Genomic DNA, 57,671 nt, shown 5'->3' with positions numbered 1-57,671 from the left:
AAACAGCAACAGATCGAAATATCCACCCACCACACCAAGCAGAAAACAAAAAAACCAAACCTATTAGAATTCCAGAAGCAATCCGTAATTTCAATTCATGGATATTCAAGATATCACTCTTGTCTGTTTTTTTGATAAACCGCCGTATCTTCTATCACGAAGTCTATACTTTTCAATTACAGAAAAAAAAAGTTCTTTTGAAAAATCAGGCCAATAGTTAGGTAAAAAAACCAATTCAGAATAAGCTGATTGCCAAAGCAAAAAATTAGATAATCTTTCTTCACCACCTGTACGAATAATAAGATCTGGATCAGGAATGCCTGCTGTATCCAAACGCTCTCCTATTAAAGCTGGAGTTATATCTTGCAAACACAAATTACCCATCTCTATATCTCTTACAAGACTTATAATAGTTCGAAAAATTTCATCTCGCGAACCGTAATTAAATGCAATTACTAAATTTAATCCCGTATTAGCACAAGTACGTGCCTCAATCTCATTTAAAAAATACAACATCTCATTATTTAAACCACTACGCCCACCTATAACACGGACATGTACATTTTTGGTTTCTAATTGCTCAAGATTACAATTAAAAAAATCCTTAAAAATACTAATGAGCTCTGATATCTCAACATTAGGCCTACTCCAATTCTCAGAAGAAAAAGCATAAAGCGTTAAATACCTAATACCTATCTCTTCAGCAGCCATTACCACTTCAAATACGGCATCAACACCCTTACGATGACCAACAGAACGTGGCAAGCCACGTGCACTAGCCCAACGACCATTACCGTCCATAATGATAGCAACATGCTCAGGAACTGATTGAAGCAATGAAAATGTCATATTTTTTTATACACGAATTCAACACTAAATGCACATTTCCTTATACACGCATAATTTCTTCTTTTTTTTCTTCAAACAAGATATCAATCTTATTTATAGCTTCATCAGTCATCTTTTGCATTTTATCAAACAATAAATCTGTCTCATCTTCAGTAATTATAGCATTTTTCTTAGATTTTTTTAAAAATTCCATCCCATCACGCCTAACATTACGAATAGCTATTTTAGCCTTCTCAACATAACCTTGCGCAACTTTCACAAGAGATAATCGACGCTCTTCGTTAAGCTCCGGTATTGGAATACGTAGATTTTGTCCCTCAACAATAGGATTAAAACCAAGATTTGCTTCACGAATTGCCCTCTCTACGGCTGATACCATTGACTTATCCCACACCGAGACTAAAAGCATGCGTGAATCTGGAACGGCAACATTAGCAATCTGATTGAGAGGAAGCCTTGATCCATATACATCAACCTTTACTGGATCAAGTATAACTGCTGACGCTCTTCCTGTACGCAAAGATATAGCATCTTTTTTAAAAAGAAGAAACAACACTATCCATACGATCCTTGAAACTACTGAGATCAACCACTTGCTTCATAAAAACTCCCGTATTCGATAAATATCTAGCTTCATAAAACTAATTTTATTCCCTAGACACAATGGTCATGCGCCCAACACCTTTTAAAACCTTAGAAAATCCCCCAAGATCATGAATAGAAAAAACAACAATAGGAATGTCATTGTCACGAGCCATAACAATCGAAACCAAGTCCATAATCTTTAATTTTTTTTCAATTACTTGATCATATGTTAGATTATCAAATCGGATCGCAGATACATCTTGCTTCGGATCACAAGAATAAACGCCATCAACCTGAGTTCCCTTTAATATTGCATCTGCCTTAATTTCAGCTGCCCGCAAAGCAGCAGCTGTATCAGTTGTTAAAAAGGGATTTCCTGTACCTCCAGAAAATATTACAATAAATCCTTGAGAAAGATATGAAAGAGCAGCATTTTGAGAAAAAACTTCACAAACCTGAGGAATAAATATAGAAGAAAAAACTACAGTTTTTATATTTAACTTGCGGAAAGATGCAGCTAATGCTAGCGCATTAATAATAGTAGACAGCATTCCCATAGTATCAGCAGCAACACGATCAAAATTATCAGATGCTACAGACAATCCTCTAAATATATTACCACCCCCAACAACAATACCAACCTCAACTCCCATTGAATGCACTTCAATAACATCTAGACAAACACGCTCAACAGCTAAAATATCAACGCCAAATCCATTACTACCAACAAGAGACTCACCAGAAAGCTTTAAAAGAACACGCTTGTAAAGAGGTTTAAACAAAAGCTTTTCCTATAAAAAAAAGAAAAACAAAAAAAACACACAAGAACCTTATTAAAAAGTTTTTTACCAAAACAGCTTCATTATGCATTATTATAAAGCACATTCCTTAAATATTACTAAGTCCTTCACCCAATACAAAATAGACCATACCAACAACATCAACATGCGCACCAATAGATTCCTCAGACTTTTTCAAAAAATCAGACACTGTAATATCGGAATCCATAACAAATTTTTGAGACAAAAGAGATGACTCCCTTAAAAACTTCTGCAGTTTACCTTCTACAATTTTTAAAATCAATTCTTTAGAAGAATTAGAAGATTTTTGAGCCTCTTCAATAAAAATCTCCCGCTCATTATTAATGATAGCAGGATCTATATCTTGAGAATGGATAGCCAAAGGAGAACATGCCGCCACATGCATTGCAACCTTAACACCAATAGCTCTTAAGACATCTTTATCTCCTGAAGACTTTAAAGCCACCAAAACAGCTCTCTTTCCTAAACATTCAGCAACAGCTCCATGAACATAAGAAACTACAACACCCTCATCAACAGAAAGAATAGCTGAACGACGCAAAATAATATTTTCCCCTATCGTTGCTATGTTAGACCTGATTTCCTCTTCCACAGAAACACCAAGATCATCGCAAGTAGCTGAAATAATATTCTCAACAGAACCATCAGTAGAAAGAGCCACAGAAGCAACCCTAAGAACAAGGTCCTGAAATTTATCATTCCGAGCAACATAGTCTGTTTCAGAATTCATTTCTATAATAGATGCCCTGGAATCACCAAGAGCAACACCTACAAGACCTTCTGTTGTTTCTCGATGAGATTTTTTACCTGCCCTAGAAAGCCCCTTTGCACGTAACCAATTAACCGACAAAGGAATATCTCCACCTGTCTCGGAGAGAGCCTTTTTACAGTCCATCATACCTGCACCAGTTTGATTACGAAGTAACTTTATCTTTTCTGTACTTACACTACCCATTTGCAAATCTCTTCAAAAAAAAATACGCTGTTTAAAGAATAGCCTTAAGTTTTTCTTTAAAAATCGTCTATAAGACAAACAACAAAACCTTTACCATAAAATTGATAAAAATTAGCCAAAACAAAAATATTTAACAATCAATCAGAAGAAGCCGAATTTAACTCAACATCATACGGCAACTCTTCAGAAGCACCTATATTTTGACCAGAAGCACTTTGCTGGCGAGCAATTCCATCAATAACTGCACGCGAGATAAGATCGCAATACAGAGCAATAGACCTAGAAGAATCATCATTACCAGGTATAGGATAATCTATAAAATCTGGGTTTGAATTAGTATCAACCACAGCTACTATAGGGATCTTCAATCTACGAGCCTCTTCAATAGCAAGCCTTTCCCTGTTTGTATCAATAATAAACATTAAATCAGGTAAGGCACCTATATCACGAATACCACCCAAGGCTTTTTCAAGCTTATTACGCTTACGATCAAGATTTAAACGCTCTTTTTTAGTTAAACCTTGAGCTTCTTTACTTATAATTTCATCAAGCTTACGAAGCCTTTGAATGGAATTGGAAACAGTCTTCCAATTCGTCATCATACCGCCAAGCCACCGAGAATTTACATAATATTGAGCTGAACGTTTTGCAGATTGTGCAATTATATCTGCCGCCTGCCTCTTGGTACCAACATACAAAACACGACCTCCGCGAGCTACAGTATCTGACACAACTTTTAATGCATTATGCAACATCGGAACTGTTTGGGAGAGATCTATGATATGTATATTGTTTCGTTCTCCAAAGATATAAGACTCCATCTTCGGATTCCATAAACAGCTCATATGGCCAAATTGAACGCCATTCTCAAGAAGCTGACGCATTGTAAATTCAGGAAGTGCCATGAATTAATACATCCTTATATCTGGTTTTACCTCCGCAAGGCGTGAATGCAAAAAAATACATCACCAGACAATTTATCAGAAAACCTGACAACTTCTTGCCTTGCGTGCGAAATAATTACAACTTAACATAAAATCAAGAAATTGATTCTTATGCCGCACTTGCGACATAACAACAAGTACCCTAGAAAAAAAATCATTTCAATATATTTATTGTATAGAATTCAATATATTATTACCTTTGTTTTATTATCTCTAAGTTTTTTTTATTTCGTAACATGTTCTTCTATTTGCAAAACCATTTCATCCTTATAAATCTTCTACACTAGAAACACATCATAATAAAACATTTGTATAATAAACGATGTTAGTTAACCTCTTTCTACCTATATCACAAACAGTATATATTAAAAATCACAACAAGATATAAATGACAATTTATAACACCTTGTTATTGAGTGTCAGCAAATAAAAAATATCAAGTTTTTCTTTATTTATTGCCGAACTTGATACTTTTACTATAAGATCACTCATGCCTTAATATTATTTTTATAAAGATATAATGCATCTAATATTGGAATAGTATGAAATAAAATTCAAAAGAAACATTATTATATTTTAAAGGTTATTTTATGGGACAAGAAATCTTAAAAGTCTACGATGAAGAGAATGTTTTTATAAAAATAATCAGAGGAGATATCAAAGCATGTAAAGTATACGAAGATAAAACAACGCTTGCTATAATGGATATTATGCCTCAAGCTCCAGGACATGTCTTAATACTTCCAAAAGATCGCTCAAGAAATCTCCTTGACGCTCAAGAAAAAACACTACTTAGTATTATAATTATTGTGCAAAAAATTGCTTTAGCATGTCAAAAAGCCTTTCAAGCAGATGGTATAAAAATTCTGCAGTTCAATGAATTAGAAGCAGGACAAACAGTTTTTCATTTACATTTCCATGTTATCCCTTGTAAAAGCACTCCTTTGACACTTCATCATAGTGATTCCTTTGCAGAAAGAAAATTAGAAGATCCCTCAATCCTAGAGTTAAATGCTCAAAAAATTCAGAAAGAATTAAATAATTCGTAAAGCTTTTTATCTTACTGGCTGTATAAATATCATTTAAACGCTAGCTTGTTAGATTGCCGACTTCATAACAGTTTTCTATAAGAAATACCTGAATTTTTAAGATTATTGTTAAAATTTATATAAACTGTGTCAGTATCTATTTGATAGCATCAAGTAATTTTTATAGCTTATTCATAATTATAATATAAATATACTGCTCAAAAAATTAAGGAATACTGTTATGAACCTAGGTGATGTATTATCACTTGAAAAAATTATCAATAATAGCTTCGAAGAAATTAATTTTATAAATTCTTCAACAAGAGGAGAAATATACGATGCGGTGGAAACAACATTAAATCTTCTTGACAGTGGAAAGCTTCGTGTTGCTTCACGCAATCAACTCGGTCAGTGGTCTGTCCATCAATGGCTTAAGAAAGCTATCCTGCTAGCTATCCTGCTAGCATTTCGCCTTAAACCCACAGAAGTTATTACGGGTAGTTCTGGCAATACTCTAGGATGGGATAAAATATCCTTAAAGTTTAATAACTGGGAGAAAAATGACTTTGAGAAATGTAATATCAGAGTTGTCCCTGGTGCTATTGTACGCCATGCTGCCTATGTTGCACCTAATGTTGTTTTAATGCCATCTTTTATTAATCTCGGAGCTTACATTGATGAAGGAACCATGATTGATACTTGGGCCACTATTGGATCTTGTGCACAAATTGGTCGCAACGTTCATATTTCTGGTGGCGTTGGCATTGGTGGAGTACTTGAGCCATTACAAATGGAACCAACTATTATAGAAGATAATTGTTTCATTGGCGCACGCTCTGAAGTCGTAGAAGGATGTATAGTCCGCGAAGGATCCGTTCTTGGTATGGGGGTTTTTATTGGAAAATCAACTAAAATTATAAATCGCTGTACTGGTGAAGTCACTTACAACGAAATTCCTCCCTATTCTGTAGTGGTTCCAGGAATTCAACCGAGCAAACAATCAAAAAACGAAAGTATAGAACCAAGTCTCTATTGTGCAGTAATCATTAAAAATGTAGATGCAAAAACTCGTTCAAAAACAAGTATAAATCAACTTCTACGGGATTAAATAACACTCGAGAGATATAACATCTATGGATCCTTTAGATAATTTAATCAAATTAATACGCTGTCCATCAATTACACCATCAGAAGGAGGAGCTTTATCAGTTCTTTCTAATATCTTAGAACCACTAGGCTTTTCTATTACAAGAATTACTGAAAGTGAATCAGGGATACCAGATGTTGAAAATCTTTATGCTCGCCTTGGAACTCAGAGCCCGCATCTAATGTTTGCTGGGCACACAGACGTTGTTCCAACAGGAGATGAAAAAGAATGGAAACATCCGCCATTTTCAGCAACTATTGAAAATAATAAAATATATGGACGTGGAGCCGTAGATATGAAAGGCGCTATTGCCTGTTTTGCTGCAGCAATAGCACGTTTTATTAAGACGAATGGTCATCCCAAAGGCTCAATTTCATTCTTAATAACTGGTGACGAAGAAGGCTTAGCAATAAATGGCACCTCTAAACTTCTTGCATGGGCTGCTAAAAAAGGTGAAACTTGGGATGCTTGTATCGTGGGAGAACCTACAAGCAATTATAAGCTTGGAGATACAATAAAAATCGGACGTAGAGGAAGTTTATCAGGATTTATTACTATTCATGGTGTACAAGGACATGTAGCGTATCAACACCTATCAGACAACCCAATTCATAGTATTTTACCGATATTAGATTCGTTAATATATCCATCTTTTGATACAGGAAATTCTAATTTCCTTCCAACAAATCTTGAAATTACAACAATAGATGTCGGGAATCCTGCCCTCAATGTTATACCAGGAAAAGCTCATGCTGCTTTCAATGTAAGATTTAATAATCTTTGGACTGTTTCAACTTTAATGAAAGAAATTGATACTCGTATAAACCAAGCAGCTCAAAACATGCTTATAAAACGCAACAACACACCAATAAATTATACCCTTAAATTTAACACATCCCCAAGTGAAGCATTTTTAACATATAACAATACATTAATCCCTATTCTTAAAAAAACAATAGAAAATATCACTGGAATAAACCCAGAACTCTCCACAAGCGGAGGGACTTCTGATTCTCGTTTTATCAAAGATTACTGCCCTGTAATAGAATTTGGTCTCGTAGGAAAAACAATGCACATGATTAATGAACATGCAGACCTTTTTGATCTTGAGATTCTTACAAAGATCTATGAAAATTTTATAAAGAATTGGTTTAATTGTTTTTCAAAAAGATCATAATGATTTTTATTTTTTAAGTAATAAACTCGAATTTATTGTATAATATATAATATAAAAAATATTAACAATTAAAAGTCATTACAGCAACATGTGTCAATTCAGTCTTTATTAAGAAACTTGATTCTTTTTACGATTTTTTCCAAGCCCCATATCTTTAGCAAGTTTTGAACGAGCATTAGCATAATCCTTAGAAACCATTGGATAGTCACTGGGTAACCCCCATTTTAACCTATATTCTTCAGGAGTCATATTATGATATGTCATAAGATGACGCTTCAAAGATTTAAACTTCATACCATCTTCAAGACAAACTAAAAAACCATCTTCAATAGATTTACGTATTGGCACTGCTGGTTTAGATTTTTCAATATCTGAAGTTATTTGATTTAAAGTTTGCGAAACAGTATTCTTCAAAATTGAGTGCACATCTGCAATTAAACACCCAATCTCTGTCATAGGAACCACATGATTTCCAACATATGCAGCAACTATACCAACAGTCAATTCTAATAACTTTTCAGAAGCATCTATAGAATTATTGTTAACCATATCAATATCCCTTGCATATATATCTTCTTATATATTCGATTTTTCTGGAATTTACTTAAAATTATAAACAACCTTAAATTTTAAGACCTTTTAATAAAAGTACACATAAAAAAATTCTTTAGCTCTTACTATATAGCCTCATTATCTAAATTCTTTTTAAAGAAAGCAATCAGAAAATCATAGTAAAAAAATAAAAATACAATCTATTAATAATAATATAAAATATTATTACTCTATATTTTTTTCTTCTAACACTATTTAATTAAAAATCCAATTAAAATTCTACTGAATTAAAAGAAAAAACATCTTATATACAAGGAAAGGTATTTTTATCTTCTATAAAATGCCCTAATTATATTAAATATACTCACCATATATAAAATTATAAACTGTTAAACATATAACCATACAGTTTAATTTCATAAGCTATTACAATGTTTCTATTTTTACAAGAAAGCTCTAATTCTTAGCACAACATTATATGAAAACACGTCATGGGGTAAGAGATAAATTAAAATTCTTTCCCTGTTCTTTGATCAACAGATTTCATTGACAATCTTACTTTACCACGTTCATCAAAACCTAAAAATTTAACCCAAACCTTATGACCTTCTTTAACTACATCATTTGTTTTAGAAACTCTTTCAGCTGCAAGCTGAGATATATGTACTAATCCATCACGCGAACCAAAAAACTTCACAAAAGCACCAAAATCTGCAGTTTTTACAACTATACCTTCATAAACTTTACCAAGTTCTGGTTCATCTACAATAGAATGTATCATTTTTTTAGCGGCTTCAATCTCTTTAAAAGAAGATGATGCTATCTTTATAGTACCATCATCTTCAATATTAATTTTTGCTCCGGTTTTTTCAACAATTTCTCGAATGACTTTTCCGCCAGAACCAATAACCTCTCGGATCTTATCAACCGGTATATTCATAATTTCAATACGAGGAGCAAACTCCCCAAGCTGCAAACGACTCTCAGATATAACCTGAGACATCTTATCAAGGATGTGGATACGACCCTTTCTTGCTTGCTCCAAGGCAATTTCTATAATTTCTTTTGAGATTCCTGTTATCTTTATATCCATCTGAAGTGACGTTATACCAAGCTCTGTCCCTGCTACCTTAAAATCCATATCACCCAAATGATCTTCATCACCAAGTATATCAGATAAAATAGAGAACTTATCTCCCTCTTTTATAAGACCCATAGCAATACCTGCAACTGGTCTCAATATAGGAACACCAGCATCCATAAGAGCTAACGAAGCCCCACATACAGTCGCCATTGAAGAGGAACCATTAGATTCTGTAATTTCGGAAACTACTCGTAAGGTATACGGAAATTGATCTGTTTTTGGCAAAATTGGATGAATAGAACGCCAAGCTAACTTTCCATGCCCAATCTCTCTACGACTGGGAGAACTAATACGACCTGTTTCTCCTACAGAAAATGGGAAAAAATTATAATGCAACATAAAATCTTCTTTATACATGCCTGTCAAAGAATCAACATATTGTTCATCTTCCCTTGTTCCAAGAGTTGCAATTACTAATGCCTGAGTTTCTCCTCGAGTAAATAACGCTGAACCATGCGTACGCGATAAAATTCCTACTTCTGCCTCAATTGGACGAACAGTTACAAGATCACGACCATCAATTCGAATATTTTCATTAATTATATTTCCTCTAACTATCTTAGACTGTATTTTTTTAAAAACAGACGCGATCTCTTCACAACTCCAAGGCAACTCTTCAGAGTTTTCAACAAAGAATTTAGAATTTACCTTATCTTTAATAGCCTCAATTGCCTCATAACGTGCATTTTTTTCAGTAATTTTATAAGCATTTCGTAAATCATTTTCGACATATTCAAGCATTTCATGCTCTAATTCTAAGCAGCTTTTTACATCAAGCAACACACGTGGTTCTTTAGCAGAAACTTCAGCAAGCTTGATAATAGCATCAATAACAGGCTGAAAACTTCGATAACCAAACATAATAGCATCAAGCATCACATTTTCTGAAAGCTCTTTTGCCTCTGATTCAACCATGATAATAGCATCATGTGTACCCGCAACGAACAAGTCAAGACACCCTTTTTCTATTTCATCTAAATGCGGATTTAATATATATTCACCATTTAAATAAATAACCCGGGCACCAGCAAGAGGCCCAATAAATGGCACACCTGATAACGTTAAGGCTGCAGAAGCAGCTATTACACCTACAACATGTGGATCATTTTCTAAATCATGCTGTATCACATTAACAATGACTTGAGTATCATTTTTATAACTCTCAACGAAAAGCGGTCTTATAGAACGATCAATTAAACGCGAAACTAGCGTTTCAGTTTCAGTAGGACGAGATTCACGTTTTAAATAACCACCAGGTATTTTACCAACAGCATAAGTTTTTTCTTGATAATTAACAGTTAAAGGAAAAAAATCTTGATATGATTTATTATCTTTTGCTGAAACAACAGTAGCTAAAACAACTGTTTGACCATAAGTTGCTAATACAGAACCATCAGCTTGGCGAGCAATTCTACCTGTTTCTAGTTTGAGCAAACGGCCTGCCCACTCAATCTCAACTGTATTAATATCGAACATATTGCAATCCTTAATAGAAAAAAGAGTCTATAATCTTTTTCTAGAAATCCAAGTATCTTATTTTTTAATTAGTACAAATTCATGAGCAAGAAAACAAGAAGCTTCTAAAAGATTGCAAGCATCCAGCAATCCTGCCCAATAAATGTCACTATTATATAAAAGTGTAAAATACACCAGCCCATATTTCAGATCTAGTGACTAAAACATGGACAAAACTATAACATAATCGTTAAGAATGTCATTAACTTAACTAAATTCAACGACGAATTCCTAGTCGAGTAATGATTTTTTTATAGCGATCTTCATCCTTCCTTTTTATATAATCTAAAAGCGAACGTCGTAATGATACCAAACGTAATAGCCCACGACGAGAACTAAGATCTTTCTTATATTCCTTAAAATGAACAGTAAGATTTGATATACGTTCAGTAAGAATAGAAACCTGCACCTCTGTAGAACCAGTGTCTCCTTCTTTTATAGCATACTCACTTATAAGTTGCCTTTTACGCTCTGCGGTAATAGACATACAATATCCTTTCTAGATAAAACAAAAAACTACTATATCAACATTGCCAAATTTATGATATATACTCAAAATATTATTAATCAGGTAAAAATCTTTTTGACGTTATACTTCTTTTTACTAAAAAATGGAAGAAGGATCACAAAAAAACTCTACATGGATGGAATTTTCTATAATTAACTTGACCTATAGCAACAAGACTTCCCTGCATTGTAACATAAGCATCTGCTGGAAAAACTTCATCTTCATATCCATCTACCAGAATTGACTTACCCTTCCTAATGCAATTCGCTTGTATATCAGAAACAGCGAAATGCATTAATCCAGACAATGCCTTCGTAACATTAATAATGTACGTATCTAGCACCTTCAAACGCTCATCTTGAGTTTCAATTTCCTTAAAGCTTAAAAGGGAAGAAAAAGGCACCAATGCTTCTTCTAAAAAAGGAGAGACATATGTACGACGCAAATCAGATACATAGCCATAACATTGCAAATCTCGACCAATATCCCGAGCCAAAGATCTTATATAAGTACCTTTACCACACTCTACTCTGAAAGACGACGTATCCCTATTAACATATTTTAAAAATTTTAAACAAAATATTTCTGTCTTTCTTGACGGAAGATCAAATCTAATTCCATTACGAGCAAGATTATAAGCTCTTTCTCCTTTAATTTTAACAGCAGAAAAATTAGGCGGAATTTGTTCTATTATACCTGTATATTTTGACAAAACTATTTTTATCTCTTTACTTGTAGGTCTATATTGAGAAGAATATAAAACCTTACCTTGTATATCATCAGTTGAACGCTCTTCACCCCAAGTTATATTAAATTCATAAACCTTACGTCCTCTCATCACATAAGGAATAGTTTTAGTAGCATTTCCAAATGCTACTGGTAACACACCAGAAGCGAGTGGATCAAGTGTTCCTGCATGCCCAGCTTTCTGTGCTCCAAATAAATTCTTTACTGTTGAAACTATCTCTGTAGACCCAATACCCACTGGCTTATCAAGAATAAGCCAACCAGAAACCAGACGACCTCTTAATTTTCTGGAAAAAGACATACTTATTCAGCTACATTGGGCTTCAATAAATCTACGACAACCTTCGGAGATCGTAAAAGAGCATCAACTTTCGAGTAATTTTGAAAAGAATTATCATCTTTAAAATAAATCTCTGGAATATATTTAAGATCTTTGAGTATTTTACCTATACGACCTCTAATAAATTTACTATTACTATTTAAAATTGAAATAATTTCATTGTGATTTATTTCTTGCGGAAGAGAAACGTAAGCTGTTGCAATTTTTAAATCTCCCGACATACGTACTTCTGAGATTAATATTGTCGTATTATTTATTAATATATTTAAAAATCCATCTTTAAAAAGCAGCTCCATTAGAACAGCGCGTATTTTCTCTCCGACTCGTAATGTACGCACAAGCCCTCTTGAAGTTTTACTCTTTACCATATTTATAAAAAACACCTTTTAGAAAAAAACCTATTAAAGTGACCGCTTTATATACTCAATACGGAAACACTCTATCATATCCCCAACTTGCATGTTATCATAATTTTCAAAAGCTATACCACATTCTTGTCCTATGCTTACCTCTGTGACTTCATCCTTAAAACGTTTTAACATCCTAAGTTTACCTTCGTACACAACCACCTTATCGCGAATAAGGCGCACGCCGGAACCCTTCTCCACCTTACCTTCTAAAACTTTACAACCTGCTATTTTACCAAATTTTGTAATATTAAAAAGCTCTATAATTTTAGCATTACCCAAGAAAGTTTCACGCACTTCTGGTTTCAACATACAAGACATCACTTCTTTAACTTCATTAACAAGGTCATAAATGATGTTATAATAAAGAACTTTTATATTTTCTCGCTCAGCAAGCACCCTTGCCTGAGAATTAGCTCTAATATTAAAACCAATAACTGTAGCATCAGATGCTTGCGCTAAAGATATATCAGACTCGTTGATTGCTCCGGCACTGAAATGCACAATACGAACCTTAACTTCATCAGTAGCTAATTTTTCAAGAGCATTAACAATAGCTTCCACAGAACCTTGGACATCACCTTTAATAATCAGAGGTAATTCCTTAACACCAGATGATGTATAAAGATCACTCATAAGCTTTTCTATAGAACCTCGTAATCCTGACTGACGAGCCATAGATTTCTCACGTGACAACCGTTGCCTATATTCAGCAATCTCACGGGCACGACTTTCACTATCAATTACAACAAATTTATCTCCGGCTGTTGGTATTCCCTGAAGTCCAAGAATTTCTACAGGCATAGATGGCATAGCCTCTGATACGCTCTCCCCTTTATCATTAAATAGTGCTCTAACACGACCCCACTGATCACCAGCTACTATAATTTGACCTAAGCGTAAAATCCCATTTTGAACTAAAATTGTTACAACTGAACCACGACCACGATCAAGTTTTGCTTCAATTATTGAGCCTTCTGCTCTACGATTCAAATTCGTTTTGAGATTAAGAAGCTCTGCCTGTAACAAAACAGCATCCAATAATTTATCTAAATGAAGACCTTTCTTGGCAGAAACCTCAACATCAAGAACTTCTCCCCCCATACTTTCAACAAAAACCTCATATTGGAGCAACTCAGTACGAACTTTTTGTACATTAGCACTCGGCTTATCAATTTTATTAATAGCAACAATAATTGGAACATTAGCAGCTTTTGCGTGTTTTATAGATTCAACTGTTTGCGGCATAACACCATCATCTGCCGCTAGAACAATAACAGCAATATCTGTTACTTGAGCTCCACGTGCTCGCATTGCTGTAAAAGCAGCGTGACCAGGCGTATCAATAAAAGTAATTTTTTGCCCATTCTTCTCAACCTGATAAGCCCCTATATGTTGGGTAATACCTCCTGCCTCTTCCTTAACAACATTCGCTTGACGAATAGAATCTAACAACGATGTCTTCCCATGATCCACATGACCCATTACTGTAACAACAGGCGAGCGCACTTCTAAATCGGCCTCATCATCTTTAGTATCAAAAATACCTAACTCAACATCTGATTCCAATACACGTTTCACTGTATGCCCAAATTCGTTGGCAATTATTTCTGAAAGATCAGCATCAATAACATCACCAGGTTTCATCATCTGGCCTTCTTTCATTAAAAACTTAATTACATCAGCCGAACGTTCTGACATACGCTGCGACAACTCTTGTATAGTGATTGTCTCAGGCAGTATAATATCACGTGAAATCTTTTCACGCGATTCTTGCAATTGACTTCTACGAATTTTTTCTTGGCGTCGACGCATTGCTGAAAGTGAACGACCACGAAACGAAGAACCCTCATCGTCAAAATCATCAGTTGTTACTTTAAGCTTTTTACGCCTCTTTTCTTCTTCTCCCTTATTACGCATCACAGACTTTGTTGAATTAGCAACAGTATTCTTACCACGCACATTAGAACGTGACTTCACACGACTATTACTTTCATCCTCCATAGGCCGTCTATTTTTATTACGTAAAATTGAATTATCTTGCTCCGAATCTAAAAGTTTCATAGGAGGTAAAGTAGAATCTATTCCCTCTGACGAATCAATTGTATTGTCAAACGACAAAACATTTTCATCTATATTATCTTTTTTAACCTGACCTACACTAATTTCAGCCTCTGTAATTACAGGAGATACTGAACTCTCCTCTTCATACTTATCCTGAGCTTCCTCGACTTCACGAAGCTGAGCCTCAATTAAAGCACGTCGACGACTTTCTATTTCTTCAGGAGAAAGTTGCTTAGAAACAGAAGAAGACGACCTTTTCTGTGAAGAAGAAACATCTTCAGAATAAGGATTCTTTTTTAAACCACCTTTAAATGAAGTCTTTGAGACTAATTGAGGATTTCGAGAAGGAGATTCTAAAGGCTGCGAATATTTTAGAACTATTGGATTTTTTTCATCTTCTTGACGGTGTGGACGACGCTTGCGCGTTTCAACCACAACGGATTTAACACGACCTTGATTCACATTTTGACGAACAGAAGATTTACTAACACTCGAAACCTTTAATGTTAATGTTTTCTTTCCTGTTACATTCAATGTTTTATTATCTTTTTTATCGGTCATAAATTTGCTTTCCTTAGGACAATGGGATGAGATAATTCAACTACTCTGTCCTTTAAACCCTATTTACATCAAAATATCTTAATTACTTATGCTATCCATAATACTTTTGATATTATTATTATGATGTTTCAATAAACCCTTTTATCTTAAAAACTCTCTTTAATATATCAAAAGAATTAAGTTTTATAATTTATAAAAACCCATTTCAGCAATTCAATTTCTTCTCAAGAGAAAACTTGCTTCTTTATACATAAAACTGTGAAAAATTTCTAATCCGATTTATTAGCAACCTGCGCCTTAGAAGGTACATCTATTTCTGAGATCCAACCAGCTTGAAGTCGAGCTTTTAGAATGAGATTTTCAGCCACATCACTCGATACATCAATCTTCGATAAAAACCCTTCAATTTTTTTGTCCTTACCATCTTTATACTCACTCCATCCCACCAAATCATCTATAGAACACCCTGCAAGATCGTCTATAGTCTTTATACCTGCCTCTCCAAGAGCTAGCATAATACGAGAATTCATACCATCAATTTTACACAATTCCTCTACAATACCAAGTTTTTCAATTTTTTTATCAGATTTTACCTCTAAACCATCAATGTATTCACGTGCTCTTTTCTGTATCTCAGAAGCAGTTTCTTCATCAAAACCCTCAATAGAAGCTATTTCGTCCAAACCTACATACGCCAATTCCTCTACATCAGAAAAACCCTCAGCAGCAAGAAGCTGGCCTATCATTTCATCAACATCAATGGAACCCATAAAAAGCTGTGTACGCTCATTAAATTCTTTCTGACGCCGCTCAGATTCCTCGTTCTCAGTCATAATATCAATACCCCAGCCTGTAAGCTGTGATGCAAGCCTGACATTTTGCCCACGACGACCAATAGCCAATGAAAGTTGCTCATCAGGAACAACTACTTCAATTCGCCCAGAATCTTCATCAAGAACAATCTTTGTGACCGTTGCTGGCTGTAACGCATTAACTACAAAAGTAGCTGGATCAGGTGACCACGGAATTATATCAATCCTTTCACCTTGCAACTCACCAACAACAGCTTGAACCCTTGAACCGCGCATACCAACACATGCTCCTACCGGATCAATAGAAGTATCATCTGAAAAAACTGCAATTTTTGCTCTTGATCCTGGATCACGAGCAACCGATTTTACCTGTATCACTCCATCATAAATCTCTGGAACTTCCATAGAAAAAAGCTTAACCATAAACTGTGGGTGAGTACGTGATAAAAAAATCTGTGGTCCTCGTTGTTCACGACGAACATCATGCACATAACTACGAACGCGATCACCATGACGGAATACTTCACGGGATATTAACTCGTCACGACGAATAATTCCTTCTCCACGACCTAAATCAACAATAACATTTCCATATTCGACACGCTTAACTGTACCATTAACAACTTCTCCAACATTATCCTTAAATTCATTATACTGCCGCTCACGCTCAGCTTCCCTTACCCTCTGCACAATCACTTGCTTAGCAGATTGTACAGCTATACGACCAAAATCTATAGGAGGAAGAGGTTCTTCAACAAAATCGCCAATAACTGCATCAGGATTATAATCTAAAGCCAATTGCAAAGGAATCTGAACAGAATAATTTTCAGCAACATCAACCACTTCTAACAAACGCCGCAAAGAAATTGCACCTGTTTCTGGATCAATGTTAGCACGAATATTCGATTCTGTTCCATAAAGTGAACGCGCAGCTTTTTGAATTGCATCAGACATCGCCGCAAGAACTATATCACGATCGATTACTTTTTCACATGCAACAGCATCTGCTATTTGCAAAAGCTCGAGTCGGTTTGCAGTGACTACCATCTCAATTCTCCATATAACTGCTTATTACAAAAAACACAGTTTTTTCTAAAACTCACTTATCGTATCTCTTTTAAATTCTATTCTATCAACCTTTTTATTTACTTGCAATTGCCAAAGAATTACGAATCATCTCATCTGTAACCACAAGCTTTGCCATAGAAAGCGAACTGAATGGAATTTCAACACGCGATGCCAAATCAATTTCAAGAATAAAACTGTCATTACCTACTTCAAAAATTTTCCCACAAAACTTTTTACTATTACCAATCATGACATTAGTTTTGCACTTAATAACAAAATCCTTCCAACGCACAAAATCAGACTTTCTTACCATCGGACGATTAATTCCAGGAGAGGAAACCTCTAAAGTATATGGTTTATCTATTAAATCTTCCACATCAAGAACTGGAGAGATTGCCCTAGACAATTCTTCGCAATCTTTTAAAGTCATAGTTCCATCGTTACGCTCTACTAAAACTTGCAAAGTTAATCTATTCTTTCCAAAAAGCATTATTTGCACAAGTCTAAAGTCCATTGACACTATTAAAGGCTCAATAACATCAGCAATAGAACGTTCGATTCCTACTTCAACGATCAACCTTATATCATTTTCAACAGCAACCGCCTTACTTGTCAATCAATCACTCCTTTTCAATCAAAAATTATTTCACTACAGAAAATTAAAGAGCGGGAACAAAAGCGCCCACCCTTTAGTATTTTTAATAACGACTACAATAGTTTAGCTTTCTTTTATTTTAAAAGTCAATAGTTTCTAATTTTTAAAGAAAAACATTTACTAATGTTAGAAATAGTTTGTTAGTATTACTAAAAGAATGAAATTTTAAACCTTAAAAACTAATTCAATAACAAAGAAATTCTTTTATCGTCGAAAAACAAAACGAGAATACCCCAAAAAGCTAAAGAGCATTGATGCTAATGATGATAGCACCATAGCCAACAACGGCTGTAAATCTGACTGCACCATTAACAATCCAGCATATATCGCATAATTCAAAAAAGAAGAAATTATCCCTATAAAACCATACCGAAAACCTTCAATGAAAAGTCGATATTTTGACTTTGAATCTTTAAAAGTAAATATACGATTTAGTTGCCATGTTATGAACATTGCTATTCCTATAGAAAATACCCGCGCTAAAAGAACACCTATAGCAAAAAATCTTATTAAAAAAAACAACACAGCAGCATCAACTAAAAATCCAATAGCTCCGCTAACTCCAAAAAAAACAAATCTTTTCAAGCTACATTCACCAAAAGGCCCTTTCTTATTTTTTGAGATACATTAATAGCTGAAAAAGTCATATACTGCATACGCAATTGCTCCAAACGCAATCTTGCAATAGAATGCAGAACAAGACCCATCATTAAAGTTGTATACGCAGAAACTGCTGCAATTAATGAAACCCAGAAAGTTAGGTTATGTGAAACAAATCCTTTGTAATTATAATCAATAAGAACATCGTTCATAAGGCATAAGCTTATTAACATAAGTACAATACTAATTAATCCAAAAAACATAAAAGGACGTGTTTCTTTAAGCAACAGAATAAACATTGAGAGTATCTTGATACCATCAGTAAAAGTTGAAAGCTTTGAAGACGAACCTTCTGGCCGAGATCCATAATCCAATTCTATTTCTACAACCGGAATTTTTAATAACGATGAATATACAGACATTTCTGTCTCTATCTCAAACCCACTAGAAATTGCTGGAAAACTTTTAACAAATCGACGAGAAAAAGCTCTATACCCGGAAAATATGTCCGTAAATTCATCCCTAAACATAATACGATACAGTTTATTAAAAAAAAGATTTCCTAAAAGGTGACCTTTTCGATCAATATAGTTTTTTTTATAACGACGCACCCCCACGACCATATCTGCACGCTCTGTTATAAGATTATTCACTAATTGTGGAGCATCAGCTGTTGAATATGTTCCATCACCATCTGCTATCAAATATATATCAGCATCAATATCAGAAAACATACGACGTACTACATTTCCTTTTCCTTGATGACTCTCGCGCACTACCTTAGCACCCGATAACATCGCACGTAATGCAGTACTATCACTGGAATTATTATCATAAACATAAACTTGAGCACTAGGTAAAGACTCCTTAAATCCTCTTACAACCTCAGAAATTGTTATAGCCTCATTATAACAAGGAATAAGAATTGCAATATCAAAATTTATGCTCAAATCGTTGCTCATTTTCTACTTCTACCTCAATATTTACATAGTATACAGTAATAAATTATAATTATTTAATAGTTATAACTAAATACTAATAATATTATTCTAAATCCATACCTCGAGATGTGTTGTGCAAAAGAAATCACTTATAGAACCAATGCTATCAAATCCTTTTACAGTGAGCATCTTATATTCAATAGTAAGCATTATAACTATCTTCATTTATCACTGGCCGAATCGACTTAACGGTTACATGGCTGCTTCAGATAATGATAGCTTCCTGCGTCTTGTTGAAATACGTGACTGGCTTTCTGGACAAGATTGGTTTGATATGACCCAATACAGGTTAGGACTAAAAGGCGGTACATTAATGCATTGGTCCCGTTTGATAGACTTAATAATAGGCAGCTTTATTATGTTTTTTAGCCTATTCATGCCTCAGGAACAAGCAGAAAACATTACTATCTCAATCTATCCCCTCCTTCTAATAATACCTATAATGATAGTAATGGCTCTCGCAGGAAAGCGATCTGGCAATATTTTCAACATGCATTTAACACTCGTGATAACATTCTGTTTTTTGATATTTATACCAACATTTGCTCCTGGTTCCATTGATCATCATAATATTCACATGCTTCTAACTGCTACTATTGCTGCTATGCTTCTTGATTTAACATGGAATCCTAGAAGTTTTACTATAGCTGGTATCGCAGCAGCAGCAGCCATCGTAATAGGAGCTGAAACAACGCCATTTGTGATAGTGTCTGTTATTGTGGTGTGTCTTTTATGGGTATCACAAGGACAATCTTTTTCTTCTGCTGCAAGAGCTTTCGGATTATCTTTAAGCCTTTCTCTTACTTTATGTTTTTTTGGTTTCATCTCTCCTCAAAAATACACAACAGTAACTTGCGATAATTTCTCTTTCGGCATCTACGCAACAATAGCTATAAGTGGTATTGGTCTTTTTGTTATAACTTTTTTAGCAGAACACCAATCAACAGCAAAACGTCTTACAACAACTATAATTCTTGGAGCTATCGTATTAATAACTACTGCAATAATAGCACCGCAATGTATAGCAAACCCTATGTCCAGCCTGAATCCTGAACTTAAAAAATTATGGCTAGATCACGTTAATGAAGCACAGTCTTTCATCCAAATTGCCCAATACGATCCTCAAATGCTTGGCGTTTATTACATAGCTCCATTATTAGGGATACTGATATGTCTATATAAAATAATAAGGCATGATAAAATTTTATATCATAGTATTATATTCGCACTTATTATGATTAACTGGGTAATCTCTTTAATAGAAGTACGCCAATTTATTTTTGCAAATCTTTTAACCCCTTTAGCTTTTATGCCATTGATAACAAATTTACGGTATAAGAGACTTGCAAACCCAAATGATTGGAAACTGTCGATTACTTATATAGGAGTTATTTTAAGTATATTGCCTGCATTCTGGGTATTATTATGCACTACCATCTTCTTTCCTTTTCAATCAAAAACAAAACTTGATAAAATAGTTGCAAACTGTAGCAGCATTACTGCGCTGGAAAGATTAAGCAAGTTCCCTCCAAGTATAGTATCAGCTCCATCAAACATGGGAGCTCCTATCTTACGATTTACACGTCACCACGTACTTTCTGGGCCATATCATCGAGATCAAAGTGGATTACTTGCTCAATTCCATATTGAAATGTTTCCCCCAGATAAAGCAAAACAAATTTTAAAGGATACAGGAGTTCAAATTATTGCAATTTGTAAAAATGATTTTGAGGTAATTGCAGCAAAACATAATAGTCCAAATGGACTCTATGCAAGAATTTTGGAAAATAACATACCAAATTATATTAAACCCATTCCTGGAAATGAAGGGCAGATTGTAAAACTTTATTATTTTTCTCCCAACCTTCTCCATGAAAAAAAATAACAGCTAAAAGTAGTAATCATAAAATATTATATCATTTTTCTTATTAAAATTGTTGTATCATTAAGTTTTTACTTAATATACTATTCAAGTTAATATCAGATTATATAATTACGCATGATTAACTCAAATAAACAAGATTTAATAAACATTACAGAATACTCAATATCAGAGCTTTCTAGTCTTATAAAACTTACTATTGAATCTAATTTTTCATATGTCCGTGTAAAAGGAGAAGTGTCGGGGTATCGCGGACCACATTCTTCCGGTCATGCCTATTTCGCATTAAAAGATCATCAAGCTCGTATTGAAGCCGTAATATGGAAAGGTACTTTTAATAAGCTAAAATTTTTACCAGAAGAAGGTATAGAATTTATTCTTATTGGTAAAATAACTACCTTTCCAGGGTCATCTAAATATCAGATTATTATTGAAAAAAATGATGCCATCTGGTGTTGGTGCACTGATGGCTCTTCTGGAAGAAAGAAAGAAAAAGTTTGAAAACGAAGGCTTATTTGCTATTGAACGTAAGCGTCCAATACCTTTTATGCCAAAAATTATTGCAGTGGTCACATCCCCAACAGGAGCAGTTATCCGTGACATTTTACACAGAATTTCTTGCCGCTTTTCGCTACATGTAATTGTTTGGCCGATAAAAGTACAAGGAGAAGGCTCTGGTCAGGAAATAGCAAATGCAATTCAAGGTCTCAATTCTATCTCAGAAGAGAATCTTTTTCCTAAACCGGATGTAATTATTGTCGCACGCGGCGGTGGAAGCATTGAAGATCTTTGGAGCTTTAATGACGAAATAGTAGTACGAGCTGCAGCTAACAGTAATATACCAATAATATCTGCGATTGGACATGAGACAGATTGGACGTTGCTTGACTATGTTGCAGATTTACGAGCGCCCACCCCTACAGCAGCTGCTGAAATGGCTGTTCCTGTCAAAGCAGATCTAGAAGAATTACTGAATAATATTGCCTGTCGTCTCCAAGAAGTTATTAAGCGGCATATGAAATCTTGTAATGATCGTCTCTTATCTTTAATTCGGTGTTTTCCTTCTTGTGATCAAATTCTTTCTTGTCCACGTTACCGCTTTGATAAAGTATCTCTTAACTTAGAACATGGATTTGAAATAACAAAACTCCATAAACTGCGTTCCTTTAAAGAAATTTCCTTAAAGATAAGATCAGACTTATTAATCAACTATATCTTCTGTCATCGTCAAAAAATAAGAGAAAAAACATTACGCTTTGAATACACTATAGAACGATTTTTAAATAACCTAGCTATAAGAATAAATAATAGCGCTACAGTATTACGTATTTTTCCAGAAAACTTAAATATCCAAAAAACACATATAGCCTCACGTGTTAAAACATTAACATATCGGGCTGAAACCATAATACTTGATAGAATAAAAAATCACAAAATCATTGTTTCAACCCATAATCGTGTTCTTCAATCTCTATCTCATTATAACGTTCTTCACCGTGGATATGCTGCAGTCCGGGATAAGAATAACAAACCTATTACAAAATCTGCTAAATTACTTCCTAGTACAGAAATAATTATTGAATTTTCTGATGGAAATAGTACTGCTATAATAAATACCGATAGAAAAAGTTTGCTTTTAAAAAAAAATCCTTCTCTAAAAACAAAAAAACCGACTATTAGCAATCAAGGAAACTTATTCTAATCAACCCATTCTCCCTTTCTCATAACAGGGATAGAATTACCATCTTTTGTAATACCATTAACGTCTATTTCATTTGATCCAATCATCCAGTCAACATGAATAATGCTTGTATTTCCTCCTTGTTCTTCAATCTGTTGCGAAGACAAACTCGAGTTATTCATAAAGCATTTTGCATAACATTGTCCAAATGCTATATGTGAAGATGCATTTTCATCAAATAAAGTATTATAAAATAAAATACCTGTTTTTGAAACAAGAGAAGAATTTGGAACAAGAGCTACTTCACCAAGCCTACAAGCTCCACTATCACTACCAAGCATTTTCAAAAAAATTGCTTCGTTTTTTAATGCTTTTGCTTCAACGACACGACCTTCTTCAAAACGTACTCTAATACCGTCAATGAGTGTTCCCTGATATGAAAGTGGCTTAGTACTTGATACATAACCTTCTACTTTTAATTTATGGGGTGTTGTAAAAACTTCTTCCGTAGGGATATTAGTATTACAAATAACACCGTTTTTTGCAGTAGACGAACCGCCTTGCCATAAATGCCCATCGACCAAGCCAACTTTAAGAAAAGTTCCTGGGCCTATAAAATGAATTTCAGAAAAATGTTTATCATTCAATAACTTCGCACGTTTATGAAGAAAATTATTATGCTTTTTCCAGGCTTCAATTGGATCATCAACATTTGCACGAGAAATCGCGAAAATCGCTTTCGCTAATTTTGCTATAGCAATCGGTTCAGGATCATCAGGATAGACAACTCTTGCCCAAGAAGCGCTCGGATAAGAAATAATACTCCAATTAATATCAAAGTTAGAAATTTTTTCTAAAGCGGGCTTATAAGATGTAAAATATGCACGATCTACACGCATAATCTTATCTGGATCTTGGTCAGCTAATAAAACTGGATTACTACCAGATATAGCCAATCGAGCTGTACCAGCAGAATATGCTTGTGCCATACCTTTGTAAAGCCAATCTGCAGCTTTGCTCAAACCATTATGATTGCTGTATTGATAGCGGATAAGAGTTGTCTCTTCATCCGTATAAAAAATACTAACTAAACCAGCACCAGATAAATAAGCATGTTTCGTTATTAATCTTGTTAATGGTAAAGATTCTATTGGAGCTGTTATTATAACAGATTGTCCATCTTGGATATTCAAGCCTACTTTTACAGCTATTTCTGCAAGCTTGTCTAAACAAATCATATCAATATGCGGGACAGATAGATGGGAAGAGAAATTCATGTATAAAACCTGCTATTTATTAACAAAAATAAGGCAAAAACTCTAAAAAACATTTTTATTCTTTTAATTATTCTATGCAAACAAAAAATTATTAAGAAATAAATTTTCTATTTTATTAAAAAATGTAAATATTCTTACTAAAGAATAAATACTTTATCATGTAAACGCTGAACACAAATGATTAAAAACAGCAAAATATATCTGTATTTAAAATTTTTCTTCACCGCATCAAAATCTCATAACTTTAAGTATAAGATTGAATTTTTTTGATTTTTTATAGTTAATTAAGTTAAGTTACTAAACTAACTTTATACAAATATACACCAATGTATTTTAAAAGATTATATACAAAACAATAGTTATGTCAGTTGAGCCTTGAATTTAGCAAAATTTATCTATATTTTTTGTTGCGACCTTTAGTAAATGAACTTTACTAAAGTGACCATAGCAAATTTTGAAGACAATCTTATTAATTATCTCTATTTTTCAGATCCTATTTATAAAAGTAATATAAGGTCAATATAAAAATGCGGCTTTTCAAGAAATTTGCTACAGTTAGTTTATCAATATTAGGGAGCCGTATTTTTGGTTTTATCAGAGAAACTTTAATGGCTACAGTTCTCGGTATAGGTCCTGTAGCAGATGTATTTTACGCAGCATTCCGTTTCCCAAATCTTTTTCGAAGATTACTTGCTGAAGGTATTTTTAACGCAGCTTTTATTCCACTTTTTTCAAAAGAAATTGAAAATAATGGTGTTGATAGCGCAAGTCGTTTTTCTGAAGAAATTTTTGGTATCCTTTTTTCAGTACTTTTAGGTTTTACTATTCTTATAGAATTAATGATGCCCTTTATCGTTCGTTTTATTTTAGCGCCTGGTTTTTCTAATGATCCAAGTAAATATTATTTAACAGTAAAACTATCAATTGTAATGTTTCCTTATTTAATGTGTATGTCATTGACTGCCATGATGAGTGCATTGTTAAATTCTTTGCGCCATTATTTCATAGCAGCGATTTCTCCTATATTCTTAAATATCATCATGGTTTCTGCACTTATTTATATCTTATCACATAGTGCTACTGCCCAAGATGCAGCATGGATATTATCCTGGAGTGTTCTTGCATCGGGAATTGTACAGCTTCTTGTCTTATGGATTGCTGTAAAAAATGCAGGTATTAATATACATCTCAGGAAACCTCGCATTACATATAATATTAAAAAGTTCGTAGTTCTAGCATTACCTATAGCAATCACAGGTAGCGTAACTCAAATTAATCAACTTATTGGTCAGGCCATTGCTTCCAATAAATCAGGAGCGATTTCTTCTCTTCAATATGCAGATCGCATATATCAACTTCCTCTTGGTACAATAGGAATAGCGATTGGTATTGTGTTGCTTCCAGAACTATCCCATGCCCTTAAAAAAGCACAGAAAAAAGAAATCCTATGGCTCCAAAGTCGTTCTATTGAGTTTGGATTTTTTCTAACGATACCAGCAGTTTTTGCATTATGTTCTCTTTCAGAAGAAATCATCCGTGTGATATATGAACATGGAGCTTTTACTCCATATAATACTTCTATTGTATCATCAATATTATTCGTATACAGCCTGGGATTACCAGGTTTTGTTATTATAAAAACGTTTCAACCAAGCTTTTATGCTCAAGGAAACACCCGAACACCTATGATATTTACTTTAATATCTGTAAGTATTAATTGTATATTGATTATACTTTTATTTCCATACATTGGTGTCCGTGGAATTGCTTGTGCTGAAGTTGTTTCAGGTTGGGTAAATGCAATTTTCTTAACAATAACTTTACTAAAAAATCAACAATTAAGCTTCAAAAAAGAATCAATTCACAGAATATTAGGAATACTCGTAGCTTCAAGTGTGATGCTCATGTTAATCATAGCTCTTAAATCTCAATTTTCTCATTTGCTTATTTCTGAGAATAACCTCTTCAATCAAGTAAAAGCTTTAGGAATGATTATTGTAGTAAGCATATCAGTTTATATACCTTTGGCTTGTTTTTTCAGTGGAATAGATTTACTTTCTGCACTAAAAGATTCGCGAAAATGATGCTAAGTCATAAATAAATTAAATCTAAAGATTAATTAATATAATGATATGAATTTTTAGAAAATTAAAGGAAATTATGAGTCTATTTAAGAAACTTGTTTTCTCAGGAGTGCAACCAACAGGAAAATTGCATCTTGGTAATTATCTAGGTGCAATACGTCAGTTTATAGCATTACAGAAAAATTCTGAGTGTATCTATTGTATAGTAGATTTACATGCTATCACAACACAACTTTTACATGAAAATTTAAGAAGCCAAATCCATTTGATTACAGCTTCTTTCCTTGCCGTTGGTATTGACCCAGTTAAAAATATTATTTTCAACCAATCTTCAGTTCCTCAACATGCTGAACTTGCTTGGATCTTAAATTGTGTCACTCGTATAGGATGGATTAATCGAATGACTCAATTTAAAGAAAAAGCAGGAAGAAATAGAGAAACGGCTTCTCTTGGACTTTATTCTTATCCCGTTTTAATGGCAGCTGATATTTTGTTATATCGTGCAAATTGTGTTCCTGTAGGAGATGATCAAAAACAACACCTTGAATTAACTCGCGATATCGCCCAGAAATTTAATATGGATTTTGAACAAAGGATAAAAAACCACAAATGTGGGACTCATATCATGTATGGCGAACAATCCATTTATGGATTTTTTCCAATAGTTGAACCTTTAATCGATACTTCAATACCACGTGTAATGTCTCTAAAAGACGCCTCTAAAAAAATGTCTAAATCAGATTCTTCTGATTTATCTCGCATTAATCTTCTTGATAGTGCTGATATGATTGCAAAAAAGATCCGTAAAGCCAAGACTGATTCTGAACCACTACCATCACAAGTTGAAGGATTAAAAAATCGTCCTGAAGCTAAAAATCTTGTAGCTATCTTAGCAGCCATTACAAATACAACAAACGAAAACATTTTAAAAGAATTTGGAGGAAAATCTTTTTCTAGTTTTAAATTAGCCTTTACGGATGCAGTAATTTCAGAATTGATACCTATTTCTGAAAAGATACATTACCTATTAAAAGATCCAGCCTATATTGATAATATTTTATATAAAGGAAGTATGCGTGCTCGAATTCTTGCTCAAGAAACAATACATAATGTCCATAAAATTATTGGTTTAATCACTTAAACTTTTATAGAAATAGTGACATACCAAGAATATAAACTAACAGGAAAAATTATAACTTCTTTACTCAAAGATGAGTTGCATTTCTTTATTAAGAAAAATATTACTAAAACATCAGAGATGAGAATAAATCCTATTCTTTACTATCAAGATTGTAACCCTGATCATCAATTCTCTTACCATTTATAGTAACATACCATTTCCCTTTATCATTGATAGCTTTAATTAAATATATTTTTTCCTGTAGAACAATCTTTACATTATAGCTTGGCCAAATTGAAGGCGCTGCTGGATTAACATATAATGTATTTCCTTTTTTACGCACTCCAAGAATACCTTCAATAGCTACACGATAGAGCCAAGCAGCAGAACCAGTATACCAGGTCCAGCCACCTTGCCCTTTATAATCTCCTTGACTATAAACATCAGCTGCCACGGCATAAGGCTCTACTTTATATTTTTGGACTTGTTCATATGTAAGAGAATGATTTATTGGCATTAACATTGCAAAACATTTCCAAGCCTCATCATACCGACCAAGCTCAATAAGAGCCATAACTACCCACGCAGCAGCATGTGTATATTGACCACCATTTTCCCGAACCCCTGGAGGATAAAATTTTATATAACCTGGGTTTTTTTCAGCTTTTACAAAAGGTGGTGTAAATAAAAGTATGATCTTATTTTCTTCATCTACTAATTTTTTTAGTACTGCATCCATGGCTTTATTAGAATGTTCTTTATCACCTATTCCTGACAAAACACTCCATGACTGTGAAATCGAATCAATTGCACAATCATCATTTTTACTTGATCCCAATGGTGAACCATCATCAAATGTACCTCTCAAATAGTATTCCCCATCCCAAGCAAAATTTTCTAATGCGTCCTTTAATTTATTAAAATGCTTCTCCCATATCAACAATCGATCAAAATCATGACGTAACTTTGCTATTGGAATGAATTTTTTTAAAACTCCTGCCAAAAACCAACCTAACCAAACACTCGTTCCTTTTCCTTGTATTCCAACAAGATTCATACCATCGTTCCAATCACCACCAAGAATGAGTGGTAAATCATTTTTACCTGTTCTCTTAATAGCAAGGTCAATAGCACGAGCTGCATGTTCATAAATGCTTGCTTTTTCTTTCGAAATTTCTGGCTTAAAGAATGCATCATGTTGTCCATATGCTAATGGCTTACCTTCTATAAAAGAAACTTCTTCATTAAGAAAATCAAAATCCCCTGTTACTGAACAATAGGTATCAATCGCATAGGCAAGCCACACAACATCATCAGAAATAAGAGTACGTACGCCTGCTCCAGTCCCTGGCAACCACCAATGAAAAACATCGCCTTCTTGAAACTGATTGGAAGCGGCCCTTATAATTTGCTGACGTGCTAGATTTGGTTGTATTATCAAGAAAGCAAGAGTATCTTGTAATTGATCCCGAAAACCGAATGCACCACTTGCCTGATAAAAAGCGGAACGCGCCATAATACGACAACCCAAACTCTGATAGGGCAACCAAGTATTAACCATATAGTTTAATGCTTTATCTGGTGTTTCAACTTGCAAAAGACCAACAAATGATTTCCAAAAGTCTTTCTCACTCTCTAACGTTTTCTTCGAAAATGAAGGGCTAACAATATGATGAATTAACTCTTTAGCTTCTTCCTTGGAAGCACTATCTCCAAGATAAAAAACCACTTCATATTCTTCACCTACACTAAGATTGACATCAACTGCCAGCGCAGAAACTGGATCTCCATATGTATCTAATGTTCCTGAAAGAGCAGACCCTGATACAACAGCTTGTGGCATAAATATATCACCAAAATTACCTCCTAAAAATTCTTTTCTACTAGAAGTAAATCCTGAAGGCATCTTGCTGCTTGCCAAAAAAGCTGTCCGAGCACAACATTCTAAATTATAAGGATTATTAGCTAGCAATGCACCAGTTGCCTCATCACGATCTATCATAATAAAAGGAGCTGTATTTTGTGAATTTATTCCAAGAACCCACTCTACATAACTATAGACACATAATTGTCGTGACGTATTAGAAAGATTCTTTAGTTTTAAACAAGAAAGTTTCACTAAGTTTAAACGATCTATTGTTTGTGTTAATTCTATTTCTAATTCATTTTGAATACTAGAAAAAACTGAATATCCCAATCCATGTCTAATATTAAAAGATATATTATTACTATTAGAAATTGCGGGAAGAGGTGTAAACACAGAAGAATTCTGTTTATCGTAGATGTAAAATGCTTCTCCTGAAAGATTAATAACAGGATCATTACTCCAAGGCGTAATTTTATAATCCCGAGAGTTTTGACTCCAAGTAAAACCTGCTCCTTCTGCTGACACATGGAATCCAAAGTTTTCCCCGGAAACAATATTAATCCAAGGATTAGGTGTTACTTGCCCACCAATAAGTTGGATATTATATTCCAAGCCATCGTTTGAAAAACCTCCATAACCATTCCAAAATTCTAATTCACACTTTTTATCAACAACAACTATTTCAGGCTTCTGCCTATAGTTAGAACAATATAAAGGCTTAACAAGTTCATTTTTATCATCGGAATCAGTAACTTCCATAATTTGGTGAATAATTTTACCGTTACAAGCATGCAAAACCACTCTCGATATAGCAAGTAATGCCTGGAAGATTAATGGATCTATTAAATCCCGCCTTAACAAAAAAATATGCTGTCTTAATCCCTTGGCCTGCTCACGCCACTGGAAGCTTTCACACACACTATTAATGATAGTTTGTATTTCTTCAGCATAAAAAGCCTTCCTTTCATTAATAATAACCAAATCTGAAATCACTCCAACGCTACATAAATATTCATGTGCTAATAATGATTCACGAACAATTTCTATATCAAGATCATCATTAACTCGTAAGGTAAAGATTGGGAAATCACCTGAAATTGATAATGGCCAAAGAATTGACTGTGGCTTTAAACTACTCTTCATTACATCTAAAGAAACACGAAACCTGTTATCAGGATACACAAGATAATATCCAAGTTTTTGAAATGCCAATGCCTGCTGAGATGTAATACCAATTTGGATAAAATGAGATTGCACTTTCTTAACAACTTCATCCATTTCAATGTTAAATCGATTTGGATGTTTATAAAATGCAATATCTTTTTCAAGTTCAGCACGATTAGACGCTACAATATTCCAAAAAGTAACTGTAACTTCATCTTTAGGTAGAATTCGTACATAGAACCGAAGGGATAGAACAGGATCCAAGCTAAAACCATCTTTACAAGAAAACTCGGCATCACTATCAAAAGCAGCAGCATTAGAAATACTACGACCTCTACCAATAAAATTGCGTCTGTTTGTTTCGCTTTTTATATTATCGACTATACACCCATCATGTACAACAAGATGTGCCATAACCATTTCTATGTCGTTCGGCAATCTCTTATGCCGTTCAGCTATAATAAAGTGATCTTCCTGACTAATCTCTGTTTTAACAAACATCCTCGAAAAAGCGGAATGAACATTATCATTTTCTTCTTTACATATCACTGGCTCTACATAAGAAGTAAGTTCAATAAAACATTCCTCTTCCCCAGCATTATTAATTGTAATATTACGGCCTTCAGCATTACTATTACTAGAAACAATACATTCAACATGACTTGTAATATTACCATTTTTTTTAATAAATTCTGCTTTTTCGTCTCTAAAAATTACTTTTGAAATTTCTCCTTCTATAGAACGCGGCTCTGCAGTCGCTGACCACCAATCATTAGTTTTTATATCACGCAGAAAGATAAAAAATCCTGTATTTTCCTTGTTAAGATCTGCTTTCCAACGTGAGATCGCTTGCCCTTTACAACGGGAATATCCTGTTCCAAGGCTCGTCAACATTGTTGCATATTCGCCATTCGAAAAAAATGCTATTTGACGTTCATGGTATAAGGGATCATTGAAAATTCTTACTTCTGGATGAAGAATATTTTCTTGTTGTATTTTAACGATAGCTTTCGTCTCATGTTTGAGGTTTGTTTTTCTTGCGTCCTGTGGAATACGTTCCTGTAACAGTAATTCAACGGATTCGATAATGGGGTTAGAATGAAATAATTTACGTAACCATCCATGGAAAACTACATTACAAATTGCAGCAATCGACATTCCATGATGATGGGCATAATAATTATATACTACAGAAAAAGATTGATCTTCCTTAACTCGATCTGGAGTAAAATCAATGGAATCATAAAAACCGTAAATGCCAAGAGCACCATAACTACGGAGTTTTTTAATATTACTTAAAGATACTTCAGGAATATATTGGCTAGCAAGAATAGTAGAATACGGAGAAATAACCAAATGTCGAGACAAACCACGCTTAATCCCTAAAATTGGAACCCCGAAAGCACTATAGTGGTATGAAAAATCATCACCAAAAGCATTATACGCTGACTCCGATATACCCCAGGGAATATTATTCTGATCACCATATTTTATTTGCTGTTTAATAATTAAATTGTTAGTCTGATCAAAAATACCACCTTTTAATTCTTGCATAACCAAGGTCGGCATTAAATACTCAAACATCGACCCAGACCAAGATAAAAAGGCTACTTGAGAACCAATAGACACCAACTGACGCTTCAGTTTATACCAATTCTGTGTAGGAACATCTCCTTTTGCTATCGCAAATAAACTGGCCAACCTTGCTTCTGAAGCAATCATATCATAGCAATTTTCATCTAAACGTTGTGTCCATGGGCTTGCCTTATAACCTATTGATAAAAGATTTCGATCCTTATTAAAAAGAAAATCAAACTTCATATTAAGAGAAAATTTGTGATAAAGATCATACAAAAGGTCAAGCCTATTTCTAAATATCTCAATTTGAGAAATATCTAGAGAATGATCTTTAATATGTGCTTGGCAAACTTTTATCAGCTGCTCAACCCATTTAACGATCTCAAGAGAGGATCCTGATTGTACCTCTTGATGAATAAATGCAGCAAGCTTTTGAAGTTCTTGAGCCAAACTCAAATATATATTTGCTTGCTCTGCAATGAGAAAATTATTGTGATCAGGACTTTCTAAGTATACACGAAATACAGAAATATTTTTTTGAAAAGTCTCTTTTAATAACCCTACTGTTTTATGGCCAACTAAAAGACTATCTATCTCTTCCTTGAGTATGCCTAAGACATCTTTTATACCCTCAATATCACCTTTCATATAAACAAAAAACATTTTTGCCCATTCTTGACAAGCAGAAGAAACAACCAAAAAATGAGCAGCAATATTTCCACTGTCTACAGTAGAAACATACATTGGATTTAATACCTTTAACGTATCTGTCTCATACCAATTATAAAGATGACCACGAAATTTATCCATCTTTTCAAGAGTAGCAAAAGTATTTTCAAGACGTTCAATTGTTTCTTCAAAAGAAATCCAACCAAATTTACGTGCAGAAACAACAGATAAAAGATAGACCCCTATATTCGTTGGAGAAGTACGTGCAGCAATAACAGGAGATGGATATTCCTGAAAATTATCAGGAGGTAAAAAATTTTGCTCAGGTGTTACAAAATGATCAAAATAATTCCAAGTACGTCGAGCAATTTTACGAAGCTCAAAAGAAACAGTTTCTGTAATAATTAAATTATCTTCTGTTTCGGTTGATTGACTAACAAACCAAGCAATCGCTGGAGACAATATCCAAAGAAGGATAAAAGGAAGGCAAACAAAATATGCACTACTATTAAAAACCCCAACTATATAGAGAAAGAATATTGATAAAACAGGAGCCTTTAACATTTTATAATAATAAAAAAGCAATCCACCTTTTTTATTGGAAATAACGCTTGCTGTTTGCTGCCATTGCAACATTAGTTTACGAGAGATCAACATACGATAAATTGCACGGACTATAGCATCTAAAGATACACAAGCTGTATCTACTATAAAAACAATACGTAATGCGATTTGTGCATTGGCAGAATATATATCTTTATACAAATTATAAAAATGAACCCTATGTACTATATCTTTAGACTTAGGAATAAGTTTTGAAATCAAAGATAATGTAGGAGCAACAAAAAGGCATAAGATCATCAAAAATTGCCAAATAAGCGCCACAAAAACAGGAAAACAAATCCAACTAAATACAACAGTTATTAACCAGAATATCGGAACCAAAGAACGTCGAATATTATCCAACATTTTCCATCTTCCAAGCGCCGGAACCCCTCGGAAAGGATTAAGAATATATGGGAAAAGCTGCCAATCTCCTCTTATCCATCTATGCTGACGAGCCATTTCAACTTCATATCGAGTAGGAAAATTCTCTACTAACTCAATATCTGTAACAAGAGCACAACGTGCAAATGCCCCCTCAAGAAGGTCATGACTAAGGACTGTATTTTCTTTTATACGACCTTCCAATGCGATTTTTAGAACATCAACATGATAAAGCCCCTTACCAGTAAAAGTTCCTTCACCAGCAATATCTTGATAAAGATCAGAAACTGTAAAAATATATGGATCGACTCCTCTATCAACAGAGAAAATTCTTTGGAAAATGGATGCTTGTTTATTGGTTGTAAATGAAGGGATAACTCTTGGTTGCATCAACCCATATCCATATATTACACGCTTTTTCTCAATATCAATTAATGGTCTATTAACAGGATGATGCATTTTTCCAACAATTCTTGTTACAGAATCTCTAATTAATCGCGTATCAACATCAAGAGTCATGACATATTGAACATCACTTGGGAAAACATTAGAACCTGGAATAAAACTGGTATTTTGTGAACCGCGCAAAAGATGATTGAGTTCCTCCAACTTTCCTCGCTTACGTTCCCACCCCATCCAGACACCTTCTGAAGGATTGAATAATCTACGACGATGTAGCAAGAAAAAACGTTTTATTCCGTCACGAGGATACCGTTCTGAAAGCTTTCTGACTTCTTCTTTTGCATATGCCAACAATTCCAGATCAAAAGGACTATCTTCATAATCACTATCGATCCAGTCAGACAGCAAAGCAAAACTAACATCTCCAGATGGATTAGATAAGTAATGCACCTCCAGAACACGTAACAAGCTATCAACAGTATCACGATTATCTATAAGGCAAGGAACAACAACTAAAGTTCTTGCCTCAGCCGGAATGCCATTTTTGAATTCATAACCAACAAGACGTATTGGTTTCAAAAAGTTAGAAATTAACGCATTAAAAAGTCCTGAAGCTACTTCCGATGCAGGGATAGAAAATAAAACTATAAAAATCAGAATATCCATGAAAGGAATTTCAAAGTAAATTAAAAATTTTACAGCTAATTTAACCACAACTATCGTCAGGAGAATTGTCGGTACAGCTATTGACAACCAGTGAAATTTACGAAGTAAAATTTCAAAATATTCAAAAAAAGTAGTTTTATATCTTATTTGTTTTTTAATTTTTTACTGTGCAAGCCAATTAAAAAATCACCTATATTTGCAGGGCGAGTTATCTTTTCACTCACAGAAACATCGGCCAACATAGAAATAGCTTTTTTAGCTACTTGCATCTCAGAACAACCAGATCGACGAGCAAGATTTTCAATAATGTTACAATATTGATTACGAGACTCAGAATCCAACTCACCGTAGTCACTATTTTTTCGTAAAAAAAGATTAATACTACTTACTTCTTCAATCCAAAGCGCCCATTGGATACTATCAATTTTACGCAAGCTATCTATAATGGATGAAATCATAGAAGAGTCGGCATTAAGTTTTTTCTGTTGTTCTATAGAAACGAGATTTAAATCACGGCCAACTTCTTTAAAACGTTTTTCTAACTCATCAAAAACACTCTCTAAATCTGGTAAGTTAGATTTTATATACAGTAAGAAAAACGTGATAAACGTATCATGTTTTATAAAGGCCTCTAACTCGTTACAAAAGGAATTTCTTTCACTCACTGAATCCATAGCTAGAAGTTGATTAACAGCATCACTGGCTTTCTGCCGCATCTGCCGTGAATGTTCAACCCGAATTAAAAGACGCTGTAAACGATCAATTAAAAAAAACCTGAGCAATCCTGGAATAGCTTTTAACTCACCAATTGTAAGATCTTCGACAGATTGAAAGCCCTCAACTATAGCAACAAGCTTTTCATGCGAAAAAACACAGCACGTATGAGAAACATAAAAAGAAATCAAGACAACGATACGAGGTACCTTCAAACCAGAAACTCTAACGCTTGGCAACTGTTTATATAATCGATTGGAAAAACTACGTTTAATTTCTTTGATAGCTTCTTCTACTATGTAATAATTATCTAAGATAAGTTCTATTGAAGGAGTAATGGACCCTCCAGATTCGATGTCTAATATATAAGAACGATGAGAACGTAATATAGATTTTTCATTATTGTAAATAGATTTAAAAAAATCTACTGGAAGAGATGGAAAGGAAGATGAAAGCTCTTGAAGCGCAATTTTTGTTCCTTGTTCCCGAAATTTCTCAATTGTAAAATTCTCATGTTGAATATGATGGTCATCACTAAATTTATGATTACGCGAATGCAACCCAATAAAAGACTGAATAATGCTCAATATAGACACGGTTAGGATTAATCCTCTTTTTTTCTACAACTCAAGTATTTGTAGTAACATGACTACATTAACCTATACAACTAACTTATTTCTCAAAATAAGAAATAATGTGGTCATATAAAAATTATATGTTCTTATTAGAAATAAGCATAGCAATACGCTCTATTCCAAAAATATAACCTTGAATTCCACAACCGATAATAACCCCACTTGCAACAGATGATATATATGAATGATGCCTAAATAATTCACGTCTATATAGATTTGAAATATGAACCTCTATAATAGGTCCTTCAAAAATTTTGAGGGCATCCAGAGATGCAATGGATGTATGAGTATATGCGGCTAGATTAATAACAATACCGCAAGCATCTTCACAAGCTTCATTAATCCAATTTACAAGATGGTGTTCTGCATTACTTTGTAAAAATCGTATTTCAAAACCTAACTTTATAGCAATCGTCTTACAAGCAAGTTCAATATCGTCCAACGTTTCAAGTCCATATATGGAAGGTTCACGTTTGCCCAATAAATTCAAGTTTGGGCCATTTATAACATAGATAATGTTTTTCATTCTCATCAACTGTATATTATACATGAATAAACTTTAATTAAGTTTCAAAGTATCTTATTAAAATCAATATCTTATCGCAATTTATATATATATTTTAACTTCTTTATAATCAAAGAGCTCCTTTTTTATTTTAACTATATAGGCAATGTTTTGGCAGTTTATACTAAGATATCTGAAGATATTTTGAAAAAATTTATACGTGAATACAATATAGGCAAACTAAATTCATACAAAGATATCCTTGAGGGTGTAGAAAATTCTAATTTTCTTCTTAAAACATCTAAAGGCTTTTTTATTCTTACTCTTTATGAGAAACGCATAAAAGAAAAGGATTTACCTTTTTTTATTGGATTAATGAATTATCTTTATCAAAATGGGCTTAAATGCCCTCAACCACTCCCTAGATTAGATTGTAAAATCTATGGCAACATTTCTGAACGTCCAGCGAATATTTTTTCTTTTTTAAAAGGAATATCGTTACATGAACCAGAAGTATCCCATTGTAAAGAGATTGGTGCAATCTTAGCTTTTATGCATAAGACAGCTCAAAACTTTAACCTTAATAGAAAAAATGAATTATCTCTTTTCGGATGGAAAAGTATTTGGGAAAAATGTTGTCTATTTGATATCGAATCAAGCATGAAAAACGAGATTAATGATTTATTCGGTTTCCTTGAAAAAAATTGGCCCCAAAATTTACCTCAAGGAATTATCCATGGAGATTTATTTCCAGATAATGTTCTTTTTTTTGAGAATAAATTTTCAGGAATGATTGATTTTTATTTTTCATGCAATGATATCCTTGCTTATGATCTTGCAATTTGTATCAATGCATGGTGCTTTGAAAAAAGCGGTACTTACAATATTAATAAAGCAAATGCTCTTATAGAAGGTTACAACTCAAGAAGAATTATGAACCAACAAGAACGAGAAGCTTTACCTTTACTTGTGCAAGGGGCAGCTTTACGGTTTTTCTTAACACGCCTTTACGATAAACTCACTATTCCAGATAGTGCTTTCGTAATTAAAAAAGATCCTTTAGAATATCTCGAAAAATTAAGGTTTTATAAAATATCTTCTATAAAAAAATATAGGTTTTTAAATTTTGAAACATGTTGAAGTATACATTGATGGAGCTTGTTCCGGGAATCCAGGACCTGGAGGCTGGGGAGCGCTATTACGATACGGAACAATAGAGAAAACAATTTTCGGTGGAGAAGAACAAACCACTAATAATCGTATGGAGCTGACAGCAGCAATATCAGCTCTTAACTGCCTCAAGTACCCTTGTAAAGTTGATCTTTATACTGATAGTGTATACGTGCAAAAAGGTATATCTCAATGGATATACGAATGGGAACAAAATGGTTGGCTTAATTCTCAAAAAAAATCCATAAAAAATGTAGAACTCTGGCAAAAACTTGCAAAAGCTAAAAATAAACATACTGTTACTCTACACTGGATAAAAGGACATGCCGGACATAAAGAAAATGAACAAGTTGATAAATTAGCAAGAGAAGCTCTTATAGCTTTTAAAAAGCCTTCCAAAGTAAGTAAAAGTTGATTTTTACAAGTTTATAGCTTATCGTTATAATTTTCATCTTTACGTGATTTTAACTAATAGGGCATTCTATGAAACAGGTTGTAAAAATCTTATCAATTTTTTGTGTTTTAATCATGCCGTTTTTTGCTCATGCTGATGATTTTAATAGAGTGACATCTCTTATAAGTAAACGGCTTTCTTATATGGAAAAGGTAGCACGATATAAAATGCAAGAAAATCAACCTATACAAGATTTGGTTCAGGAGAAAAAAGTTTTAGAGAATTCTTTAGCGCTTTCCAAGAGTTTGGGAATAGATTCTAATTCTATAAAAAGATTTATGATTACTCAAATTAATGTAGCAAAGTCCATTCAACATCGTTTTTTTGCAGATTGGTTATCAAAACCTGACCTGAAAACAAGTAATATTCCTTTAAAAGAAATTCGATCAGATATATCAAATATAAATAATAATATTATTGCAGAAATTGCAAATTACCTTAAATCCAATAAAAAAATAGATGAAAGCTTAAAGAAAGATTTCTTTAAAGCTGTACAAGAAAAAAATTTAAACGAAGTTGATAAAGAAGTACTCTTTTCTTCTCTTACAGAGATAAAACTTAATAAATAAACTTATACCAAAACCATCAATAATATATTGAATAAATATTATGTAGCCTTAACATAGAATATATTATAAAAATTGATGTAGATGCAAAGGAATAAGTCAACCATGTCAACATGGACGCTTCTTCTAATAAGTTCTAATAAAAGTTTTTGTGACGCAATCAAAGAACAATTAAAAATCAATAATGAATTCAACGTTATAGATGAAAAAAATCTTCCTTCTAGTTTAGATATTAATATTGATCTATTAATATTAGATATTGACTGTTCAGATTCTACTAACAAAAAAGATCTAGAAGAATTTCAAAAAAATAGATTTAAAATACCTATCATAATACTTACTAAAAAAAATAATAATCTGGATAAAATTATTAATGATAATAGCACTCATTATTATGTTAAAAAACCATTTCGCTTTTCAATTTTAATTTCTCGTATCCGTTCTCAACTGCGCCAACACAAAAAAAATTCCTTAACAATAGGTTCATATATTTTTCAACCTGATTATAAACTGATTACAAATACATCAGGGGAAAAAATACACCTTACAGAAAAAGAAGTTGACATTATTTTCTGTCTTTACAATGCTCAACAAAAAGTAATATCACGCGATACAATTTTACGAAAAGTTTGGGGATATAATGCTAAGATTACTACTCATACTCTAGAAACCCATATCTATAGATTGCGAAAAAAAATTGAACACAATCCTGCCAATAAAGAAATTATAATAACAGAAAATGGTGGGTATAAAATAATTTTATAGAGTAATAATATTAAGTAATTTGAAGAAATAGTACTTTTTCATGGCACTAGACGATGATATTTTTCTTTTATCTCAAACTCCCTTATTTTCTAATATGAACAAAGAACAGCTAAAAGTTGTTGCTTCTGGGTTACAACATCGTATTATTAAATCTAATAATGTGCTTTTCCTTGAGAAATCTCCAGCTGAATCCGCTTATGTCGTAATGAGAGGAAAACTTGAATTATCTAAAAAAAACACTAAAGGCGTTATATATGAAAAAAATCAAGTAAGCTCAAGAAGCCTTCTTGCAGAACTTGCATTAATAACATTGATAGAACATCAGTATACAGCAACAGCCATGGAAGATTCTGAAATCTTGCGTATTCCACGAAAACTATTTCATAAACTTTTAAAAGAATATCCTCAAGTTTCTTCCATCATCCAAAAAAGAATACGGAATAATATAATCTCTATAATAGAGAGTTGTCTGGTAAAAAAATAAGAAGAAATTGATTAAAAATTGAAGTATGCTATTATTGGAACATGATCTGAAGGACGTTGCCAACCACGAGCTTCTTTAAATATTTCAACAGAGTTCAAATAACAAGAAAGATCTTTTGAAGACCAAATATGATCTAACCTGCGTCCACGATCAGCATCTTCCCAATTTATTGCTCGATAGCTCCACCAAGTATAAATTTTTTGATGTTCTGGGATATGTAATCTTATTAAATCAATCCATGCACCATACTCCATGATTTTTAAAAGAGCTTCTGTTTCTACAGGTGTATGACTAACAACTCCCAACATTTTTTTATGTGACCAAACATCATTTTCAAGCGGAGCAACATTAAGATCCCCTACTAGGATTGATGAACAATCAACTTCATTGTCAGAATGAATAGATTTCATCTCTTCAAGAAATTTAATCTTATAAGAAAATTTTGGATTTTTTATAGGATCAGGCTCATATCCTCCTGCAGGCACATAAAAATTATGTAACCGAATACGTTTACCAAATCTTTCAAAAAGAACAGAAACATACCGAGCATCAGAATTGTTACAATAGCCTTTTCGCAGTTCTTCTGTTAAAGGGAATTGAGCTAAAATAGCAACACCATTGTATGCTTTCTGTCCATGTAACACAAAATACTTGTAACCAAATTTTTCAAAAGCTTCCAGTGGGAATAAGTGATTGGGACATTTAGTTTCTTGAAAACAAATTATATTAGGCGAAAATTTTTTAAGAAACCTTTCTATAAGAGGCCATCTTAAACGCAAGGAATTAACATTCCACGTAACCAAAGAAAATGTCATTTAATTCTTGCACAAATCTTTAAGAAAATAATAAGTACTTTGTATTTAACTTAATTATGAACTTCATCATAAGGAATTTTAAATAATTTCTCATTCAGATCAATATTATTTTTAACCTCTAAAATACTCACAGAAGTATTATCTCCTTTGCTATCTTTTACTGTCCATTGAAAAAGCTCATAATTATTGGTATCAAATATTAAAGAAATAGTATAATCGTTAATTTTAGAATTTTTTTCAGATAATATTATAGTAATAAAATCTTTTTCTTCTTTTATATCACTAACTATACTATCATTCATATCTAATTTACTAGACAGTATAAAATTAAGAGGTGTCTTAGAAAGAGGATAAATATCCCACGTTTTAAGCTCAGAATTACCTATAGCTACATTTTTTCCATCAGCAATAACTTTTACTTTATAAGGGTTATCATAATCGAATCTTAATTTTCCAGGACGTTCAATAAAAAATTTTCCTGTTCTTTCTTCTCCTCTGGAACCAATCTGTATAAACTTACCTTGCATTGTTCGTATAGATGAAAACTTTTCAAAAAGTTTTCGAACATTTTCTGATTTAACAGCAGCCTTAGCATGAAAAGAATAACTTAATGAGCTTATAAGTGTAATAAAAATTATAAGTCCAAGAATTAACTTTTTTCTAAATATTAATAAATCCATGAGCAATGACTTTCATAAGAAAAAATCTGATCTGTGAATAAATTTTACTAAATATATTCATTATTCACAAAAATCTGTATTTGATGATACTAATATTTCTCGTTTTCCAGTACTACTAGCTGGGCCAATCACTCCTTCTTCTTCCATTTTTTCGATTAAAGAAGCAGCACGATTATAACCAATACCTAAACGACGTTGTATGTAAGAAGTAGAAGCTTTTTTATCCCGTAATACTATCGCAACCGCTTGATTATATAACTCATCAGAGTTTGTTACACTATTTTTCCCAAAAGTGTTACTATACTTCTCATCGCTATCGTCTGTTATTTTATCAAGATATTTTGGTAATCCTTGTGTTTTTAGGTATGATACAATTTTTTCAACTTCATTATCTGACACAAAAGGACTATGAATACGTTGAATACGCCCTCCACCGGTCATATAAAGCATATCACCTTGTCCAAGAAGCTGTTCTGCCCCTTGTTCACCTAGAATAGTTCGGCTATCAATCTTAGATGACACTTGAAAAGACATTCGTGTTGGAAAATTAGCTTTAATTGTTCCAGTTATAACATCTACTGATGGTCTCTGTGTTGCCATAATAACATGAATACCAGATGCTCGAGCCATTTGTGCTAAACGTTGTATAGCGGATTCTATATCCTTTCCAGCAACCATCATTAAATCTGCCATTTCATCTATTACAACAACAATATATGGCATAGGTTGAAGATCAAATTCTTCTGTTTCATAAATCGCTTCACCACTGTTTTGATCAAATCCAGTTTGGACTGTACGACTGAGATTTTCACCTATATCAAGAGCTTGTGTAACTCTCATATTAAATCCATCAATATTACGCACTCCTATTTTTGACATTTTACGATAACGCTCTTCCATCTCACGTACTATCCATTTAAGTGCTACAATGGCTTTTTTAGGATCAGTAACAACTGGTGAGAGAAGATGTGGTATTCCATCATAGACAGACAATTCTAACATCTTTGGATCAATCATAATAAGACGGCATTGTTCTGGTGTCATTTTGTAGAGTAAAGACAAAATCATTGTATTGATAGCAACGGACTTACCTGAACCTGTAGTCCCGGCAATTAAAAGATGTGGCATCTTTGCAAGATCAACAACTATAGGATCTCCTCCGATGTTTTTCCCAAGTGCTATAGCAAGCTTAGCTTTAGTTTCTTGAAAAAGACTAGACATAATCAATTCTTTTAAAAAAACAGTTTCATGGACAACATTCGGTAATTCAATCCCTATAACATTACGTCCTGATATAACGGCAACACGGGCTGCAACTGCGCTCATAGACCTGGCAATATCATCAGAAAGACCAATAATACGTGATGATTTTATCCCTGGAGCAGGTTCTAATTCATAAAGGGTAACTACAGGACCAGGCCGAACATTAATAATTTCTCCTTTAACACCAAAATCATCTAATACACTTTCTAACATACGAGCATTACTCTGCAATACATTATGAGATAATGTAGTTGCACTACCAATATTTTTGGGTTCTTTAAGAAACTTGATCGAAGGAAGAGAAAAACCAATCTTTTCTTCTATATACACATCAGACTGAAGATTCGATTGACCACTAAAAAAGCTATTATTATAATTTTTATTGTCTTTCAGTTTTGATTCCTGATCACAATAATTTTTATCACCATTATTTTCTCTTCTATTTATTTCAGCATAATCTACACTTAAGATAGGTTCTATTCGTTGATTAAAAAAAGAAGAACCAACAGAATCATCTTCAAACTTTTCACTATCAAATTTTAAATCTGAAATATCATGAAAATCATGAGATTTTTTTGGCGAATACACAAATGATTTCCTTATTTTAAAAATACGAAACATGTGCGCTTGAAAAGAAAACCAAATATGCTCCAAAATACCTAATGCTAACAAACTTTTTGATTCTTCTGGACTTTCTAAATTTTTTTCCTGTTCATTGAATTCTTTAACTTTAAAAGTTCCAATAATTCCAGAAGAAAATAGCATTAACCATATTGTAATCATTACAAGTATTATCTGAAACAAAAAAGCAAAAGCTCCTGTTGGATAACTGCCAATAAATAATACAGGTAAGCGCATCACCATATCACCAATGATCCCACCAAATCCATTTTGAATAGGCCATGTTGATGAAGGAGGGTAACATGCAAGAAACGCCGTAGAAAAAAATAAGCTTGCTATCCAAGCTCCAAAACGTTCTAACCAACGTCCAAGTTTTTTTCCAGATATTAATGCTAATGACCATGAAATCAAAGGTAATAGTGATATAACACTTGAAAGGCCCAAAAATTGCATCATGATATCAGCAAAAACAGCACCACTATAGCCTAAAAGATTATTAGGCTGACGAGAGGTAGCATAGGAATAGCTAGGATCGTAAACATCCCATGTTGCTAAAGCTAAAACAAAAGCTACAACAAGAGCTACTAACAAGAAGCCTGACAATACCAGTAGCTTCCTGTAAACCCATGCTAAAAAGCCTTTATTATTTTTGGATGTACTCATATATCTAGGCATTACAATAAATCCATTTCACTTATTTTATTTTTAATACTTTGAAAAATGCCTTTATCTTCAAAGTCAGTACTCTTTTTAAAATGATGGATTTATTAAATATTTATTAAAGTTAACAATTGATTTTTAACTCTTAATTTATAAAATAAAACTTCTAATTTTTATATTTATTAATAGGTGTAATTATAACTAAAATGTAATACACCTATACTTAACAAGTATTCAGTTAACTAATATTTATTAACATAAATGTGACTATGAAAATAGCTTTTTTAAAAAGATCTTAAGTCTATATTTCATTTTTATATGTCTTCTGCTATCATCTAAGTTGAGTTAATTTTAATAATATAGAAAGATTAATAAATGTCTAGACAACCTCTTATGCCTAAATCTAGTGCTATATGGCTTATAGATAATACATCGCTTTCTTTCAATCAGATAGCAGAATTTTGCAAACTTCATCCTCTTGAAATTAAAGCTATTGCAGACGGAGAAACATCACAAGGAATAAAAGGTCTTGATCTTATTGCTACTGGTCAACTTACTCGTAATGAAATTACAAAAGGGGAAGCTGATAAAAATTACAAGATAAAACTTTCTGAACCTAGGATTAGAATACCTGAGATTGAAAGACGTGGAGCACGTTATACACCAGTTTCAAAACGTCAAGACAGGCCTAATGCTATATTATGGCTTATTCGCAACCATCCTGAGCTTAAGAATATACAAATTTCACGTTTAGTAGGTACAACAAAATCAACAATTGAACAAATTCGCGATCGTACGCATTGGAATTCTGCAAAGTTAACTCCTATTGATCCTGTAACATTAGGTCTTTGTTCACAAATTGATCTGGATTTAGAAGTCAAAAAAAGTGCCAATAATCGTATAGAACCATTGGTAGAAGATATTGGTGAAAAACTTCAAGGTTCATATTAAAAATGAATTTTTATATATTTTTATTTAAAATTAATAACTTATAAATTTCATTTCTTTTCTTTTTCTCTGGTTTTTCATCAAATCTACTACCAAGTGTCTATCGTTTTTTCCCTTTTTATCGGCTCTGTGAAAAGAGCATCAATGATTACATCTATTGGTTTTTCTCATCAGAAACAGACTGGATGTAATAACATGGTATTTATCTAGTGTCTCCTCCAAAAGGAGTGATGAAATATTTTCAACCGAAAGAAAATAAACTTCATCATAATATTTTAACTGTTAACGAGCACTCCTGTTTTTACCTGAATTCCAATCTTGTTAATACCTACATCTTTTGAAAATTTATCCAGATCAACTTCATTATTACCGGTATAACTATCGTCGCTAGAAGTAGCGCAGGATACTGCAAGTTGTTTAGTTCGATTAGAAACATCACCATATGCATATGTAAATATGCGTATCCCCTTCTGTTTCATCTCTTTACAGAGGCTCAAGGTTCTCTGATCATTCGTACTGTCATCATTATCGGTTAAAAATTCTGCAATAACATATTTTTTTACGATCTTATTCTTCTTCTTTTTCTGTTCTGATGCTTCATAAGCCGACGTCAGCTTATCATAAGCAATCCTCATGGCCAGATAGTTGTTCGTACCAGGTGTAGGAGGACTCCCCTTTTTAATCCGAGCTATATTTTCAGGAGTCTGCCAAAATAAAGTTCCATTTGAATCATCATCAGAATAAACTTGACTCGAATACGCAGTTTGTCCCAGTAATAAATAGCTCCCCAAATCAATATCTGTCCGCTCAAACAATGATTGCGCTAAACCACTATTTGCAGTTTCATGCATTGGGTATTGAGCTGGCTTCTTAGAATCAGAAAAATCTTGTACATATTCAACCGAGACACCAATTCTTGTATCAGGATTAGGAAGAACCGCCTTGGAGACACTACTCGTTGATATTGTTACTGAACCATGCCCCGAAATAATTCTTTCAAAAGAAAAAGAGCTCAGGGGCATATCATAAAAGGTAACAGCCTGAATGTTATATTCAGGTGAATCATGATAGGCTTTCTTAATTGTAACCTTTGCATCCGTAGAAAGTTTTTGAGCTATGTTCTGAGTAAAGAGATTTAATAATTGTTTTTGCAAACTATTCCTGACCAATTCTGTCATCGTGGCCACATTAATACTGACATCAGGATTAGTGTTTGCTTTTTTAAAAATTGCTGAAGCAGCCGTTAAAGTAGCAGCATCAGTTGCGTCCTGCAATGAATTACGGGTCAAAATCATCCTGGATGTATCAATGGCAAAGCCTACCATAGAAAGAAAAACCGGCATCAACAAGGCTGTTAATATAATAAAATTGCCCTTACGACATAAAAATATCTTTTTAAGAAAGTACATTTTAGTAAACTCATAGTATAAATTAATTATAATTTTTATTTATTGAATAAAATATCGATTTTATAAAATATTCTTCTATGAATAGCATCATAAAATTCTTTCTACTTTAAAAATATAGATATAAATTTATTTATTATCTATTGTTCAATGAAATTATATAGAATCACATGAATTTTATTTTTAAGCAGCTTTTAGAAAGCTGTGTTTTTGGAGATAGAAAAAAATGAGTCACAAAGTACAATAAGCAAGAATAGCATACTCAAACTTATCCCTCTATGATTTTAAAGTCTTCCCTACCTTCTTCTAAGAGTTTTAATTCAAGATTGTACGATCATATCCGATATTTCATACATCATTTCTCTTAATCTATAAAATAACACTATCAAAATGACTTCATTATACTCATGGGATAATCCCAATAATTTTTTAGTTAGCGATTTCCAAATATACTCGTTCCAATACGTACACTTGTTGATCCAAAAGATATGGCTGTCTCGTAATCTTGTGACATACCCATGGATAATTTCTGAACATTACATTCTTTAGCAAGTTTCGCTAATAAAGCAAAATGAGGACCAGGTATTTCATTAACAGGAGGAATACACATTAATCCTTCAACAATAAGACCAAATTTTTGTTGACAAAGAGATACAAATCTCTTTGTATCCTTAGGCATAACACCAGCTTTTTGTTCTTCAAGGCCTGTATTAACTTGAATATAAATTGGTAACTTACGTTTCTGTTTATTCATTTCAATTGCAAGAGAACAAGCTATTTTTTCTCTGTAGACAGCCTCAATGATATCGAAAAGCTCAACAGCTTCTACAACTTTATTAGACTGAAGTGGACCAATTAATCTTAATTCGACAGGATATTCTTTCTTAAGAGTTGTCCATTTTCTTTTTGCTTCCTGAACTCTGTTTTCGCCAAAAACACGTTGTCCACAAACTAAAGCTAATCGAATCTTTTCAATGTTGCAATTTTTTGATACAGCAACTAAAGATACACTATTTACTGCACGATTAGCAGAAATTTCACTATTTAATATTTTTTGTTTAACTTCATATAATCTTTCTTCTAGCATAAGTGTTTTCTTACTTACCTGGTATTGATTCAATTATTTAAATCAAAAAATAACTTATAAAATTTTATTATACTATAAAACTTGACTGATAAAGATTTTCGTGTTGGAAAACTGATAGTATATTCATAATTAATGATTTCGGATAGATAATTTCCATGGAAATAAAATATTATAATCACATTACTTCTGAACCTAAATGGCAATGCTTGTGGGCAGAGAAAAATATTTTTAAAGCTGATATTACAGAAACACATAACAAATACTATGTATTAGAAATGTTTCCATACCCATCTGGTAATATTCATATGGGGCATCTTCGAAACTATACAATGGGTGATGTAGTAGCACGCTACAAAAGAGCTAAAGGATTTAACGTTCTCCATCCCATGGGATGGGATGCCTTTGGAATGCCTGCAGAAAATGCAGCACGTGAAAAAAAAATTCATCCAAAGGAATGGACTTACCAGAATATCTCTACGATGAAACATGAACTTAGTTCTATAGGTTTATCAATAGACTGGGACAGAGAATTTGCTACTTGTGATGTAAACTATTATTATCACCAGCAAATGATGTTTCTAGATTTTATGGATCAAGGATTAGTATATCGTAAAGAATCACAAGTTAATTGGGATCCTGTTGATCAAACGATTCTTGCAAATGAACAAGTAATAGATGGTCGTGGGTGGCGTTCTTCTGCTTTGATTGAAAAACGTAATTTAAAACAATGGTTTTTCAAGATAACTGATTTTTCCCAAGAACTTCTTGAAGCGCTTGAGCAGCTGGTTGAATGGCCAGAAAAAGTCAAACTCATGCAAAAAAATTGGATTGGTCGTTCAGAAGGTTTAGAAATCCGCTGGGAAATAGCAGCTTGTGATATAGAAGACATAAAAGAACTAACAGTATATACAACACGCCCTGAAACAATATTCGGAGCATCTTTTTTAGCTATATCTGTTGACCATCCACTTGTTAAAATTCTTTCAGAAAAAAATCCTGATATAAAAGCATTTTGTAAAGAAACAAATCAAATAGGAACATCTTTGATTATGTTAGAAAATGCTGAAAAAAAAGGAATAGACACTGGAATCCGTGTAAAACATCCTTTCGATTCAACATGGGAAATACCTGTTTATATTGCTAATTTTGTTCTTATGGAATATGGAACAGGAGCAGTTTTTGGCTGTCCGTCTGCTGATCAACGTGATTTAAAGTTTGCTCAAAAGTATAATTTACCTATTATCCCTGTAGTGATGCCATCTAATGAGAATTCTGATACTTTTTGTATAAAAGATAACGCCTATACTGGTGAAGGGTTAATGATAAATTCTCATTTTCTTAATGGTAAATTAAATTCAGAATGTTTTGAAGATATCGCATCTTGTTTAGAAAAAAAAATCTTAAATGCCATTCCCCAAGCTAAACGGAAAGTAAATTTTCGTTTACGTGATTGGGGAATATCACGTCAACGTTATTGGGGTTGTCCAATTCCAATTATTCATTGCAAAAATTGTGGAATCATTCAGGTAGATCGAGAGAATCTCCCTGTCATATTACCAGAAGATGTCAATTTTGATTTACCTGGAAATCCACTTGATAGACATCCAACATGGAAAAAAGTTTTATGTCCAAAGTGTCCTTCTGAAGCTACGCGTGAAACAGATACTATGGATACCTTTGTAGATTCTGCATGGTATTATACACGTTTTATATCACCTGACTGCAAAAAACCTACAGATATTAATCTTTCTAGCTCTTGGTTGCCAGTTGACCAATATATTGGTGGAGTTGAGCATGCAATTTTACATCTTCTCTATGCACGTTTCTTTTCTAGAGCAATGTATATGACTGGATTTACTAAAAATAAAGAGCCTTTTAAGAATCTTTTTACTCAAGGAATGGTTGTTCATGAAACCTATTCCCGTATTAAAGATTTTAAAAAAGAATATTTTTCTGTTAGTGAAGTATATATCAAAGAAATTGATGGAATTCGTCGTGCTTTTTTAATTTCTGATAATTCAGAAATTACTATTGGTCCAATAGAAAAGATGTCAAAATCAAAAAAGAATGTCATTAATCCAAGAAAAATTATAGAAACTTACGGAGCTGATACAGCGCGCTTATTTGTTCTTTCTGATTCTCCTCCAGATCGTGATATTATATGGTCTCAATCTGGAATTGATTCTGTGTATCGTTTTATACAAAATATCTGGCGTTTATTTAATAATGCAAAGATTGAATTACAAAAAGTGAGTCCGAAAGCTGCAAAAACAGGTGAAGAATTTCATATTTCTCAGTCTGTGCATAAAATACTTAAATTAATAGAAGAAGCTTATGAAAAATTAGCTTTTAATAAAGTTGTTGCCTATATTCATGAGCTTGTAAATATTTTAGAGAAACCACTTGTAAAGATAGCAGAAGGAAAAGCTACTAAATCTTTAGTTTCTGCTATCAGGGATGCTGTAGAAATACTTATTCTAATAATTTCTCCTATAACACCACATTTTTCAGAAGAATGCTGGGAGGCTTTAGGCAATAAAGGGTTAGTAGCTTGTCAAAAATGGCCAGTTTTTGATGCCTCTTTAATTCAAGATATCTATATAACTCTTCCTATTCAAATAAATGGCAAAAAGCGTTTCGAATTTAAAATCTTCAAAAAAGCAGACAAAGATACTATTATAAAAACAGTATTAAACTTAGAAGCTATACAGAATGATTTAAAAGGACGTTCCCCTAAAAAAATTATTGTAGTTCCTCAGAGGATTGTAAACATTGTTATTTAATTTAAGAGATTGGTTTAAAATATTATTTCCTTTTTTTAGTGTTTTTTTACTTGATAGTTGCCAAGTAAAGCCTCTTTATTATAGCAATTCCAGTAATGCGATAATAAAATCTAACTCTATAGAGATTTCTGCAGCGACTAATTATGTTGAACAACTAGTACGAAATCATTTGTTTTTTTTATTTTTCCATGGAAAAAATAATAAAGAACAAACATATCAATATAAACTTATTATGAATGTTACCTCTAATACAACTGATGTACTTCTTGTTAATTCTTCTGATAAAGCATTATCAGGACGTATTACACTAACAGCAGTTTATGCTTTACAAACCATCTCTGATGGCAAAATAATTCATAAAGGTTCTTTATCTACCACATCTTTAGTTGATTTTTCAGAGCAAGCATTCGCTAAGATTCGTGCTATTCGAAATGCTGAAGAAAGAGCTGCTAAAGAGTTAGCAGAAAGCATAAATATTGATATTATTAATGTAATAAGTAATTTAAAATAAATTTATGATAGAAATCAAATCTTACGAATTAGAAAAATTTATTCTAAAAAATATTTTTTCATATTATTTATTTATTATTTATGGCCCAGATAGAGGGCTTATATCAGAAACAACTGATATACTTAAAGAAAGTCTTGGTATTTCCTATAATAATCCATTTTCTTTTATTAATTTAAACTTATCTGAAATTCAAAAGGAAAAAACAAAATTTTTAGATGAAGTAAATTCAACCAGTTTATTTAATGAAAAAAAGATCATTATAATAAAAGATATATCCACTGAAAAATTTATTTTAGAATATTTAGAACATATTATTAAATATCCTCCAGAAAAAAATAAAATTATCATTACAACAGGAGAATTTAAAAAAGATAATCCTATTAGAAAAATAACAGAAAAAGTAAATTCTATAGTTTCTATATCCTGTTACAATGATGATATACGTATATTAAATTCTTTAATCGATAAAGAGCTTCTTATTGAAAAAGCAAAGATAACAACTAAAGCACGTCAAATATTAATAAAATATCTAGGAGGAGATCGTATTGCTTCACGTAACGAAATACGTAAACTATTGCTCTATTGTTCAAAAAAACCTCTTATAGAAGAATCTGATGTTATAGATATTATTGGAGATTGTAGTATTATATCTATTGATGATGCTGTAGATTCACTTATATGTGGAAACACATCCGATTTACTTCAATTCACTAAAAAAATTTTCTTAGAAAAGATTCCTGCAACTGTTTTATTACAAGCATGCTTACGTAAATTTCAACTTTTATATACCATGCGTATAGAAATAGAATACAAAAATCTTTCTGTTACAGAAGTATTACAAAAATATGGAAAAAATATTTTTTTTAAAAGAAAAGCTGCTTTACAAAAAGCACTTAAAATATGGAAAATAAAACAAATAAAAAAAATATTATATAAAATTGACAAAACTATTGAACAAACAAGAAAAACACCTACAATTGAAAAAATATTAATTTTACAATCTCTTTTATCAATTTCACAAGAAACTACTAATAATTAAAAATATTATAATTTTTAATAGATTGTATCTTCTAAATTTATTAATCTTATTTTTTATCTTTTTAAGACATTTAAAAAATTAATCTCTTCCTAATAACGAATATATTTTTTCTAAATCTTCTATTGATTTATAATAAATGCATATTTCTCCACCACTATTTCGGGTATTAATTTGTACTTTAAGATTCAGTTTATCAGATAAATTCTGTTCAAATAGAATTATTGTATCGTCTTTTTTTCTTTGATTCTTTGAAGAATCTTTTTGATTATTTTTTTTATTTATAGAATTTCTTGCTAAAATTTCTGTATCACGTACTGACATTCCTTTAGAAACAACAATTTTAGCTAAAGATGCAGGATCAGGAGTTAAAATTAAAGAACGTGCATGACCTAAAGATAATTCTCCTTTTACAAGTAACTCTTTAACAGAATCAGGTAATTTTAAAAGCCTTAATATATTAGAAATATGACTACGACTTTTTCCAATAATTTCTCCAAGATCATTTTGTGTATATTCATACTCTGCAATTAATTTTTCATACCCTAAAGCTTCTTCTATTGGATTTAAATCTTTACGTTGAACATTTTCAACAATGGCAATTTCAAGTGCAGTTTTTTCATCTACATCACGAATAATAACAGGAATTTTTAGTAATCCAGATAATTGAGCAGCACGCCAACGTCGTTCACCAGCAATTATTTCATAAGAATCTTCTTTTAATGTACGTACAATTACTGGCTGCACAATCCCGTAACGACGAATTGATTGAGCGAGATCTTGTAATTCTTCTTCATTAAATGCAGATCGTGGATTATTTAAATTAGATGATATAAATTCAATAGGAATAAAACTATCTGGATTAACTGAAAAATTTCTATTTTTATTATCAAAAGGTCGATCTATTTCTCCTATAAGAGCAGCAAGTCCACGTCCAAGCCTACGTTTAGAATGATTCTCATTCATTTTTTTTCTTTCAAGTTAAGCAGCTTTACGTTCTCTTTCTCGTTCAATCATTTCAGAAGCTAATTTTATATAAGCTTGACTGCCTGTGCATTTGATATCATATAAAATTGCTGGTTTTCCATAAGAAGGAGCTTCAGAAATTCTAACATTTCTTGGAATAAGAGTACGATATACTTTTTCTCCAAGATTATTTCTAACATCAGTAACAACTTGTTGAGCTAAGTTATTTCTTGAATCAAACATAGTTAAAACAATTCCTTGTATATCAAGGTTTGGGTTGACTGTATCTCGAACTTCATTAACTGTTTCTAAAAGCTGACTAAGACCTTCTAAAGCAAAAAACTCACATTGTAATGGAACAAGTACTGAATGAGCTGCTACCATTGCATTCATAGTTAAGAGATTAAAAGAAGGAGGACAATCTAATAAAACATATGTAAAATTTTTAATTTCTTCAACATTAAGAGCTTTAGAAAGACAAAAAACTCTATCTTTTCTTGTTCCTATTTCCATTTCTATTCCTAACAAATCCATAGTTGAAGGAATAATTGATAAATTAGGAATTGATGTTTTTATAAGAACATTATCTAAACTAGATGAACCTACCAAAATATCATAAGAAGAAAACTTTCTATCACGTCTCTCGATTCCTAATCCAGTACTTGCATTTCCTTGAGGATCAAGATCAACTAAAAGAACATTCTCTCCAATAGCTGCTAAAGCAGTAGAAAGATTTATAGCTGTAGTAGTTTTTCCTACACCTCCTTTTTGGTTTGCTATAGTTATAATACGAGTACACTTCATATTCATGATTAATCTCCTTTCAAAAAGATAAGAAATTATTTTCTTTTAAGATTTGTAACTTCTAAAATTACAGAACTACACTCAATAGCACTTTTATGTTCTATAAGAGAAAAAGTCCAATGATTACACGCTTTATTAACTTCATTTTTATAACTACAACCTTTATAAAAAAAAGCTTTACAATTATTATTTTCTTTTAACCAAGGAAAACTATACTCTAAAAGACATTCAAAACTTGTTAATGCTCTAGCTGAAATTACATCACATTTCTGAATAAATTCAGGAGCTTTTTGTATAAGTAAAGGATAAACAGTACCTCTTGCTCCAGTTTCTTGGAGAGCAATACGTAAAAAACTTGCTTTTTTATGATTACTTTCAATTAGATTTACCCATCCATCTTTAAGTTCTGCCAGCTGGATAGCTACCATAATACCTGGAAAACCACCACCACTACCAAGATCTAACCAAACAGAAGGGATAGGATGTAAATAAAAGACTTGTAAACTATCTTGAATATGACGAACCCATAAATCTTTTCTATCTGAAGAAGAAACAAGATTTATAGTAGCAGACCATTTTAAAAATAAAAAATAAAAATGTTGTAATCTTTCTTGTGTTTCACGTGAAACATAAAAATTATCTAAGAGAACCTTAAAATCTTTCATAAACTAATTTACAATTCTATTTAAGATATTTTTATCTTCTATAATAAAATTCTTTTTTAAATAAAACAATAATAAAGATAAAGCAGCAGGAGTCATTCCATCAATTTTTGCAGCTTGAGCTAAATTAAAAGGCCTTATTTGATTTAATTTTAATTTTAACTCATTCGAAAGAGAAGGGAGATCAGAATAATTAAAATCTTTTGGAATTAATCTATTTTCTTCCCGTTGAACTTCTATAATATCAACATTTTGTCTTTCTATATAAACTTCATAAGATGATTCAATTTTAAGTTGTTCAAGAATTTTTAGAGAAAGTTGAGAAGTTTCAGGCCATATTGAATAAAGCTTATCAATACAATATTGAGGATAGGATAAAAATTCGTAAGCACTACGAATTTTTCCATCTTGTTTAAAAGAAATATCAAAATAAGAAGCTTGTTTAGGAGTTATTGATAAAGACTTTAAAAGAGTACGACCTTTATTTAATTCATTCAAATAGTGTTCAAAACGTATTTTTCTCTCTTTTCCAATACATCCTAATTTTATTCCAAAAGGGGTTAAACGAATATCAGCATTATCTACACGAAGTAAAAGACGATATTCTGCACGAGAAGTAAACATTCTATATGGTTCACTAACACCTTTAGATGTAAGATCATCTATCATAACACCAATATACGATTCAGTTCTACTAAAATAAACGCAATCTAAATCAAATGCTTTACGACAAGCATTCATTCCAGCAACTAACCCTTGTGCTGCCGCTTCCTCATAACCAGTTGTACCATTAATTTGTCCAGCTAAAAATAATCCTGATACTTTCTTAGTTTCTAAGGTTGGAAACAATTCTTGTGGATTTACATAATCATATTCAATTGCATATCCAGGCTGGATAATTTCTACATTTTCTAATCCAGGAATAGTACGAATGAATTCATGTTGAATTTCTTTTGGTAAGGAAGTTGAGATTCCATTTGGATAAATGATATCACTATCTAACCCTTCCGGCTCCAAAAATATTTGATGACCATCGCGTTCACCAAACCTAACAATTTTATCTTCTATAGATGGACAATATCTTGGACCAACAGCTACAATATTCCCAGAATATATTGAAGACAATTTAATATTTTCAGAAATAATACGATGTGTTTCTGATGTTGTTCTTGTAATTCCACATTCAATTTGAGGATTATTAATTTTATCCGTCATAAAAGAAAATGGAATAGGATTCTCATCAGCAGTTTGCCTGCCAACTTGATCCCAACGAATAGTTTCTTTTTTAAGTCGTGCTGGTGTACCAGTTTTTAAACGTCCAATTTCAAATTTTAGTTTAATTAATGTATCAATAATATTATCTGAAGGAGCTTCTCCCATTCTTCCTGCAGGAATTTTCAAATTTCCTATATGAATCATGCCACGTGAAAAGGTTCCTATTGTTAAAACAACTGTATTACAATATATTTTATGACCATCTTTTGTGATCACTGCAGAAATTTTTCCATCTTCTATAAGAAGCTCAAAAGCTTCTTTTTCAATAACTTCAAGATTAGCAAGTGATCTAATCTCTTCTTGCATTGCTAATTTATATAATTTTCTATCTGCTTGAGTACGAGGTCCACGGACTGCTGGACCTTTTTTAAGATTTAACATACGAAATTGTATCCCTGCTACATCAGAAACACGACCCATTAAACCATCTAAAGCATCTATTTCCCGAACAAGATGTCCTTTTCCAAGACCTCCAATAGCTGGATTACAAGACATAGATCCTATAGTAGAAAATCTGTGAGTTATAAGAGCAGTACGAGCACCAAGACGGGAAGAGACACTAGCGGCTTCACAACCAGCATGTCCGCCACCTATAATTATAACATCATAGCTTGAATTTATCAAAATTTACCTCATCATATTCTATATCTAATTTTTATTTACCAATACAAAACTTTGAAAAAATAACATCAAGAAGTTGTTCTATATCAATACTTCCTGTTATTTTTCCAAGAGATACAGCTGCTAATCTTAAATTTTCAGAAACAATATCTAATCCACATTCTTTTTGATTAAATACATTATCTAAATGAAAACTCACTTGTGATAAGTGTTCTAAGTGTCTTTTTTGACTCGGAATTACCATAGACACTTCTCTAAATTTATTATCAATAATATTTTTTATTTTATTGATTAAATCATTTAATCCTTCTCCTGTAACTATTGATATAGTTTGATCATAATCTTCATCAATTTCATGATGAAGATCATTTTTCGTACCAATAAAAAGAACATCAATATTTTTTGGGATAAAATCTACTTTTAGATCTGAAGAAATTTCTTTTAATAAAAGAACCAAATCAACTTCCTTAATGGCTAATTGTGCTCTTCTAATCCCTTCTTTTTCAATTTTGTCATCTGTTTCATGAATACCTGCTGTATCCAATATCTTTACAAGATAACCATCCAAATCTAAATCTAATGTAAGAATATCACGTGTAGTACCAGGAATATTTGTTACTATAGATACATCTCGTTTTGCTAATGCATTAAACAAACTTGATTTTCCTGCATTAGGATGTCCAACTATAGCAATTTTATAACCATCACGAATAATTTCTCCTAATTTTCCTTGAAAAATATGATTTTTTAATTCTTCTTGAAAAAAAGAAAGCTCTTGCCAAATTTCTTCAAATTTGAAATTCTTTATATCTTCTTCATCAGAAAAATCTAGTTCTGCTTCTATAAAGGCACGTATAACAGTTAATTTTTGAGACCATCTATTGTATAAATTAGATAAACTACCAGAAACCCTCTCATGAGAAAGACGACGCTGCATTTCTGTTTCAGAAAAAATTAAATCAGACAATCCTTCTAGTTCAAGTAAATCAAGTTTACCATTTTCAAAAGCTTGACGAGAAAATTCTCCAGGTTCTGCATGATACAAACCTGGTATATTTCCTAATTCTTTCAAAATTGCACGAACAACAGCAGGACCACCATGAACCTGAAATTCAACACAATCTTCACCAGTAAATGAATGAGGTGCTGGAAAACATAATAATAAACCTTTATCTAAAACTTTCCCATCTTTACCTATAAAATTTTTTAAAGATATAGTACGTAAAAATGAAACTTTATCTTTACAAAGGCTTTGACAAGCTTGAAAAGCCTTAGGCCCAGATAAACGAATAATAGCAATAGCTGAAGGAAGACGACCACTTGATAAAGCAAAAATAGTTTTCTTTTCAAAATTCATTATTTTACTAAATCAAAAACGATTTC

41 protein-coding genes and 4 pseudogenes (1 of these 45 running past the window's edge) are annotated in these 57,671 nt (G+C 32.6%); 16 read left to right on the top strand and 29 right to left on the bottom strand.

The genetic code is table 11. The annotated features are described in order from the left end of the window. The 6 genes and pseudogenes from B488_RS00225 to rpsB form a co-directional block, all read right to left on the bottom strand. Positions 1 to 109 carry the start of a phosphatidate cytidylyltransferase gene (locus tag B488_RS00225; protein ID WP_015272465.1) on the bottom strand. 674 nt of this gene lie to the left of the window's left edge, so only the first 109 of its 783 coding nucleotides appear in the window; the start codon lies at positions 107 to 109; its stop codon lies off the left edge, out of view. Further along, complete coding sequence (gene uppS / locus B488_RS00220) at positions 106 to 849, bottom strand: polyprenyl diphosphate synthase (protein ID WP_015272464.1); 744 nt, start codon at positions 847 to 849, stop codon at positions 106 to 108. The genes B488_RS00225 and uppS overlap by 4 nt, the downstream gene beginning before the upstream one ends. A 40-nt stretch (positions 850 to 889) precedes the next feature. Continuing rightward, positions 890 to 1,451: pseudogene (gene frr / locus B488_RS00215) on the bottom strand (ribosome recycling factor). Between the two features lie 45 nt (positions 1,452 to 1,496). Next, a complete protein-coding gene (gene pyrH / locus B488_RS00210; RefSeq protein WP_015272462.1) occupies positions 1,497 to 2,216 on the bottom strand; it encodes a UMP kinase in 720 nt (239 codons plus the stop codon). A 106-nt stretch (positions 2,217 to 2,322) separates the two neighbouring features. Beyond that, positions 2,323 to 3,210 carry a translation elongation factor Ts gene (gene tsf, locus B488_RS00205; RefSeq protein ID WP_015272461.1) on the bottom strand — a complete coding sequence of 296 codons (888 nt, stop codon included), beginning with the start codon at positions 3,208 to 3,210 and terminating at the stop codon, positions 2,323 to 2,325. 137 nt (positions 3,211 to 3,347) lie between these two features. Beyond that, on the bottom strand, positions 3,348 to 4,115 hold the full coding sequence (gene rpsB / locus B488_RS00200; protein ID WP_015272460.1) for a 30S ribosomal protein S2: 768 nt from the start codon (positions 4,113 to 4,115) through the stop codon (positions 3,348 to 3,350). Positions 4,116 to 4,744: 629 nt separating this feature from the next. Between rpsB and B488_RS00195 the strand changes: the two genes are divergently transcribed. The 3 genes from B488_RS00195 (at position 4,745) to dapE (ending at position 7,506) form a co-directional block, all read left to right on the top strand. Then, positions 4,745 to 5,203 (top strand): HIT family protein, encoded by a 459-nt coding sequence (locus B488_RS00195; protein WP_015272459.1) that lies wholly within the window; start codon positions 4,745 to 4,747, stop codon positions 5,201 to 5,203. Positions 5,204 to 5,423: 220 nt separating this feature from the next. Beyond that, positions 5,424 to 6,290, top strand: coding sequence for a 2,3,4,5-tetrahydropyridine-2,6-dicarboxylate N-succinyltransferase (dapD, locus tag B488_RS00190; protein WP_015272458.1), 867 nt, complete (start codon positions 5,424 to 5,426; stop codon positions 6,288 to 6,290). Between the two features lie 16 nt (positions 6,291 to 6,306). After that, a complete protein-coding gene (dapE, locus tag B488_RS00185) occupies positions 6,307 to 7,506 on the top strand; it encodes a succinyl-diaminopimelate desuccinylase (RefSeq protein ID WP_041770502.1) in 1,200 nt (399 codons plus the stop codon). Positions 7,507 to 7,614: 108 nt separating this feature from the next. On the opposite strand, the gene B488_RS00180 is transcribed toward dapE, so the two are convergent. The 10 genes from B488_RS00180 to B488_RS00135 all read right to left on the bottom strand — a co-directional run bounded on the left by B488_RS00180 (position 7,615) and on the right by B488_RS00135 (position 19,441). Then, on the bottom strand, positions 7,615 to 8,055 hold the full coding sequence (locus B488_RS00180) for a Ros/MucR family transcriptional regulator (protein ID WP_015272456.1): 441 nt from the start codon (positions 8,053 to 8,055) through the stop codon (positions 7,615 to 7,617). A gap of 511 nt (positions 8,056 to 8,566) precedes the next feature. Then, the gene (gene pnp / locus B488_RS00175) at positions 8,567 to 10,678 is read right to left on the bottom strand and encodes a polyribonucleotide nucleotidyltransferase (RefSeq protein ID WP_015272455.1); all 2,112 of its coding nucleotides are present in this window, start codon (positions 10,676 to 10,678) and stop codon (positions 8,567 to 8,569) included. Positions 10,679 to 10,934: 256 nt separating this feature from the next. Further along, positions 10,935 to 11,204, bottom strand: coding sequence for a 30S ribosomal protein S15 (gene rpsO / locus B488_RS00170; protein WP_041770499.1), 270 nt, complete (start codon positions 11,202 to 11,204; stop codon positions 10,935 to 10,937). Between the two features lie 136 nt (positions 11,205 to 11,340). Next, positions 11,341 to 12,273, bottom strand: a complete 933-nt coding sequence (gene truB / locus B488_RS00165) for a tRNA pseudouridine(55) synthase TruB (protein WP_015272452.1) — start codon at positions 12,271 to 12,273, stop codon at positions 11,341 to 11,343. 2 nt (positions 12,274 to 12,275) lie between these two features. Then, positions 12,276 to 12,680, bottom strand: coding sequence for a ribosome-binding factor A (locus tag B488_RS00160; protein ID WP_015272451.1), 405 nt, complete (start codon positions 12,678 to 12,680; stop codon positions 12,276 to 12,278). Positions 12,681 to 12,713: 33 nt separating this feature from the next. Further along, positions 12,714 to 15,344 carry a translation initiation factor IF-2 gene (infB, locus tag B488_RS00155; RefSeq protein ID WP_015272450.1) on the bottom strand — a complete coding sequence of 877 codons (2,631 nt, stop codon included), beginning with the start codon at positions 15,342 to 15,344 and terminating at the stop codon, positions 12,714 to 12,716. Between the two features lie 269 nt (positions 15,345 to 15,613). Further along, positions 15,614 to 17,203 carry a transcription termination factor NusA gene (gene nusA / locus B488_RS00150; RefSeq protein ID WP_015272449.1) on the bottom strand — a complete coding sequence of 530 codons (1,590 nt, stop codon included), beginning with the start codon at positions 17,201 to 17,203 and terminating at the stop codon, positions 15,614 to 15,616. Between the two features lie 94 nt (positions 17,204 to 17,297). After that, positions 17,298 to 17,840: a ribosome maturation factor RimP gene (gene rimP / locus B488_RS00145; protein ID WP_015272448.1), complete on the bottom strand. Its 543-nt coding sequence runs from the start codon at positions 17,838 to 17,840 to the stop codon at positions 17,298 to 17,300. Positions 17,841 to 18,083: 243 nt separating this feature from the next. Continuing rightward, on the bottom strand, positions 18,084 to 18,464 hold the full coding sequence (locus tag B488_RS00140; protein ID WP_015272447.1) for a GtrA family protein: 381 nt from the start codon (positions 18,462 to 18,464) through the stop codon (positions 18,084 to 18,086). Further along, on the bottom strand, positions 18,461 to 19,441 hold the full coding sequence (locus tag B488_RS00135; RefSeq protein ID WP_015272446.1) for a glycosyltransferase: 981 nt from the start codon (positions 19,439 to 19,441) through the stop codon (positions 18,461 to 18,463). Before B488_RS00135 ends, B488_RS00140 begins: the two co-directional genes overlap by 4 nt. A 112-nt stretch (positions 19,442 to 19,553) precedes the next feature. Between B488_RS00135 and B488_RS00130 the strand changes: the two genes are divergently transcribed. Together B488_RS00130 and xseA are read left to right on the top strand one after the other, a co-directional pair. Continuing rightward, positions 19,554 to 21,365: a hypothetical protein gene (locus B488_RS00130; RefSeq protein ID WP_144049175.1), complete on the top strand. Its 1,812-nt coding sequence runs from the start codon at positions 19,554 to 19,556 to the stop codon at positions 21,363 to 21,365. 114 nt (positions 21,366 to 21,479) lie between these two features. Then, a pseudogene (gene xseA, locus B488_RS00125) lies at positions 21,480 to 23,064 on the top strand (exodeoxyribonuclease VII large subunit). Here xseA and B488_RS00120 read toward each other — a convergent pair. Then, the gene (locus B488_RS00120) at positions 23,061 to 24,320 is read right to left on the bottom strand and encodes an aminopeptidase (protein ID WP_015272443.1); all 1,260 of its coding nucleotides are present in this window, start codon (positions 24,318 to 24,320) and stop codon (positions 23,061 to 23,063) included. The pseudogene xseA and the gene B488_RS00120 overlap by 4 nt on opposite strands. A 527-nt stretch (positions 24,321 to 24,847) precedes the next feature. On the opposite strand from B488_RS00120, the gene murJ reads away from it, so the two are divergent. Together murJ and trpS are read left to right on the top strand one after the other, a co-directional pair. Further along, on the top strand, positions 24,848 to 26,404 hold the full coding sequence (murJ, locus tag B488_RS00115; protein WP_015272442.1) for a murein biosynthesis integral membrane protein MurJ: 1,557 nt from the start codon (positions 24,848 to 24,850) through the stop codon (positions 26,402 to 26,404). A 76-nt stretch (positions 26,405 to 26,480) separates the two neighbouring features. Continuing rightward, complete coding sequence (gene trpS / locus B488_RS00110; protein WP_015272441.1) at positions 26,481 to 27,545, top strand: tryptophan--tRNA ligase; 1,065 nt, start codon at positions 26,481 to 26,483, stop codon at positions 27,543 to 27,545. A gap of 130 nt (positions 27,546 to 27,675) precedes the next feature. Here the strand turns inward: trpS and B488_RS00105 are convergent. Both B488_RS00105 and aroQ (B488_RS00100) read right to left on the bottom strand, forming a co-directional pair. Further along, a pseudogene (locus B488_RS00105) lies at positions 27,676 to 36,158 on the bottom strand (glycoside hydrolase family 94 protein). 124 nt (positions 36,159 to 36,282) lie between these two features. Further along, entirely contained in the window at positions 36,283 to 36,756 is a 474-nt protein-coding gene (gene aroQ / locus B488_RS00100) for a type II 3-dehydroquinate dehydratase (protein WP_015272439.1), read from the bottom strand. Positions 36,757 to 36,882: 126 nt separating this feature from the next. On the opposite strand from aroQ (B488_RS00100), the gene B488_RS00095 reads away from it, so the two are divergent. The 5 genes from B488_RS00095 to B488_RS00075 all read left to right on the top strand — a co-directional run bounded on the left by B488_RS00095 (position 36,883) and on the right by B488_RS00075 (position 40,150). Further along, entirely contained in the window at positions 36,883 to 37,851 is a 969-nt protein-coding gene (locus B488_RS00095; RefSeq protein WP_015272438.1) for a homoserine kinase, read from the top strand. Next, positions 37,838 to 38,296: a ribonuclease HI gene (gene rnhA / locus B488_RS00090; protein WP_015272437.1), complete on the top strand. Its 459-nt coding sequence runs from the start codon at positions 37,838 to 37,840 to the stop codon at positions 38,294 to 38,296. The genes B488_RS00095 and rnhA overlap by 14 nt, the downstream gene beginning before the upstream one ends. 68 nt (positions 38,297 to 38,364) lie before the next feature. Next, positions 38,365 to 38,904 (top strand): gamma subclass chorismate mutase AroQ, encoded by a 540-nt coding sequence (gene aroQ, locus B488_RS00085; RefSeq protein ID WP_015272436.1) that lies wholly within the window; start codon positions 38,365 to 38,367, stop codon positions 38,902 to 38,904. Between the two features lie 102 nt (positions 38,905 to 39,006). Next, positions 39,007 to 39,666, top strand: coding sequence for a response regulator transcription factor (locus tag B488_RS00080; protein WP_015272435.1), 660 nt, complete (start codon positions 39,007 to 39,009; stop codon positions 39,664 to 39,666). A gap of 40 nt (positions 39,667 to 39,706) precedes the next feature. After that, complete coding sequence (locus B488_RS00075) at positions 39,707 to 40,150, top strand: cyclic nucleotide-binding domain-containing protein (RefSeq protein WP_015272434.1); 444 nt, start codon at positions 39,707 to 39,709, stop codon at positions 40,148 to 40,150. Positions 40,151 to 40,161: 11 nt separating this feature from the next. On the opposite strand, the gene B488_RS00070 is transcribed toward B488_RS00075, so the two are convergent. From B488_RS00070 to B488_RS00060, 3 genes are read right to left on the bottom strand one after another with little or no spacing between them, the layout of a single operon-like run. After that, on the bottom strand, positions 40,162 to 40,965 hold the full coding sequence (locus B488_RS00070; protein ID WP_015272433.1) for an exodeoxyribonuclease III: 804 nt from the start codon (positions 40,963 to 40,965) through the stop codon (positions 40,162 to 40,164). Between the two features lie 50 nt (positions 40,966 to 41,015). After that, positions 41,016 to 41,645 carry a LolA family protein gene (locus B488_RS00065; protein WP_015272432.1) on the bottom strand — a complete coding sequence of 210 codons (630 nt, stop codon included), beginning with the start codon at positions 41,643 to 41,645 and terminating at the stop codon, positions 41,016 to 41,018. Between the two features lie 60 nt (positions 41,646 to 41,705). After that, positions 41,706 to 44,204: a DNA translocase FtsK gene (locus tag B488_RS00060; protein ID WP_051012084.1), complete on the bottom strand. Its 2,499-nt coding sequence runs from the start codon at positions 44,202 to 44,204 to the stop codon at positions 41,706 to 41,708. Between the two features lie 360 nt (positions 44,205 to 44,564). On the opposite strand from B488_RS00060, the pseudogene B488_RS00055 reads away from it, so the two are divergent. After that, positions 44,565 to 45,128, top strand: a pseudogene (locus B488_RS00055) (DUF1013 domain-containing protein); the annotation flags it as partial. 284 nt (positions 45,129 to 45,412) lie between these two features. Here B488_RS00055 and B488_RS00050 read toward each other — a convergent pair. Next, positions 45,413 to 46,546 carry a TadE/TadG family type IV pilus assembly protein gene (locus B488_RS00050; protein WP_015272429.1) on the bottom strand — a complete coding sequence of 378 codons (1,134 nt, stop codon included), beginning with the start codon at positions 46,544 to 46,546 and terminating at the stop codon, positions 45,413 to 45,415. Positions 46,547 to 46,976: 430 nt separating this feature from the next. Continuing rightward, complete coding sequence (locus B488_RS00045) at positions 46,977 to 47,630, bottom strand: YggS family pyridoxal phosphate-dependent enzyme (RefSeq protein ID WP_015272428.1); 654 nt, start codon at positions 47,628 to 47,630, stop codon at positions 46,977 to 46,979. A gap of 155 nt (positions 47,631 to 47,785) precedes the next feature. Between B488_RS00045 and leuS the strand changes: the two genes are divergently transcribed. The 3 genes from leuS to holA are packed head-to-tail and all read left to right on the top strand — an operon-like array spanning position 47,786 to position 51,963. Then, positions 47,786 to 50,413: a leucine--tRNA ligase gene (gene leuS / locus B488_RS00040; RefSeq protein WP_015272427.1), complete on the top strand. Its 2,628-nt coding sequence runs from the start codon at positions 47,786 to 47,788 to the stop codon at positions 50,411 to 50,413. Continuing rightward, a complete protein-coding gene (gene lptE / locus B488_RS00035) occupies positions 50,403 to 50,924 on the top strand; it encodes an LPS assembly lipoprotein LptE (protein WP_015272426.1) in 522 nt (173 codons plus the stop codon). Before leuS ends, lptE begins: the two co-directional genes overlap by 11 nt. Positions 50,925 to 50,928: 4 nt before the next feature. After that, positions 50,929 to 51,963, top strand: a complete 1,035-nt coding sequence (gene holA, locus B488_RS00030; protein ID WP_015272425.1) for a DNA polymerase III subunit delta — start codon at positions 50,929 to 50,931, stop codon at positions 51,961 to 51,963. A gap of 78 nt (positions 51,964 to 52,041) precedes the next feature. Here the strand turns inward: holA and B488_RS00025 are convergent, their stop codons facing one another. The 5 genes from B488_RS00025 to mnmE are packed head-to-tail and all read right to left on the bottom strand — an operon-like array spanning position 52,042 to position 57,645. Continuing rightward, entirely contained in the window at positions 52,042 to 52,926 is an 885-nt protein-coding gene (locus B488_RS00025) for a ParB/RepB/Spo0J family partition protein (protein ID WP_015272424.1), read from the bottom strand. Between the two features lie 15 nt (positions 52,927 to 52,941). Beyond that, positions 52,942 to 53,736, bottom strand: coding sequence for a ParA family protein (locus B488_RS00020; RefSeq protein WP_015272423.1), 795 nt, complete (start codon positions 53,734 to 53,736; stop codon positions 52,942 to 52,944). Between the two features lie 29 nt (positions 53,737 to 53,765). Next, positions 53,766 to 54,395 carry a 16S rRNA (guanine(527)-N(7))-methyltransferase RsmG gene (gene rsmG, locus B488_RS00015; protein ID WP_015272422.1) on the bottom strand — a complete coding sequence of 210 codons (630 nt, stop codon included), beginning with the start codon at positions 54,393 to 54,395 and terminating at the stop codon, positions 53,766 to 53,768. Between the two features lie 3 nt (positions 54,396 to 54,398). After that, positions 54,399 to 56,291 carry a tRNA uridine-5-carboxymethylaminomethyl(34) synthesis enzyme MnmG gene (mnmG, locus tag B488_RS00010; RefSeq protein WP_015272421.1) on the bottom strand — a complete coding sequence of 631 codons (1,893 nt, stop codon included), beginning with the start codon at positions 56,289 to 56,291 and terminating at the stop codon, positions 54,399 to 54,401. A 31-nt stretch (positions 56,292 to 56,322) separates the two neighbouring features. Next, positions 56,323 to 57,645, bottom strand: coding sequence for a tRNA uridine-5-carboxymethylaminomethyl(34) synthesis GTPase MnmE (gene mnmE / locus B488_RS00005; protein ID WP_015272420.1), 1,323 nt, complete (start codon positions 57,643 to 57,645; stop codon positions 56,323 to 56,325). Between the last annotated feature and the right edge of the window lie 26 nt (positions 57,646 to 57,671).

This window comes from Liberibacter crescens BT-1 (genome assembly GCF_000325745.1).
Taxonomy (GTDB): domain Bacteria; phylum Pseudomonadota; class Alphaproteobacteria; order Rhizobiales; family Rhizobiaceae; genus Liberibacter; species Liberibacter crescens.
This window is presented reverse-complemented; position numbering and strand designations above follow the sequence as displayed.

Coding starts and splice junctions, on each gene's coding strand:
- uppS (WP_015272464.1), bottom strand. CDS start 849: ATGACATTTTCATTGCTTCAATCAGTTCCTGAGCATGTTGCTATCATT.
- tsf (WP_015272461.1), bottom strand. CDS start 3,210: ATGGGTAGTGTAAGTACAGAAAAGATAAAGTTACTTCGTAATCAAACT.
- rpsB (WP_015272460.1), bottom strand. CDS start 4,115: ATGGCACTTCCTGAATTTACAATGCGTCAGCTTCTTGAGAATGGCGTT.
- B488_RS00195 (WP_015272459.1), top strand. CDS start 4,745: ATGGGACAAGAAATCTTAAAAGTCTACGATGAAGAGAATGTTTTTATA.
- dapD (WP_015272458.1), top strand. CDS start 5,424: ATGAACCTAGGTGATGTATTATCACTTGAAAAAATTATCAATAATAGC.
- B488_RS00180 (WP_015272456.1), bottom strand. CDS start 8,055: ATGGTTAACAATAATTCTATAGATGCTTCTGAAAAGTTATTAGAATTG.
- pnp (WP_015272455.1), bottom strand. CDS start 10,678: ATGTTCGATATTAATACAGTTGAGATTGAGTGGGCAGGCCGTTTGCTC.
- rpsO (WP_041770499.1), bottom strand. CDS start 11,204: ATGTCTATTACCGCAGAGCGTAAAAGGCAACTTATAAGTGAGTATGCT.
- truB (WP_015272452.1), bottom strand. CDS start 12,273: ATGTCTTTTTCCAGAAAATTAAGAGGTCGTCTGGTTTCTGGTTGGCTT.
- B488_RS00160 (WP_015272451.1), bottom strand. CDS start 12,680: ATGGTAAAGAGTAAAACTTCAAGAGGGCTTGTGCGTACATTACGAGTC.
- infB (WP_015272450.1), bottom strand. CDS start 15,344: ATGACCGATAAAAAAGATAATAAAACATTGAATGTAACAGGAAAGAAA.
- nusA (WP_015272449.1), bottom strand. CDS start 17,203: ATGGTAGTCACTGCAAACCGACTCGAGCTTTTGCAAATAGCAGATGCT.
- B488_RS00135 (WP_015272446.1), bottom strand. CDS start 19,441: ATGAGCAACGATTTGAGCATAAATTTTGATATTGCAATTCTTATTCCT.
- B488_RS00120 (WP_015272443.1), bottom strand. CDS start 24,320: ATGAATTTCTCTTCCCATCTATCTGTCCCGCATATTGATATGATTTGT.
- murJ (WP_015272442.1), top strand. CDS start 24,848: ATGCGGCTTTTCAAGAAATTTGCTACAGTTAGTTTATCAATATTAGGG.
- trpS (WP_015272441.1), top strand. CDS start 26,481: ATGAGTCTATTTAAGAAACTTGTTTTCTCAGGAGTGCAACCAACAGGA.
- aroQ (WP_015272439.1), bottom strand. CDS start 36,756: ATGTATAATATACAGTTGATGAGAATGAAAAACATTATCTATGTTATA.
- aroQ (WP_015272436.1), top strand. CDS start 38,365: ATGAAACAGGTTGTAAAAATCTTATCAATTTTTTGTGTTTTAATCATG.
- B488_RS00080 (WP_015272435.1), top strand. CDS start 39,007: ATGTCAACATGGACGCTTCTTCTAATAAGTTCTAATAAAAGTTTTTGT.
- B488_RS00075 (WP_015272434.1), top strand. CDS start 39,707: ATGGCACTAGACGATGATATTTTTCTTTTATCTCAAACTCCCTTATTT.
- B488_RS00070 (WP_015272433.1), bottom strand. CDS start 40,965: ATGACATTTTCTTTGGTTACGTGGAATGTTAATTCCTTGCGTTTAAGA.
- B488_RS00065 (WP_015272432.1), bottom strand. CDS start 41,645: ATGGATTTATTAATATTTAGAAAAAAGTTAATTCTTGGACTTATAATT.
- B488_RS00060 (WP_051012084.1), bottom strand. CDS start 44,204: ATGCCTAGATATATGAGTACATCCAAAAATAATAAAGGCTTTTTAGCA.
- B488_RS00050 (WP_015272429.1), bottom strand. CDS start 46,546: ATGTACTTTCTTAAAAAGATATTTTTATGTCGTAAGGGCAATTTTATT.
- B488_RS00045 (WP_015272428.1), bottom strand. CDS start 47,630: ATGCTAGAAGAAAGATTATATGAAGTTAAACAAAAAATATTAAATAGT.
- leuS (WP_015272427.1), top strand. CDS start 47,786: ATGGAAATAAAATATTATAATCACATTACTTCTGAACCTAAATGGCAA.
- holA (WP_015272425.1), top strand. CDS start 50,929: ATGATAGAAATCAAATCTTACGAATTAGAAAAATTTATTCTAAAAAAT.
- B488_RS00025 (WP_015272424.1), bottom strand. CDS start 52,926: ATGAATGAGAATCATTCTAAACGTAGGCTTGGACGTGGACTTGCTGCT.
- B488_RS00020 (WP_015272423.1), bottom strand. CDS start 53,736: ATGAATATGAAGTGTACTCGTATTATAACTATAGCAAACCAAAAAGGA.
- rsmG (WP_015272422.1), bottom strand. CDS start 54,395: ATGAAAGATTTTAAGGTTCTCTTAGATAATTTTTATGTTTCACGTGAA.
- mnmE (WP_015272420.1), bottom strand. CDS start 57,645: ATGAATTTTGAAAAGAAAACTATTTTTGCTTTATCAAGTGGTCGTCTT.